Source organism: Streptomyces sp. MS19 (assembly GCF_047200595.1).
Taxonomy (GTDB): Bacteria; Actinomycetota; Actinomycetes; order Streptomycetales; family Streptomycetaceae; genus Streptomyces.
In genome coordinates this window covers 1-55589 of record NZ_JBJZOH010000025.1, presented here as the reverse complement: position 1 = coordinate 55589, position 55589 = coordinate 1, and the positions used below count along the sequence as shown (strand labels likewise).

General features: G+C 73.4%; 53 protein-coding genes and 1 riboswitch. Of the genes, 23 read left to right on the top strand and 30 right to left on the bottom strand.

Annotated elements, in window-relative coordinates; translation table 11 throughout:
• Positions 1 to 62: 62 nt before the first annotated feature.
• The 6 genes from ACL02R_RS21575 to ACL02R_RS21550 form a co-directional block, all read right to left on the bottom strand.
• On the bottom strand, positions 63 to 1442 hold the full coding sequence (locus ACL02R_RS21575; RefSeq protein WP_412798605.1) for an aKG-HExxH-type peptide beta-hydroxylase: 1380 nt from the start codon (positions 1440 to 1442) through the stop codon (positions 63 to 65).
• A complete protein-coding gene (locus tag ACL02R_RS21570) occupies positions 1439 to 2647 on the bottom strand; it encodes an FxsB family cyclophane-forming radical SAM/SPASM peptide maturase (protein ID WP_412798604.1) in 1209 nt (402 codons plus the stop codon). The genes ACL02R_RS21575 and ACL02R_RS21570 overlap by 4 nt, the downstream gene beginning before the upstream one ends.
• Before the next feature lie 195 nt (positions 2648 to 2842).
• Positions 2843 to 3064, bottom strand: coding sequence for an FxSxx-COOH cyclophane-containing RiPP peptide (fxsA, locus tag ACL02R_RS21565; RefSeq protein WP_412798603.1), 222 nt, complete (start codon positions 3062 to 3064; stop codon positions 2843 to 2845).
• A 164-nt stretch (positions 3065 to 3228) separates the two neighbouring features.
• Positions 3229 to 6642, bottom strand: coding sequence for an SAV_2336 N-terminal domain-related protein (locus ACL02R_RS21560; protein ID WP_412798602.1), 3414 nt, complete (start codon positions 6640 to 6642; stop codon positions 3229 to 3231).
• A gap of 6 nt (positions 6643 to 6648) precedes the next feature.
• Complete coding sequence (locus tag ACL02R_RS21555; RefSeq protein WP_362961889.1) at positions 6649 to 7650, bottom strand: AAA family ATPase; 1002 nt, start codon at positions 7648 to 7650, stop codon at positions 6649 to 6651.
• Positions 7651 to 7981: 331 nt separating this feature from the next.
• Positions 7982 to 10237, bottom strand: coding sequence for a trypsin-like peptidase domain-containing protein (locus tag ACL02R_RS21550; RefSeq protein ID WP_412798601.1), 2256 nt, complete (start codon positions 10235 to 10237; stop codon positions 7982 to 7984).
• A gap of 299 nt (positions 10238 to 10536) precedes the next feature.
• On the opposite strand from ACL02R_RS21550, the gene ACL02R_RS21545 reads away from it, so the two are divergent.
• The 4 genes from ACL02R_RS21545 (at position 10537) to ACL02R_RS21530 (ending at position 13694) form a co-directional block, all read left to right on the top strand.
• Entirely contained in the window at positions 10537 to 10710 is a 174-nt protein-coding gene (locus ACL02R_RS21545; protein WP_362961647.1) for a DUF6104 family protein, read from the top strand.
• 215 nt (positions 10711 to 10925) lie between these two features.
• Positions 10926 to 11783: a DUF4097 family beta strand repeat-containing protein gene (locus ACL02R_RS21540; RefSeq protein ID WP_412798600.1), complete on the top strand. Its 858-nt coding sequence runs from the start codon at positions 10926 to 10928 to the stop codon at positions 11781 to 11783.
• A 1-nt stretch (position 11784) separates the two neighbouring features.
• Complete coding sequence (locus tag ACL02R_RS21535) at positions 11785 to 12705, top strand: PadR family transcriptional regulator (RefSeq protein ID WP_412798599.1); 921 nt, start codon at positions 11785 to 11787, stop codon at positions 12703 to 12705.
• Between the two features lie 113 nt (positions 12706 to 12818).
• The gene (locus tag ACL02R_RS21530; protein ID WP_412798598.1) at positions 12819 to 13694 is read left to right on the top strand and encodes an alpha/beta fold hydrolase; all 876 of its coding nucleotides are present in this window, start codon (positions 12819 to 12821) and stop codon (positions 13692 to 13694) included.
• A gap of 226 nt (positions 13695 to 13920) precedes the next feature.
• Here the strand turns inward: ACL02R_RS21530 and ACL02R_RS21525 are convergent, their stop codons facing one another.
• Positions 13921 to 14883, bottom strand: coding sequence for a zinc-binding dehydrogenase (locus ACL02R_RS21525; protein WP_412798597.1), 963 nt, complete (start codon positions 14881 to 14883; stop codon positions 13921 to 13923).
• Between the two features lie 160 nt (positions 14884 to 15043).
• On the opposite strand from ACL02R_RS21525, the gene ACL02R_RS21520 reads away from it, so the two are divergent.
• Complete coding sequence (locus ACL02R_RS21520) at positions 15044 to 15568, top strand: GNAT family N-acetyltransferase (RefSeq protein WP_412798596.1); 525 nt, start codon at positions 15044 to 15046, stop codon at positions 15566 to 15568.
• 21 nt (positions 15569 to 15589) lie between these two features.
• Here ACL02R_RS21520 and ACL02R_RS21515 read toward each other — a convergent pair whose 3' ends face one another.
• From ACL02R_RS21515 to ACL02R_RS21505, 3 genes are read right to left on the bottom strand one after another with little or no spacing between them, the layout of a single operon-like run.
• Positions 15590 to 16342 (bottom strand): amino acid ABC transporter ATP-binding protein, encoded by a 753-nt coding sequence (locus ACL02R_RS21515; protein WP_362961891.1) that lies wholly within the window; start codon positions 16340 to 16342, stop codon positions 15590 to 15592.
• A gap of 29 nt (positions 16343 to 16371) precedes the next feature.
• Complete coding sequence (locus ACL02R_RS21510) at positions 16372 to 17319, bottom strand: amino acid ABC transporter permease (protein WP_412798595.1); 948 nt, start codon at positions 17317 to 17319, stop codon at positions 16372 to 16374.
• Positions 17320 to 17332: 13 nt separating this feature from the next.
• Entirely contained in the window at positions 17333 to 18289 is a 957-nt protein-coding gene (locus tag ACL02R_RS21505) for an ABC transporter substrate-binding protein (protein ID WP_412798594.1), read from the bottom strand.
• 477 nt (positions 18290 to 18766) lie between these two features.
• On the opposite strand from ACL02R_RS21505, the gene ACL02R_RS21500 reads away from it, so the two are divergent.
• On the top strand, positions 18767 to 19990 hold the full coding sequence (locus tag ACL02R_RS21500; protein WP_412798593.1) for an NAD(P)-dependent malic enzyme: 1224 nt from the start codon (positions 18767 to 18769) through the stop codon (positions 19988 to 19990).
• A 55-nt stretch (positions 19991 to 20045) separates the two neighbouring features.
• On the opposite strand, the gene ACL02R_RS21495 is transcribed toward ACL02R_RS21500, so the two are convergent.
• On the bottom strand, positions 20046 to 20819 hold the full coding sequence (locus tag ACL02R_RS21495; protein WP_412798592.1) for a class I SAM-dependent methyltransferase: 774 nt from the start codon (positions 20817 to 20819) through the stop codon (positions 20046 to 20048).
• A 78-nt stretch (positions 20820 to 20897) separates the two neighbouring features.
• On the opposite strand from ACL02R_RS21495, the gene ACL02R_RS21490 reads away from it, so the two are divergent.
• A complete protein-coding gene (locus ACL02R_RS21490) occupies positions 20898 to 21518 on the top strand; it encodes a CGNR zinc finger domain-containing protein (protein ID WP_412798591.1) in 621 nt (206 codons plus the stop codon).
• On the opposite strand, the gene sodX is transcribed toward ACL02R_RS21490, so the two are convergent.
• Positions 21431 to 21814, bottom strand: a complete 384-nt coding sequence (gene sodX / locus ACL02R_RS21485; RefSeq protein WP_362961669.1) for a nickel-type superoxide dismutase maturation protease — start codon at positions 21812 to 21814, stop codon at positions 21431 to 21433. The two genes, ACL02R_RS21490 and sodX, sit on opposite strands and share 88 nt — an antisense overlap.
• A gap of 178 nt (positions 21815 to 21992) precedes the next feature.
• Between sodX and sodN the strand changes: the two genes are divergently transcribed.
• The 3 genes from sodN to ACL02R_RS21470 all read left to right on the top strand — a co-directional run bounded on the left by sodN (position 21993) and on the right by ACL02R_RS21470 (position 24248).
• Positions 21993 to 22388, top strand: coding sequence for a superoxide dismutase, Ni (gene sodN / locus ACL02R_RS21480; RefSeq protein ID WP_412798590.1), 396 nt, complete (start codon positions 21993 to 21995; stop codon positions 22386 to 22388).
• Between the two features lie 168 nt (positions 22389 to 22556).
• Positions 22557 to 23309 (top strand): hypothetical protein, encoded by a 753-nt coding sequence (locus ACL02R_RS21475; RefSeq protein ID WP_412798589.1) that lies wholly within the window; start codon positions 22557 to 22559, stop codon positions 23307 to 23309.
• A 102-nt stretch (positions 23310 to 23411) separates the two neighbouring features.
• The gene (locus ACL02R_RS21470) at positions 23412 to 24248 is read left to right on the top strand and encodes an SAM-dependent methyltransferase (RefSeq protein WP_412798627.1); all 837 of its coding nucleotides are present in this window, start codon (positions 23412 to 23414) and stop codon (positions 24246 to 24248) included.
• Positions 24249 to 24258: 10 nt separating this feature from the next.
• Here ACL02R_RS21470 and ACL02R_RS21465 read toward each other — a convergent pair whose 3' ends face one another.
• Entirely contained in the window at positions 24259 to 24678 is a 420-nt protein-coding gene (locus tag ACL02R_RS21465) for a four-helix bundle copper-binding protein (RefSeq protein ID WP_412798588.1), read from the bottom strand.
• Between the two features lie 134 nt (positions 24679 to 24812).
• On the opposite strand from ACL02R_RS21465, the gene ACL02R_RS21460 reads away from it, so the two are divergent.
• From ACL02R_RS21460 to ACL02R_RS21450, 3 genes are all read left to right on the top strand, one after another.
• Entirely contained in the window at positions 24813 to 25301 is a 489-nt protein-coding gene (locus ACL02R_RS21460; protein ID WP_412798587.1) for an NUDIX domain-containing protein, read from the top strand.
• Between the two features lie 272 nt (positions 25302 to 25573).
• Positions 25574 to 25987, top strand: coding sequence for an anti-sigma regulatory factor (locus ACL02R_RS21455; protein ID WP_362961677.1), 414 nt, complete (start codon positions 25574 to 25576; stop codon positions 25985 to 25987).
• A gap of 38 nt (positions 25988 to 26025) precedes the next feature.
• Entirely contained in the window at positions 26026 to 26946 is a 921-nt protein-coding gene (locus tag ACL02R_RS21450; RefSeq protein WP_412798586.1) for an RNA polymerase sigma factor SigF, read from the top strand.
• 24 nt (positions 26947 to 26970) lie between these two features.
• Here ACL02R_RS21450 and ACL02R_RS21445 read toward each other — a convergent pair whose 3' ends face one another.
• The gene (locus tag ACL02R_RS21445; RefSeq protein ID WP_412798585.1) at positions 26971 to 27402 is read right to left on the bottom strand and encodes a hypothetical protein; all 432 of its coding nucleotides are present in this window, start codon (positions 27400 to 27402) and stop codon (positions 26971 to 26973) included.
• A 62-nt stretch (positions 27403 to 27464) separates the two neighbouring features.
• Between ACL02R_RS21445 and ACL02R_RS21440 the strand changes: the two genes are divergently transcribed.
• Positions 27465 to 28433, top strand: a complete 969-nt coding sequence (locus tag ACL02R_RS21440; RefSeq protein ID WP_412798584.1) for a diacylglycerol/lipid kinase family protein — start codon at positions 27465 to 27467, stop codon at positions 28431 to 28433.
• Positions 28434 to 28728: 295 nt separating this feature from the next.
• On the top strand, positions 28729 to 28986 hold the full coding sequence (locus ACL02R_RS21435) for a WhiB family transcriptional regulator (RefSeq protein ID WP_062206726.1): 258 nt from the start codon (positions 28729 to 28731) through the stop codon (positions 28984 to 28986).
• Between the two features lie 213 nt (positions 28987 to 29199).
• On the opposite strand, the gene ACL02R_RS21430 is transcribed toward ACL02R_RS21435, so the two are convergent.
• Together ACL02R_RS21430 and ACL02R_RS21425 are read right to left on the bottom strand one after the other, a co-directional pair.
• A complete protein-coding gene (locus ACL02R_RS21430) occupies positions 29200 to 30684 on the bottom strand; it encodes a sensor histidine kinase (protein ID WP_412798626.1) in 1485 nt (494 codons plus the stop codon).
• A gap of 413 nt (positions 30685 to 31097) precedes the next feature.
• On the bottom strand, positions 31098 to 31700 hold the full coding sequence (locus ACL02R_RS21425; protein ID WP_412798583.1) for a TetR/AcrR family transcriptional regulator: 603 nt from the start codon (positions 31698 to 31700) through the stop codon (positions 31098 to 31100).
• 85 nt (positions 31701 to 31785) lie between these two features.
• Between ACL02R_RS21425 and ACL02R_RS21420 the strand changes: the two genes are divergently transcribed.
• Positions 31786 to 32544 (top strand): SDR family oxidoreductase, encoded by a 759-nt coding sequence (locus ACL02R_RS21420; protein ID WP_412798582.1) that lies wholly within the window; start codon positions 31786 to 31788, stop codon positions 32542 to 32544.
• A gap of 32 nt (positions 32545 to 32576) precedes the next feature.
• On the opposite strand, the gene ACL02R_RS21415 is transcribed toward ACL02R_RS21420, so the two are convergent.
• From ACL02R_RS21415 to ACL02R_RS21395, 5 genes are all read right to left on the bottom strand, one after another.
• The gene (locus tag ACL02R_RS21415; protein ID WP_412798581.1) at positions 32577 to 33641 is read right to left on the bottom strand and encodes an SIS domain-containing protein; all 1065 of its coding nucleotides are present in this window, start codon (positions 33639 to 33641) and stop codon (positions 32577 to 32579) included.
• Positions 33638 to 35206: a glycoside hydrolase family 3 protein gene (locus ACL02R_RS21410; protein WP_412798580.1), complete on the bottom strand. Its 1569-nt coding sequence runs from the start codon at positions 35204 to 35206 to the stop codon at positions 33638 to 33640. The genes ACL02R_RS21415 and ACL02R_RS21410 overlap by 4 nt, the downstream gene beginning before the upstream one ends.
• A gap of 9 nt (positions 35207 to 35215) precedes the next feature.
• Positions 35216 to 36034: a carbohydrate ABC transporter permease gene (locus tag ACL02R_RS21405; RefSeq protein WP_412798579.1), complete on the bottom strand. Its 819-nt coding sequence runs from the start codon at positions 36032 to 36034 to the stop codon at positions 35216 to 35218.
• Positions 36031 to 37017 carry a carbohydrate ABC transporter permease gene (locus tag ACL02R_RS21400; RefSeq protein ID WP_412798578.1) on the bottom strand — a complete coding sequence of 329 codons (987 nt, stop codon included), beginning with the start codon at positions 37015 to 37017 and terminating at the stop codon, positions 36031 to 36033. Before ACL02R_RS21400 ends, ACL02R_RS21405 begins: the two co-directional genes overlap by 4 nt.
• A gap of 72 nt (positions 37018 to 37089) precedes the next feature.
• The gene (locus ACL02R_RS21395; protein ID WP_412798577.1) at positions 37090 to 38358 is read right to left on the bottom strand and encodes an extracellular solute-binding protein; all 1269 of its coding nucleotides are present in this window, start codon (positions 38356 to 38358) and stop codon (positions 37090 to 37092) included.
• 237 nt (positions 38359 to 38595) lie between these two features.
• On the opposite strand from ACL02R_RS21395, the gene ACL02R_RS21390 reads away from it, so the two are divergent.
• The 7 genes from ACL02R_RS21390 to ACL02R_RS21360 all read left to right on the top strand — a co-directional run bounded on the left by ACL02R_RS21390 (position 38596) and on the right by ACL02R_RS21360 (position 47879).
• Positions 38596 to 39408 carry a GntR family transcriptional regulator gene (locus tag ACL02R_RS21390; RefSeq protein ID WP_412798576.1) on the top strand — a complete coding sequence of 271 codons (813 nt, stop codon included), beginning with the start codon at positions 38596 to 38598 and terminating at the stop codon, positions 39406 to 39408.
• Between the two features lie 192 nt (positions 39409 to 39600).
• Positions 39601 to 41727, top strand: coding sequence for a carbon starvation CstA family protein (locus tag ACL02R_RS21385; RefSeq protein WP_412798625.1), 2127 nt, complete (start codon positions 39601 to 39603; stop codon positions 41725 to 41727).
• Positions 41724 to 41930: a CstA-like transporter-associated (seleno)protein gene (locus ACL02R_RS21380; protein ID WP_412798575.1), complete on the top strand. Its 207-nt coding sequence runs from the start codon at positions 41724 to 41726 to the stop codon at positions 41928 to 41930. The genes ACL02R_RS21385 and ACL02R_RS21380 overlap by 4 nt, the downstream gene beginning before the upstream one ends.
• A gap of 199 nt (positions 41931 to 42129) precedes the next feature.
• A complete protein-coding gene (locus ACL02R_RS21375; RefSeq protein ID WP_412798574.1) occupies positions 42130 to 43569 on the top strand; it encodes a DUF2079 domain-containing protein in 1440 nt (479 codons plus the stop codon).
• A 67-nt stretch (positions 43570 to 43636) separates the two neighbouring features.
• Positions 43637 to 44179 (top strand): GNAT family N-acetyltransferase, encoded by a 543-nt coding sequence (locus ACL02R_RS21370; RefSeq protein ID WP_412798573.1) that lies wholly within the window; start codon positions 43637 to 43639, stop codon positions 44177 to 44179.
• Between the two features lie 25 nt (positions 44180 to 44204).
• Positions 44205 to 44336, top strand: a riboswitch (cobalamin riboswitch).
• 136 nt (positions 44337 to 44472) lie between these two features.
• The gene (locus ACL02R_RS21365) at positions 44473 to 46839 is read left to right on the top strand and encodes a ribonucleoside-diphosphate reductase subunit alpha (protein WP_412798572.1); all 2367 of its coding nucleotides are present in this window, start codon (positions 44473 to 44475) and stop codon (positions 46837 to 46839) included.
• A complete protein-coding gene (locus ACL02R_RS21360) occupies positions 46821 to 47879 on the top strand; it encodes a ribonucleotide-diphosphate reductase subunit beta (protein WP_412798624.1) in 1059 nt (352 codons plus the stop codon). Before ACL02R_RS21365 ends, ACL02R_RS21360 begins: the two co-directional genes overlap by 19 nt.
• Positions 47880 to 47972: 93 nt before the next feature.
• Here the strand turns inward: ACL02R_RS21360 and ACL02R_RS21355 are convergent, their stop codons facing one another.
• The 9 genes from ACL02R_RS21355 to ACL02R_RS21315 all read right to left on the bottom strand — a co-directional run bounded on the left by ACL02R_RS21355 (position 47973) and on the right by ACL02R_RS21315 (position 55452).
• Positions 47973 to 48134 (bottom strand): hypothetical protein, encoded by a 162-nt coding sequence (locus ACL02R_RS21355; protein WP_412798571.1) that lies wholly within the window; start codon positions 48132 to 48134, stop codon positions 47973 to 47975.
• Between the two features lie 166 nt (positions 48135 to 48300).
• Positions 48301 to 49794 (bottom strand): DHA2 family efflux MFS transporter permease subunit, encoded by a 1494-nt coding sequence (locus ACL02R_RS21350; RefSeq protein ID WP_412798570.1) that lies wholly within the window; start codon positions 49792 to 49794, stop codon positions 48301 to 48303.
• Positions 49791 to 50375 (bottom strand): NADPH-dependent FMN reductase, encoded by a 585-nt coding sequence (locus tag ACL02R_RS21345; RefSeq protein WP_412798569.1) that lies wholly within the window; start codon positions 50373 to 50375, stop codon positions 49791 to 49793. The genes ACL02R_RS21350 and ACL02R_RS21345 overlap by 4 nt, the downstream gene beginning before the upstream one ends.
• A 114-nt stretch (positions 50376 to 50489) precedes the next feature.
• Positions 50490 to 51224 (bottom strand): D-Ala-D-Ala carboxypeptidase family metallohydrolase, encoded by a 735-nt coding sequence (locus tag ACL02R_RS21340; RefSeq protein WP_412798568.1) that lies wholly within the window; start codon positions 51222 to 51224, stop codon positions 50490 to 50492.
• A 158-nt stretch (positions 51225 to 51382) separates the two neighbouring features.
• Entirely contained in the window at positions 51383 to 52012 is a 630-nt protein-coding gene (gene def / locus ACL02R_RS21335) for a peptide deformylase (RefSeq protein ID WP_412798623.1), read from the bottom strand.
• Between the two features lie 137 nt (positions 52013 to 52149).
• Positions 52150 to 53145 carry a tetratricopeptide repeat protein gene (locus tag ACL02R_RS21330; RefSeq protein WP_412798567.1) on the bottom strand — a complete coding sequence of 332 codons (996 nt, stop codon included), beginning with the start codon at positions 53143 to 53145 and terminating at the stop codon, positions 52150 to 52152.
• Between the two features lie 271 nt (positions 53146 to 53416).
• Complete coding sequence (gene rsrA, locus ACL02R_RS21325) at positions 53417 to 53719, bottom strand: mycothiol system anti-sigma-R factor (protein WP_412798566.1); 303 nt, start codon at positions 53717 to 53719, stop codon at positions 53417 to 53419.
• Positions 53716 to 54366, bottom strand: coding sequence for a sigma-70 family RNA polymerase sigma factor (locus ACL02R_RS21320; RefSeq protein ID WP_362961905.1), 651 nt, complete (start codon positions 54364 to 54366; stop codon positions 53716 to 53718). The genes rsrA and ACL02R_RS21320 overlap by 4 nt, the downstream gene beginning before the upstream one ends.
• A 270-nt stretch (positions 54367 to 54636) precedes the next feature.
• Positions 54637 to 55452, bottom strand: coding sequence for an SOS response-associated peptidase (locus ACL02R_RS21315; RefSeq protein WP_412798565.1), 816 nt, complete (start codon positions 55450 to 55452; stop codon positions 54637 to 54639).
• Positions 55453 to 55589: the final 137 nt, after the last annotated feature.

The window sequence follows — 55589 nt, the reverse complement described above, 5'->3', positions numbered from 1 at the left end:
GCCGCGCCGGTTGTGCGACGGGCCGTCAGGTCCCTTTCACTGGAACATACACCTCGGGTACGTCAGGTAACCGTTCGTCGGGGATGCTGCCTGAGCCAGAGGGTGCGGGCCGTCTCGACGTACGCCGTGGCGCGGATGCGGTGGCCGTGCGGGGGCGCGGGATCGCGCAGCTCCTCGTGCCGTGCGGCGATGGCGTCGACGAAGACGCGGCCCGCGTCGGTGAGGCGGCGGCTGCCGCGCAGGACGGGCAGGACGGCGTCCACCTGCGCGTGGCAGCGGGCGTGCGCCGCCCAGGCGTGGTCGCGCGCCGCCGGGTCGTCCAGGGCCAGGGCGAGGCGCTGCCAGAAGCCTGCGAGCGCGAGGTGGGCGTAGACGCCGTGGAGGAAGCCGTTGAACGGGCGGGGGTCGGGGCGCCAGGGGGCCCAGTAGTCGGGGGCGTCGCCGGCCGTGTGCAGGCGTACGAGGTCGGTGAGCGCGCAGAGTTTGGCGTGCTGGAGTTCGTGGGCGAGGCCCGCCGCGAGGTCGGCGGCGGTCGGGGGCGTGCTGGCGAGGACGGCGCCGAACGCGCTGGGGCTGGTGCCGCTGGAGTGGGACGAGCCGACGTTGACGCCGACGCCGGTGGGCGGTCCCGACAGCGGGACGATGCAGTCGAGGAGGGCCAGTTCGGCGGCTCGGGCGTCGCCACCGTGGCCGAGGAGGGGCAGCGCGTCGTGCCACAGGGCGGCCCAGTGGGCGCGTTCGGCGGGGGCGAGCGGTCCGCTGCGGTTGGCGAGGCGGCCGGGGTCGAGGTCGTCCAGGAGGACGGGGCGGGGGCCGCCGTGCAGGGTGTGCGGGACGAGCCAGCGGGGGTCGTCGGAGTACCAGGCGCCGGTGGGGTCGCGGATGATTTCGGCGGTGGGTCCGCCGGGTGCGTGCAGCAGGAGGTGGCCCGTTCCCGCGGTGAGGGTGACGGCTGTGCCGTCGGGGGCGGGGCAGCGCAGGGCGCCGAGGGTGGGGAGGGTGACGCGGCCGTCGTGGACGGTGAGGCCGGTGGTGAACGAGAGGTCCGCGTGGGCGGCGGCGGACGCGGCCAGCGAGCCGAGGTGGGCGATGTCGCGCGCGGCGCTCTCGCCGTCGCCCGGGGCGGTGGCGGCGCCTGGCTGGAGCCATTTGACGCAGCGTTCGGCCCAGGGGCCGGTGAGGGAGTAGAAGAGGACGCGGCGGGCGGCGTCGGGGGCGGCGCGTTCGGCGTTCTCCAGGAGGTCCGCGTGGTGACGGGCAAGGGCGGCGGCGGGGCCCGGGGTGGCGTCGGCGGTGTCAATGGCGTCGAGCAGGACGCGCAGCAGGAGCAGGCGGCGCGTGTGCTGTCCGGCGGTGAGGAGGGCGAGTGTGGAGTCGCTGCCTTCCGTGGCGCCGAGAGCGGCGATGTCGTGGTCGGTCAGGGTGGTCGGTGGGGTCTTCATGCGGCGGCCCGGTGGAGTTGGGTGGCGATGTGGCCGATGACGCGCTGGAGATCGGCGCAGTAGACGGACGGGTTGCGGAACGCGTCCGGGGTGCGGTCGGGCGCGTCCTGGCCGTCCGCCGCACGGTAGCGGTGCGCGTAGTGCCCACCGCCGCAGACGTCGAGCAGGGGGCAGCGCAGGCAGGCGTCGGCGAGTGCGGCGAGGCCCGCCTGCCGGGTGGCGACGCCGGGGTGGGCGAGTGCGGCGTCGAACGGGGAGCCGAAGATGTCGAGCCCGGTGGCGGCGGCGCCCTCGTAGGCGCTCTTGAGGGAGTCCACCTGCTCGATGCCGCCGTCCGTCTCGACCACGACGGCGGTGAACGGCTGGAGTCCCATGCTCTCGGTGGCGGCGGGCAGGCCGAGCAGGAGGGCGATGCACTCCTCGAAGAAGCGGACGCGGGTGCGGCGGCGGTCGGCGTTCCACCACAGGTCGAACACGGTGCACAGCCAGTCGCCGTAGGGCGTGGGCGAGGCGGCGGGCGCGGGCAGTCCCGGCGGCGGGTGGGTCCAGTTGCCGTGCGGCAGGAGGAAGTCCACGGCGGGCGGGTCCAGGCCGAGGAGGGAGCGGTAGACCTCGGCGGGGTCCGACGCCGGGTCCACGACGCACAGCGCCCCGGCGTACGAGGCGCGGTGGCGGTCCTGGGCGAGGAGGCGCGCGGCCCGTTCGATGCCGGACCAGGCGGGGCGCCCCGCGTGGTCGACGCGCTGGGCGTTGTGGGCGGCGAGGCCGCCGTCGAGGCTGAGGCCGACGCTGATGCCGTGGCGGGTGAGGGCGGTCAGCTTCTCCTCGGTGAGCAGCACGCCGTTCGTCTGCACGGTGGCGAGGACCGTGCACCCGGCGGGGACGCGGTCGCGGACGTCGCGGACGAAGGCGCCCAGAATGTCGGGGTGGGTGAGCAGGGGCTCCCCGCCGTGCAGCACCACGGACAGCGCGGGCAGCCCGTGGGCGGCGGCGTGCTCGGCTATCCGCTCGGCGGTGCGGGCGAGGGTGGCGGGGCGCGCGGTGACGGGCTGGCGCCGCCAGCCGCTGTCGGCGGCGAAGTACATGTAGCAGTAGCGGCACGCGAGGTTGCAGCGGCTGTTGACCTTCACGATGAACTGCTGGAACGGCACCGCCCCCGGCGGGCGGCCGGGCGCGTGCCGGGTCGCCTCGGCCCTTCCGCGCACGCTCTGCTGATCCCCCTGTCCCTGGACCCGCGCGTCCCGCGCGCGGTGCGTTCCGTCGGAGAGTTGTCCGATGCGGACCTCGTGTAAACGGCGGTGGTCAACTCCTGTCCGTATGGCGCACGCAATGGTCCGGAAACGTTCGGGTGATGGCGGGTGCCGGTGCGGAGGAGGCGCCCGGGGCGGATGGGCCGCCGCTCAGGCGTTCAGCATCGACTGGTTGAACGAACTGAACTGGTTGAACCCCCACAGCCCCTCTCGCTCCCTGAGCACCCGCTCCCGCAGGTCGTGCAGCACCTCGCTCAGCACGGGATGGTCCAGCCTGCGCAGCTCGGTCAGGCTCAGCGCGAGCAGGTCCGGCAGCGGCTCGCCGTCACCGGCGGCGGTCCCGTTCACCGTGTCCTGGGGGCGGGTCGTCATGGTGTCCTCCTGGGCTGTGACGCAGCGGAGAATGCCCGCGCCGCGCACGGGGGAAACCACGGGCGGGCGCGCCGGCCGGAGCACGGCGGGCACGCGGTGGCGCCACGACGGCGCGCCCGCGTACGCGGAGGGGCGCCAGGGCCCGTTTTTCCGAGAGGGTCGCCCTAGCGGCCGCTCCGCAGCGCGGCGAGCCGCGCCCTGGTCGTCTCCCCCTCCGCCGCCCCGTCCGGCAGCCTGCGCCACTGGATGAGGGCCTCGCCGTACGCGTCGGCGGCGGCCAGCGGGCGGCGCGCCGTCTCCGACACGATGCCCCGCTGGTGCAGCGCCAGCGCGGCGAGCCGCACGGCCTCGCGCGCGGCGCCCTCGGGGGGCGTGCCCGCGGCGGGTCCACCCGAGGGCTCGCCGCTGTCGGCCAGCGACTCGGACGCCGCCCTGCGGTACGCGTCCGCCGCGTGGTCGAGCCGCTCGGGCCTGCGCGTGTGCCGGTAGGCGCGCCGGTGCGTCTCGCCCAGCTCGAACCAGGCGCGGGCCCGGTCGTGCGCCGTCCGCGCGTGCTGCACGGCGCGGCTGAACAGGTGCTCCGCCTCGCGCAGGTCCACCAGGTCCTCGGTCGCGCGGTACCGCACCATCAGGGCGCGGCCCAGCGTCAGCAGCCGGTGCGACAGCCGCGGGTGGCTGCCGGGCGTCTCCATGCGGCAGTCGCGCAGCACGCGGACGGCGCGGGAGATGAACCGGTCGCCGTCCGGCAGATCCGCCCGCCGCAGCAGGGCGTCGCCCCACTCCTCGATGAGGTCGCTGTAGTCGGCGCGGTCGCGCGAGACGGCGCGGCTCGCCTCGGCGAACCGGTCGGCCGCGGTCTCCAGGTCGCGCGGCGGGCCGCCGTCCTCGAAGCGGCGCACGGCCAGCCGCGCGGCGCGGATCAGGCACGCCGCGCCGAGCGCCGGGTCGTCGCTGAGGCGCTGCGCCTGGGCGATCGGGTCGGCGGCGTCCGGCCAGTCCCCCGCGGTGAGCAGCAGCGCGTCGACGAGGTCGAGCAGGGCGGCGACCCGCTCGCCCGCCGGGGCGTGCTCCGCCTCCAGCGCCCATGTGCCGCGCCGCAGCGACTCGGCCGCCTGCGCCGCGTACACCTGCGACCGCTCGGTGGCGCGTGCCGCCCCGGCCAGGCGCAGCAGGGCGCGGCCGTGGGCCAGCGGCAGGCCGCTCGGCAGCCGCTCGCCGCGCGGCCAGGCGTCGGCGACGGCCTCGACCGTGCCGACGCTCTCCTGGAGCAGCGCGGTGTCGCCGCCGAGCCGCCACTGCTCCTCCAGCACCTGGACCCGCTCCAGGGTGACGGCGAGCGCCGCGTCCCGTTCGAGCCCGGGGGTGGCGCAGACGGCGGCGAACTCGCGGTCGGCGCGCTGCCACAGTTCCAGCGCGGTCGCCGTGTCGCCCGCGGCGCGCCGCTCCCCCGCCGTGGCGTGCAGCACGCGGGCGAGGGCCGTACGGGCGCGGACCGAGCCGGGGAACGCGGCGGCGGTCGCGGCGGCGGTCCTGGCCTCGGCGAGCAGCTCGCCGTCGCGCTGCACGCGCCACAGGCGCAGGAGCTGCTCGGCCAGTTCGCTCCACAGCTGGGGGTCGGCGCCCGCGCCGGCCGCGCGCTGGGCCTCGGTGGCCTGGCGCAGGACGCGTACGGCGTCGAGCTGGTGCTGGACCTTGCCGTCGGCCGTGAACCGGTCGGCGAGGGCGCGTGCCGCACGCACGGCGGCCAGCGGCGGCGGGCCCGGGGTGCCGGGCGCGGGCGCGCGCAGCGGCGGCTCGGGCAGGAAGCGGCGCAGGACACGGGCGGCCACCTCGGCGAACGGCTGGGCCAGCTGGTGGTCGGTCGTCGCGCCGGACAGCCGCCGCGCCGGGGGCGTGGGCAGGCCGGTGACGACGCGGTCGCCGCCGCTGAGCTGCGCCAGTGCGAGGGCGGGGAAGTTGGGGCCCGTCCTGCCGAGGCGCTGCTCGACCCACGCGGAGGAGTGTTTGAGGACCAGGAGCGCCTCGTCGTGGCCGAGGTCGGCGAGCAGTTCGTCGTGCACACCGTCGGCGAACGCGTACCACCGGCCGTCGCCGCTGCCGGGGCGGCGGCGCACCAGGCCGCCGAGCAGGACCTCGGACAGCTCGGCGGGGCCCGAGTCGGGCAGCATGGTGCGCTGCACGAGCTGCATCACGGGCAGGAACAGCGGCGCGGCGGCCAGGTATACGGCGAGCTGCCACGCGCCGGGGGACGCCGACGCGCGGAAGCGGGCGACCATGGCGGCGGCGGTACGCGGCAGCCCGGTGGCGCGGCGGGCGGGAGCGGGCGGCTGGTCGGCGCGCACCCAGCCCACGGCGGCGCGGGTCGAGCCCGCGTTCGGGCCGGAGAGCAGCCCGGCCCACGCACCGAGCGCGGCCGGGGCGGGCGGGAGCACCGGGATGGGGACGGCGCCGGGCGGCACGTACAGGGGATAGCCGGTGTCGTCGGCCGTGAAGCGGACGCGTGCGGCGGACGTCTGGCCCTCCTCGCGCTGGAGCAGCCCCGCGGAGGCGGGCAGGCGTGTACGGGCCCACATGCGCTGTGGGAGGGGCTGGACGGCGGCGACGGGCGCGTGGCGGGCGAGACCGTGCAGCAGGCGGTGCGCGGCGCCGCTGCGCCACAGCGGCCCCGTGCAGTCGCTCACGACAACGGTGAGCCGCCGCCCGGTCGGGTCCTGGAGCTGGCGGGCCGGGCGGAGGACGGCGTCGGCCGGGTCGAAGCGGCGGCTTATGGCGGGCGCGCCGTCGGGCGACTGGTGCAGGTAGTGCACCTGGATGTCGCGGAACGCGCCGAGGCGGCTGAACACCTCGGCCAGCTCGCCGAGCATGTTCTGCCAGATCCGCATGGCGGGTGCCGCGTCCATGAGCAGTTGCAGCTCGGTGTGGCCCCTGGTCTCCTCGCGGAAGGCGGGGATCAGGAGTCCTCCGGCGCGGGCGGTGCGTTCCACGGTCTTTCGTTCGTCCAGGTCGGGGGCGGCGGAGCGGCGTGGCGGGCGGCCGGGGGGCCGGTAGCGCTGGAGGGGGCGCAGGGCGCGTTCGAGGCCCAGGGGTGTGGGCAGGGTGCGGGCGGCGGGGATGCCGAGGGGGACGCCGCGGGCGGGGGGCGCGACGCTCTCGTGCATCTCGGCGCCGGAGGGTGCGGCGTACAGGGAGAAGGACTGGTCGTCCGACGCAGCCGTGTCCTGGGGTTCCCGGGTGTTGCGCGCGTGCTGGGCGTCCTGGGTGTGGTGCGTGCCGCGCTGGAGGGGGCGGTGCCCGTTCGCGGAGGGGCGGGGTCCTGGCAGCGTGGGCGGGTTGTCCTGCGCTGTGCCCGGCTGGTCCGCGGGGCCGGTGGGCCCGGGGTCCTGTCCGTCCGCGGCGGGGGCGCTGGGTTCCCAGTACTGGGCGAGCCAGAGCGCGTCGGCCACCTCGACCCAGTCCGGGTCGAGGCGGGCGTCGCGCAGCACACCGATGAGGGCGGCGAAGGGCGCGCCGCCCCCCGTCCCCGGCCCCGGCGGGTCCGGGGAGCCGGGGGTTCCTGTCACGTCCGGTGCGTCCGACATGGCGGCCTACCTCGGCCGGTCCAGGCGCTGGATGAGCATGTCCGCGAGGCGGTCACGCGTGGGGAGTTCGGCGTGGTGGGTGAGGTATATGGCGTTGAGGAGCTGGTCCGTGGCGAGCTGCTCCGTACGCGAGCGCTCCAGGAAACGGGTGATCAGGTCCTCGCCCACCCGCGCCAGTTCGTCACCCAGGTGGGCGCGGACGACAGTGGCCAGCCGTTCGTGGTCGGGCCGGGAGATCTCCAGGTGGATGCAGCGGCGCAGCAGCGGGGCCGGGAAGTCGCGCTCGCCGTTGCTCGTCAGCACGACGAAGGGGAACGCGTGGCAGCGGATGCGTCCGTCCCGCACGGTGACCTTCGCCCCGTCGTCCGTCAGCACCTCCACCTCGGGCTCGCGCTCGGCGATGCGCTCCAGTTCCGGGATGCCGAACTCGCCCTCCTCCAGGACGTTCAGCAGGTCGTTGGGCAGGTCGATGTCGCTCTTGTCCAGCTCGTCGATCAGCAGGACGCGCGGCTTGGCGGTGGGCAGCAGCGCGGTGCCGAGCGGGCCGAGCCGCACGTAGCTGCCGATCCCGCCCGGCACGACGGGCTGCGGCGCCCCCGCGGCCCGGCTCCCGGCGGCGATCTGGGTGTCCTGGAGGCGGGCGAGCGCGTCGTACCGGTAGAGGCCGTCGTCCAGGGTGGTCCGGCTGACGACCGGCCAGTGCAGCACCCGGCCGAGGCCCAGCTCGTACGCGACGGCGTGGGCGAGCGTGCTCTTGCCCGTCCCCGGGCTGCCGGTGACCAGCAGGGGGCGGCGCAGGTAGAGCGCCGCGTTGATGATCTCCAGCTCCTCCGCACTGGGGCGGTGCATCTCGGCCAGGTGGCGGTACGCGCCGAGGCGGCGGGTGGAGGCGCTGTCCGTGCCCGGCCCGGGTGCGACGAGCGGGCGGCCGTCGAAGTCGCGCCACGGCGGCGGCTTGGGCAGCGAGCGGATGCCGTCGTGCGGTTCGCCCGCGCCCCGGTAGATCAGCCACTCCCGGCCTGCCGGGAGACCGGTGCCGCCCGCCGGGCCTGGGTCGCGGTCCGGGTCAGAAACTGCCACAGCGTGCTCCTCGTCGTCGTTGCCTCGTCGCAGCGCCCGGCCTAGGGCGCGTCTTCCGGGTCTTGTCGGGTCAGGCCGCGTTGTCGGATGCGGTGCCTCGCAAGGCGGAGCATCGCAGCTCGTACTCGGTCGTACTCGCGCGATGCGACAACGCAGCGAGGTTCCCCCAGGCCCAAGGGGGCCTGGGGGTGCCCCCATGCCGGCAGCGCGGCCCCGGGAAGATCCGGAAGACGCGCCCTAGCGCCGGGCCGGGCCGTGGTCATGGCGTCTCCAGGGGGTCGCCCGCCCCGGGGAGGGGCTGGTCGGGGTCCGCGTAGAGCAGGGCGAGGCCGCGCGACCAGTCGGTGTCCGGCGCGTCCGCCGCGGAGGCGGCGCGTAGGGTCCGCAGCGCGCCGGGCAGGGCCGCCGCGTGCCCGGCGCCGGAGACCGTGCGGACCACGCCGCCGTGGAATCCGGCGCAGTCCTCGTCCCGCTCGGGGATGTCGCGGCGCCACAGAATGACGTTGTACCCGCCGGCCATCACTCGATGCAGGGCACCCGGCTCGCCGCCGGTCACGGGCGTGCGGCACAGGACGGGCAGCGTGCCGACGTCGAGCCCCGACAGCCCGGCGGGGGTGCTCAGCGGGCGCGGCCGGCCGTCGGCGCAGTCCAGGATGTCCGCGTCCAGCGGCCCGGCGTGCAGCCTGTCCCAGCGGAAGCGGCGCAGTTCGGCGGACTCGTCGGAGTCCTCGGCCTCCGGCACCAGGTCGGTGCTGCGGACGACGACCGGGCGCTGCTCGCCCAGCGTGGGCCCGCCGGGGACCAGCCGCCAGCCGTCCACGGGGAAGCCGAGCAGGGAGTAGGGCAGCGCGGCCTGGAGCCGCACGGGGCGGTCCGGCTCGTCGCCCCTGCGGAACGCCTCGGTGAGCGCGGCGCGCAGCCGTTCCGACGGCTCGCCGGGCCCGGCGGCGCCGCACTCCTCGTCCACGGGGATCAGCTCGCCGTTGGTCCGCGCGGCGCAGACGCGCCAGTCGTAGCTGCCGAACTCCCAGGGGTTGGGCGTGATCTCCAGCAGCACGTACGCGGCGGACACCACCGAGCGCTGACGGGGAGGGGTGGGAACGGCGGCGGCATCGGCCGTGAGGAGGGGATCGCGGCCGGGGAGGAACGTGCCGGGGACCCGGTCGGCCAAGGCGTCGGGCACGGGGTCGGGCACCGTGTCGGACAGCACGCCTGACACAGCGTCGCCTGACACGAAGTTGTGGTTGCCGTGGACGATGTAGTGCGGTGTGCGGGGCGTGGGCAGGACGCCGGGCTCGCCGCGTGCCGCGCGGGCGCGCAGTCGCGCGGCCTGCTCCGAACGCAGGGTGGCGCGGAACCAGCGGGACAGCTCGGGTGAGCCGGACGCCGTGGCGTGGGCCCAGTCGGCGAGGGCGTCCTCTGCACCGGGGACGGCCGGGTACGGGCGGTCGGCGGTCGCGGCGTGGACCGCGTAGCGCAGGACGGCCTGGAGCTCGTTCAGCCCCTGGCCCGGGTCGTAGAGCATCCCGAGGCCGTCGCGCCAGCCCCTGGGGGCGGGGAGCGGCTTCTTGTACCGCCGGTCGTGCGGCATGTCGTGTGCCTCGGGGTGCAGCATGGCGGTGACGATCCGGTCGAGGGCCGCCGTGGACACCGGGGGCGGGAGTTCGGCGAGCAGCCCGAGCAGTTCGGCGCGGCTGCCGGGGCTCAGGGCGCGCTCCCCCGTGGCGGGGAGGCGGCTCTGCGCGTCGGTCCACGTGAAGCCGGGGGCGCCCGCGTCGCGGTGCCGTCCGGCGTGGTGGCGGTCGTGGGCGTGGAGGACGCGCTGGTAGAGGTCGTCGCGCTCGGCGGTCACCGGCCCGTCCGGCAGCGGCACACCGCGCAGGCGGATGACGGACGTGGCGAGGCCGCCGTCCCGGCGCGGGCGGCGCGCCTTGAGCACGCCGATGACCTCGCCCCGTTCGAGGTCCACGACCGGGCCGCCGGACAGGCCGTGGTGGAACTCGTCCTCGGCGCCCAGCTTCATCAGGCCGCCGCCGCCCATCTCGCCGCGGATCGTGCAGCGCCCGCTGACCGGTTCGACGCGGCCGGTGGCCGTGGCGTCGGCGCAGCCGAAGAACGCGACCTCCTTGCTGGTGAAGACGCGGGCGGTCCGCTCGGTGAGCCAGACGCACTCGTGCTCGACCGGGTCGAGCAGGCGGACGAGGGCCAGGTCCGGCGCGTCCCAGGAGCCGTCGGGCCCCGGGCCGTGGGGCTGGGCCCACTCGACCCGGCCGCGCACCGGCTCCTCCAGGTCGCCGAACGTCAGGCCCACCTCGCGTACTCCTCCCTCGGCACCGCCCTCGTAGAGGGCCACGTGGGCGCAGGTGAGCACCCAGCCCGGGGCGATGAAGAAGCCACTGCCCCACGGGAGCCCCTCCCGCGTGCCTGCGGCATACCCGCCGGGAATGGCCTGGATGCGTACGGTGGCGGCCTCGGCGAGCGGCGCCAGGTACTCGAAGGGGTCCGTCGTCGTCACGCGCGCGCCCCCTGTGCTGTCGTGTGTCCGATCCGCGCGCCGTGCCCCGCCGCCGCGTGACGGGCGCGGGCGGGGCGAGGGCGCTGATGGGCCGTCATACGAGTGTGCCAGGACCGCGGCCGTGCCGGGGACGGAATGCGCGTGCCGGGTGCCGCGGCCCGTCCGCGCCCGGTGGCTCCGGCACCCATCCGCTCCCCCTCGCCGCCGCTCGTCCGCCTGGTTGTCCGCCGCTACCGTCAGTTGCCTATCCTGGCCCTTTCCTCCCTGCCCTGTCCCGAATCCTGACCGGAGAGAATCCCGTGTACTTCACCGATCGCGGCATCGAAGAACTCGCCCAGCGGCGGGGTGAGGAGGAGGTCAGCCTCGGCTGGCTCGCGGACCAGCTGCGCGTCTTCGTGGACCTCCACCCCGACTTCGAGGTCCCCGTCGAACGGCTGGCGACCTGGCTGGCGCGGCTCGACGACGAGGACTGACGGCGGGGACTGACGGCGGGACTGACAGCCGGGACCTGGAAGACGCCGGGGGCAGGTCCGCCGGTTCCCGGGTCGCGAGGGGCGGGCGCCCGCTCGCGACACCCCTTGCGCGTTCACGATATATCGTGTCTCATGGGAGACGCGATATAGCCGTGCCGTGCCGTGCCGCCCGGTCGGCCCACCACGCCGCCGGCGGAGAGATAGGGGAAAGACCCATGGCGACGAAGTCCACCTGGTCCGTCGGCGAGGCACGCACGCTCGCGTTCGACGACGAGCCCGTCGAGCAGCTGTACGTCGGCGTCGTCGGCGGAACGGTGAACGTGGTGGGGACCGCCGAGCGCACGGCGCGCCTGGAGGTCTCCGAGGTGCAGGGCCCGCCCCTGACCGTGCGGCGCGAGGGGGGCCGCCTGACCGTCTCGTACGACGACCTGACGTGGAAGGGCTTCCTCGGGCAGCGTTCGCGCGGCATGCGCCGCTCCGCCGTCGTCTCCGTCTCGGTCCCGGCCGGCTGCCGGGTGAGCGTGGGCGTCGTGGACGCGGGCGCGGTGGTGGGCGGCGTCGCGGGGGCCACGGAGATCCGCGCCGTCACCGGCAACGCGACCCTGGTCGGCCCCACAGGACCCGTGCAGGCGCAGACCGTCTCGGGCGACCTGGACGTCCAGGGGCCGACCGGCGGCCTGCGGTTCACCACGGCGGCGGGCGACCTGACCGTCCTGGACGGCGGCGGCGCCGTGGTCGCCGAGTCGGTCAGCGGCGGCATGGTGATCGACATGGCGCCGTCGGCGGTCTCGGCGGACATCCGGCTGAAGTCCGTCTCCGGCGAGCTGGCCCTGCGGCTGCCGGACGGTTTCCACGCCCGCGTGGCGGCGGAGTCGGTGGTGGGCGCCGTGTCGTCCGCGTTCGCCGGCCTGTCGGTCAGCGGCTGGGGTCCGCGCCGCAGTCTGTCCGGCACGCTCGGCTCCGGCGGGAGCGGCGTGCGCTGCTCCACCGTGTCAGGCCCCATCACCCTGCTGCGCAGGCCGCCGGCCGCCCCCGAGACGGCCGGTGCCGCCTCCTTCTCGAAGGACAACTGACATGCCCCCAGTCTTCGGCCACGGCCGTCTGCGCCTGTACCTGCTCAAGCTGCTCGCCGAGGCCCCGCGCCACGGCTACGAGGTGATCCGCCTGCTGGAGGAGCGCTTCCAGGGGCTCTACGCGCCCTCGGCCGGCACCGTCTACCCGCGGCTGGCCAAGCTGGAGGCGGAGGGCCTGGTCCGGCACACCGAGGAGGGCGGCCGGAAGGTGTACACGCTCACCGACGAGGGCCGCCGCGAACTGGGCGACCGCGACGCGGAGCTGACGCAGCTGGAGCGGGAGATCCACGACTCGCTCGCCGCGCTCGCCGCCGACATCAGGGAGGACGTCAGCGGTTCCGTCCGCGACCTGCGCGAGGAGGTCAGGCAGGCGGCGGCCGCCGCACGCGGCGGAGCGGCCGGGTGGTCCGGCGGTCCGGGGCCGTCGCCGCGCGGGCGGGGCGGCGAACGCGGGCGCGGGGACCGGGACGCCGGGCGCAAGGGTCCTGGCGGCGGTCCCGGATGGCAGCCGGACGAGGCCACCGCGCGGCGGTTCGAGGAGGCCGCCCGCAGGGTGCACGAACGGGTGCGGTCGCACGCAGACTCGGGCGACTGGCAGGGCGCCCTGCGGGAAGGCCTCGGCGGACTGGGCGGCATCGGCCAGGAGATCGGCGGCTGGAGCCGGTGGGTCGGCGGCCCCGAGGCGCCCTGGGCGGCGGGCTGGGGCGCCCACGGGCCCGGCGGGGACGAGGAGGAGCGGGAGGAGGAGCCCGTGGACGACCCGGCGCGCGAGCTGGAGCGCCTCCTCGACCGCTTCCGCGACGAGGTGCGGGACGCCGCCAGGGACCACGGGGTCGACCAGGAGCAGCTCCGCGCCGCCCGCCGCCACATCTCCACGGCGGCCGCGCACCTCGTGGCGCTGCTGGCGACGCCGGAGGACTGAGGGCCGCCGCCCCCGCCGGGGCGCCCGGAAAATCTCTTCCGGGCGGCCGATGAGTTCCGGCGGGGCGGGCGGTCTGATCCTGTGAACGGCATACCGAGCACAGGAGAAGAGCCATGGCCCACGCCACGTCCCACACCCTGCACACGAACGGCGCGACCATCCACTACGACGTGCGTCCCGCCACCGCCGGGGACGGCGGGCACCCGCCCCTCTTCCTGTTCGGCTCGCCGATGGACGCGTCCGCGTTCGCCACCCTCGCGTCGTACTTCACGGACCGCACGGTCGTCACCTACGACCCGCGCGGCACCGGCCGCAGCACCCGCACCGACGGGGCCGCCGAGACCACGCCCGAGGAGCACGCCGACGACCTGCGGCAGGTCGTCGAGGCGCTGGGCGCCGACGCGGTGGACCTCTTCGCCAGCAGCGGCGGCGCCGTCAACGCGCTGGCTCTCGTCGCCGCCGCCCCCGGCCCGATACGCGTGCTGGTCGCGCACGAGCCGGCGACGGCCGCCGTGCTCCCCGACCACGAGGCGGCGCTCGCCGCCTGCGCCGGCGTCCACGCCACGTACCTGCGCGCGGGGATGGGCCCGGCCATGGCGAAGTTCATCGCCCTGACCACCCACAAGGGGCCGTTCACCGCCGGCTGGGCCGAAGGACCGGCCCCGGACCCGGCCGCGTTCGGCCTGCCCACCGAGGACGACGGCACGCGCGACGACCCGCTGCTCGGCCAGAACATGCGCGGCTGCACCGGCTACCGGCCCGACTTCGCCGCGCTCGCCGCGGCGGGCACCCGCGTCGTGATCGGGGCCGGCGAGGAGTCGGAGGGCGAGATGTGCGCCCGCGCCGCGGCGGCGGTGGCGGAGCGGCTGGGCACCGAGCCGGTCGTCTTCCCGAGCCATCACGCCGGCTTCCTCGGCGGCGAGTACGGCCAGCACGGCGAGCCGGAGGGCTTCGCGCGGACACTGCGCGAGGTGCTGGACGGCTCCTGATCCGGAACGGCGCGGCGCGTGACGGTCCCCGGACCGCCACGCGCCGCACGGGAAGTGCGGGTGACGCCATCGCGGGTAAGCGAGGCTGAACAGCCGGAGTGGCCTGGCAGATCGTGCGGGACGACGTATGTACCAGCTCGCGGCGGTGAGTACGGACAACTGGCCGGTGACGATCGCCATCCTCCGGGAGCGCGGGAGGTAGCGGAGCGCCACCGCGCCCCACCGCTCAGGGCGTCAGGACCAGCTTGCCGAAGACGTCGCCCCGTTCCAGCCGGGCGAACGCCTCGCGCGCCCGGTCCAGCGGCAGCGTCGCGTCGATCGGCGGCCTGACCCCCGTGGTGGCGAGGAAGCCGAGCAGCGACGCCAGTTCGTCGCGGCTGCCCATCGTCGCCCCGACGACCTTCAGTTCGAGGTAGAAGATCCGGGTCAGCTCCGCCGACGCGGGCGCGTCACCCGACGTGGCGCCGCACAGCACCAGGGTGCCGCCCGGCCGCAGCGAGGCGACCGAGTGCGACCAGGTCGCCGCCCCGACCGACTCCAGCACCGCGTCCACCCGGTACGGCAGCCGCTCCCCCGCCGCGTACGCCTCCTCCGCGCCGAGGGCGAGCGCCCGTTCGCGCTTGGCGGCGTCCCGGCCGGTGACGACCATCCGCAGCCCGGCGGCGGTCCCCAGCAGGACGGCCGCCGTCGCGACCCCGCCGCCCGCGCCCTGGACCAGCACCCGGTCCCCGGGCCGCACCCCGGCGTCCCGGAACAGCATGCGGTACGCGGTCAGCCAGGCCGTCGGCAGGCAGGCGGCCTCCTCGAACGACAGCTCCGGCGGCTTGGGGACCACGTTCCACGCCGGGACCGCGACCCGTTCGGCCAGCGTGCCCTGGTACTTCTCGCTGAGCAGCGACCGCCGCTCGCGCGGCCCGACGCCATGGCCGTTCGCGCCGACGACGGCGTGGACGACGACCTCGTCGCCGTCCGCGTCCACGCCCGCCGCGTCGCAGCCGAGGATCATCGGCAGCGCCCCGGCGCCGAGTCCGACGCCGCGCAGCGACCACAGGTCGTGGTGGTTGAGGGACGCGGCCCTGACATCGACCACGGTCCAGTGCGGCGGCGCCGCCGGCTCGGGGCGCTCGCCCAGTTCGAGTCCGTCCAGCGGCTGATCCTTGTCGAGACGTGCGGCGTAGGCTGCGAACATGTCCTCACGTTAGTGCCTCGCCGGGCGAGGCGGGCCCGTCGGGCACCGCCCAGCCGCCAGGCTGGGGGAGTGTCGCGACGGGGCAGACCTTGCCTGCCGGGGGCGGCGGCGTTCCCCGTCCGGCGCTGACGCGGGACCATGGTTTCCGGGGGTGTATGTCATGAGCACGATGTTCCGGCGGCGGCTGACGCGCTGGCAGGCCGAGACCGAACGCGCGTCGCTCGCCGAGGTGTACGCGGCGGCGCATCCGGGCGGGCCCGACGCGGCGGACCGCGAGGCGTTCCTGCGGCGGCTCGTCGACCACGACCTGCGCCAACCGGAGTTCGACATGGTGCTGGCGGGCGATCCGCGCCCGGCCGGCTGCGTCTGGGGCTTCCGCGTGGACGAGGACGCCGCGTGGTGGTCGGCGTTCGCCGAACCGCCCGTCGCGCCCGAGGTGTTCGTGGTCGCCGGGCTGCTGGTCGCGCCGCGCAGCAGGCGGCAGGGCGTCGCCACAGGCCTGCTGCGGCAGCTGCTGTCCCGCGCCCGCGCGCCCCTCGCGCTCGCGCCGGTCGCGGCGGACGACGGGCTGGCGCAGGCGTCGTACGGCGCCTGGGGCTGGACGCGGGGCGGCCCCCTGACCCCCGTGGACGGCGGCGCCCCGCTCACCACCTGGACGCTCGCCGACCCGGCGCGCGCGGTCTGACGCGCGCCCGCCGGGGCGGCGTCACAGCACGGCGGACAGGAACGCGCGCGTCCGCTCGTGGCGCGGCGCGGCCAGCACCTCGCGGGGCGGCCCCGACTCGACCACGACGCCGTCGTCCATGAACACCAGCGAGTCCCCGACCTCGCGCGCGAACCCCATCTCGTGGGTGACGACCAGCATCGTCATGCCGTCCTCGGCGAGGCCGCGCATGACGTCGAGCACCTCGCCCACGAGTTCGGGGTCGAGCGCGGACGTCGGCTCGTCGAAGAGCATCAGCTTGGGCTCCATCGCCAGCGCGCGGGCGATCGCCACCCGCTGCTGCTGCCCGCCGGACAGCTGCGCCGGGTAGGCCCCCATGCGGTCGGCGAGCCCGACGCGCTCCAGCAGCCGCGCCGCGCGCTCCCTGGCCTCCGCCCGGCGCACGCCCTTGACCTGGACCGGCGCCTCCATCACGTTCTCGGCGGCCGTCATGTGCGGGAAGAGGTTGAAGCGCTGGAAGACCATGCCGATGTCGCGCCGCTGGGCGGCGACCTCGCGCTCGCGCATCTCGTACAGCCGGTCGCCGCGCTGCCGGTAGCCGACGAGCGCGCCGTCCACGGACAGGCGGCCCGCGGTGATCTTCTCCAGGTGGTTGACGCAGCGCAGGAACGTGGACTTGCCCGACCCCGAGGGGCCGACGACGCAGCACACCTCGCCCGCCCGCACCTCCAGGTCGATGCCGCGCAGCACCTCGACGGGCCCGAACGACTTGTGGACGCGCTCGGCCCTCACCATCGGCGGCCGTGCGGCGCCGGGCGGCGCGCTCATGTCGTCTCCTTCCGGACCGCGCTCCTGGTGCGGAACGTGCCGAGGTTCGTCCTGACGCGCTGCCACGGCGTGGGCGGCAGCGCCCGCTGGGAGCCACGCGCGTAGTGCCGCTCCAGGTAGTACTGCCCGATGGAGAAGACGGTGGTCAGGAAGAGGTACCAGACCGTCACGACCAGCAGCATTTCCATGACGGCGAGGTTGCGGGAGCTGATCGTGTCACCCGCGCGGAACAGTTCCTGGTACTGGATGCCGGAGACGAGCGACGAGGTCTTCAGCATGTTGATGAACTCGTTGCCCGTCGGCGGGATGATGACGCGCATCGCCTGCGGCAGCACGATGCGGCGCATCGTCCGCGCGCGGCTCATGCCGAGCGCGTGCGACGCCTCCGTCTGCCCGTGGTCCACGGACAGCACGCCCGCCCGCGCGATCTCCGCCATGTACGCCGCCTCGTTGAGCCCGAGCCCGAGGAGCGCGGCGAGGAACGGGGTCATGACGTCGTTCATCTCGTCGCGGTAGAAGCCGAGATCGAGGATCGGGAAGACGAGCGCCAGGTTGTACCAGAGGAACAGCTGCACCAGCACCGGCGTGCCGCGGAAGAACCAGATGTAGCCCCAGGCCACGCCGGACAGCACCTGGTTGTCGGACAGACGCATCACCGCCAGCAGGACGCCGAGGACCACGCCGAGCGCCATCGAGGCGACGGTGATCCACAGCGTGCGCAGCGCGCCCTCGACGACCGTGCCGTCCGTGAGGTACTCCCCCACCACGTCCCACTGGATGCTCTCCGCACCGGCGAACGCCCAGACGATCAGCCCGAGCACCACCAGCGCCACGACCGCGCCCGCCACGCGCCCCCAGTGGCGCACCGGCACGGCCAGGATCGCCTCGGGGGGCACGCGCTCCGCCGGGCCGCCCGCCTCGCCCGTCCCGTGTGTCTCGCTCACGCCGGGCCGCCGCTCAGGAGCCGGCGTTGACGGTCGCCTCGGTGATCGCGCCGGTCTCGGCGCCCCACTCGGCGAGCACCCCGGCGTACGTCCCGTCGTCGATGATCCGCTGCATCGCGGCCTGGAGCGCGTCGCGCAGCTCCGGGTTGTCCTTGGGGACGGCGATGCCGTACGGCGCGGCGTCCATCTGCTCGCCGACGACCTCGAACAGCTCGCCGCCGCCCGCCTCGCGCTCGTTGTACAGCGCGACGGGGAAGTCGGTGATCACGGCGTCCGCCCGGCCGGTCTGGAGCGCGGTGATGGAGTCGGAGTCCACGTCGTTGACGATCGGCTCGATCGGCTCGTCGCAGGCGGCCTGCTGCTCCTCGACGATGGCCTCGTTCGCCGTGCCCTGCTGGGCGGCGACGGCCAGGCCGCACAGGTCCTCGACGCCGCCGATGCCCTCGGGGTTGCCCGCGGGGACGAGGATCGAGGAGCCGGCCTGGAAGTAGTTGACGAAGTCGGCGCCGCCTTCGGCGTCCTCGCTGACGCCCTGCTGGCGCTCCGCCGTGTCGGTCATCGCCGACATGATGACGTCGTACCGGCCGCTGTTCATGCCCAGGACGAGACCGTCGAACGTGCCGTTGGTGAACACGAACTCGACGCCGAGCACCTCGCCGAGCGCGGCGGCGATCGCCGGGTCGATGCCGGTGACCTCGTCGTTCTCGTCGTAGTACTCGATCGGCGCGTACGCGATGTCCGAGCCGACCTCGATCCGGCCGCTCTCCCTGATGTCGGCGGGCAGCAGGGCCGACAGGTCGTCGGCGGGCGCGTCGCCCGACGGCTCCTCCGTGGCGCCCTCGGAGGCGTCACCGCCGGACGCGTCGTCGGTCTGGTCGCCGCAGGCGGTGAGCAGCAGCACGGCGGCCGCGGCGAGCGAACCGGCCGCGGCCAGGCGGCGGTTGCCTCGTGCGGTGGTACGGGGGGTCATGGCGTCGTCCTCCAGGGGTCACGGAGCGTCCGAGGCAGCCGGGCACGCGTCATCGGGTGTCACGACGGGGTGCGGGGATACGCAATGGCGAGCATCCTGCCATCAGCGCCCCGGACTTCGGCAGGCCCGGACATCAAGATCGGATAACGGACACCTGGCGCGCGCCCGTTCACCCGCGCCCCGCGCACACCAGGGCGCACGCCCCCCTCTTCAGCCGAACGGCAGCCGCTCTTCAGCCGTGGCGGGCACGCTGGGGCGCGTCCCCGCCCCCGTGCGCGGTGTCCGGTCCTCGACCGCGCTCGTGCGCGGACCGTCCGATCAGGTAGAACGAACGGTTACGCCCCTCACCCGGGGACCCGGGCGCCCTGTGCGACGCGTCCGGCGTCCGCTCGCCATCCGAGCGGACGTGGTGCCCGCCCGCTTCCCGACCGGGAAGCGCCCACCCTCAGTCAGTCACGTCATAAGGGGTCATCCACAGTGGCATCGGAGATCATCAGCCCTCGCGCCGAGCAGCCGGACACCGGACGGCCACACACCGGGGGGCCCGACGCGGCCCCCGATCCGGCGTTCGAACTGCACCGGGGCGGCAAGATGGCCGTCCGCGCGACCGTCCCGGTGCGGGACGCGGCCGATCTGTCCCTCGCCTACACGCCCGGTGTCGCCCGCGTCTGCGCCGCCATCGCCGAACAGCCCGAGCTGGTCCATGAGTACACCTGGAAGTCGCGGACCGTCGCGGTCGTCACGGACGGCAGCGCCGTCCTCGGCCTCGGCGACATCGGGCCCGAGGCGTCGCTGCCCGTGATGGAGGGCAAGGCGATCCTCTTCAAGCAGTTCGGCGACGTGGACGCCGTCCCGATCGCGCTGGACTGCCGCGACCCGGACGAGATCGTCGCGACCGTCGCCCGGCTCGCCCCGTCGTTCGGCGGCATCAACCTGGAGGACATCGCGGCGCCCCGCTGCTTCGAGATCGAGCGGCGGCTCCAGGACCTCCTGGACATCCCGGTGTTCCACGACGACCAGCACGGCACCGCCGTCGTCACGCTGGCCGCGCTGCGCAACGCCGCCCGCCTCACCGGCCGTGCCCTCCCCGGGCTGCGGGTCGTCATCTCGGGGGCGGGGGCCGCCGGGGTCGCCATCGCCCGCATCCTGCTGGGCGCGGGTGTGACCGATGTCGTCGTCTGCGACCGGCGCGGCATCGTGTCGGCGGACCGCGCCGACCTGACGGACGTCAAGCGCGACCTCGCGGCGCTCACCAACCCGGCCGGGCGCACCGGCTCGCTGGCGGACGCGCTGGCCGGGGCGGACGTGTTCGTCGGCGTCAGCGGCGGGACGGTGCCGGAGGCGGCGGTGGCGACGATGGCGCCGGGCGCGTTCGTCTTCGCCATGGCCAACCCGGACCCGGAGATCCACCCGGAGGTCGCGGCGCGGTACGCGGCGGTCGTCGCCACCGGGCGCAGCGACTTCCCGAACCAGATCAACAACGTCCTGGCGTTCCCCGGCATCTTCGCGGGCGCGCTGCGCGTGCGGGCGACGCGGATCACCGAGGGCATGAAGCTCGCCGCGGCCGAGGCGCTGGCGGCGGTCATCGCCGACGAGCTGTCACCCGAACAGGTGATTCCGTCGCCGTTCGACCCGCGGGTCGCCCCCGCGGTGGCCGACGCGGTGGCGAAGGCGGCGATCTCGGAGGGCGTCACGCGCTGACGCGCCGTACGTGCGCGGTCCCGCACGCCGCGGCGTGCGGGACCGTGCACACGGCTCAGCGCAGGGCGAGGACCAGCGCGTCGGTGAGCGACGCCCAGGCGGTGCGCGCCTCGGCGAAGCCCGACTCGCGCAGGACACGCGCGTGCCAGTCGGGCGCGTGGTAGTGGTCCTCGCCGTCGTGCCCGTCGGCGGGGTCGCCGAGGAGGGCGAAACGTTCACGCGCGGCGTCCGCCAGTTCCGGCGCGGCGGCGACCTCCCGCCACCAGCCGGCCCAGTCGAGCACGCCCTCGGCCTTCTCGCGCTCCTGCCGGGCCTTCTCGAACGCCTCGTGCGCCGCGTTGATCCGGGGCGTGGAGGGGTCGGGCATGTGGTCGGCGTTCAGGAAGACGCCGCCGGGCCGCAGGACGCCGGCGAGCTGCCCGTACAGCGTCCGCAGCGGCTCCTCGGGGAGCCAGTGCAGGGCGGTGGCCGTGACGACGGCGTCGTAGGACGCGTACGGCAGCGCCGCCGGCCAGTCGGCGCCGGTCAGGTCCGCCTGGACGAAGGTGACCCGCTCGTCCCCCTCGAACGTGCCGCGCGCGATGGTCAGCAGCGCCGGGTCGAGATCGACGCCCGTGCCGGCGGCGCCGGGGAAGCGTTCCAGGAGCCGCCGCGTGATGCTGCCCGTGCCGCACGCCAGGTCGAGGACGCGCGGGCGGTCCCCCGCGTGCGCCGCCACGGAGTCGAGCATCACGCGGAACCGCTCCTCGCGGTCCGGGAGGTACCACTCCTGCTGCCGGTCCCAGCTCTCCTGCCAGCCCTGCCAGTCCATGCCCGTCTCCCACGCCATGACAAGTAACAACCCACACCGGGCTGCACCCCTTACAAGTACAGTGTGGACCCTAAGGCGCTTCCGTAAGGAACACAAGTGGAACTCACCTATTACGCCGACTACGCCGTGCGGCTCGTGAACACCGAGGAACCCCTGCGCGGGACCGACACGTTGACCTCGGTCGACGCCGTGCGCGCGCTCTTCGGCGCGGCCCAGCACGCCGCCCGCCGCGCCGGGGAGGCCGACGTGACGCGCCTGCGCGGCGTGCGCAACCGCCTGCGCGCCGTCTTCACGGCGGCGTCGGACGGGGACGAGGTGACGGCCGTGGACCTGCTCAACGCCCTGCTGCTCGAATACCCGGCCAGCCCGCAGATCTCGGGACACGACTACCTCGACGACGCGGGCCGCCCCCGCTGGCACATGCACCTCGCCGAGCACCCGTCGAGCGCCACGGCGGGCTACGCGGCGATCGCCTGCATGGGCCTGGCCTTCCAGCTCACCGAGATGGGCGCGGACCGTCTCGGCATCTGCGAGGCGGACAGCTGCCGCAACGCGTACATCGACACGTCCACGAACCGTTCCCGCCGCTACTGCTCCGACCGCTGCACGACCCGGGCCAACGTCGCCGCCTACCGCGCCCGCAAACGCCGCGAGCGCGCCGTCAGCGGGACGACCGCGGAGGGGAGCCAGGCCAGCACGGACAGCGGCGACCGCTGATGCCGCAGCGGCAGCCGCAGCCGCAGCACCGCCCGCGCGACGACGAGCCCGTCCGGGACGACGCCGAACTCGCGGCTGTCGTTCGTCACCTCGGAGTTGTCCCCCACGACCCACCAGCCGCCGTCGCGCCGCTCCGCCGCGCGCTTCACGATCAGCAGGTCGTGCTGGAACGGGTGGCGCACGACCACCACGTGCCCGGGGCGGACGCGCGCGCCGTACCCGAGCAGCAGCCGGTCGCCCGGCCGCAGCGTCGGCAGCATCGACGGGTTGTACACGTCCGCGAGCCCCAGCCTCATCGCGCTCCTTCCCTCGCCCGGCCGCCCGCAGGCCCTTCCGCACGCTCGGCCGGTGGTCCGACGGGCGCCCGGACTTTCGTCCTACGCCCCGCCGCATGGATCGGGTCGGCCAGGAAAACCGGCCCTGCACGGAGTAGTGTCACCCGGGAGAAGACGATCACGAGGAAGGACGGCTCACATGCTTTCCCGCCTGTTCGCCCCCACGGTGAAGGTCAGCGCCCACTGCGACCTCCCGTGCGGCGTCTACGACCCCGCGCAGGCCCGCATCGAGGCGGAGTCCGTCAAGGCCATCCAGGAGAAGTACCAGGCCAACGACGACCCGCACTACCGCACCCGTGCGACGGTCATCAAGGAGGAGCGGGCCGAGCTGGCCAAGCACCACGTGTCGGTGCTCTGGAGTGACTACTTCAAGCCCCCGCACTTCGAGAAGTACCCGGAGCTGCACCAGCTGGTCAACGAGACCCTGAAGGCGCTGAGCGCCGCCAAGGGCTCCACCGACCCGGCCACCGGCCAGAAGGCCCTCGACTACATCGCCCAGATCGACAAGATCTTCTGGGAGACCAAGAAGGCCTGAGCCGGGACACACCCCCGGCCCGTACGCCCCGGCCCGCACGACACCCAGGGTGAAGTGGTGCGGAAAGGTGTGATTGTCTCGAATTCGCCGCGTCACCCGCCGTCCGCGCGGGGAGCATGCTGCCGCCACACACAACCGCCGGTACGGCGCCACGGAGGGGGCAGACACATGGCCGGGCGAGGCAGCCGGGGTGAGGAGGACGCGCTGCGGCAGCGCGTCGGGCAGATGGAGGCCCAGCTCGCCGAGGTCCGCGAGGAGATGCGCGGCATCAGGGCCGAGGTCGTGGGCCTGCTCGCCGAGAAGCTCGCCCAGCTGCACCAGGACAACGAGACGCTGCGGTACGAGCTGGGCTCCCGCGTGAACGGCGCGCGCACCGCGCTCGACGCGCAGCTGCCCGAGCTGCGCGCCCTGCTGAGCGCCGAACGCACCGCCGCGGAACGCGCGCTGAGGGAGATCCTCGACATGCGGCGGGCGGAGGCCGAGGCCAGGCTCGCCGAGCGCGAGGCGCGGGACGCCCGCGCGGCGCGCCCGCCGGCGGCGGCGGAGGAGTGCCACGACCTGTTCGCGCGCGCCGCGGGGGTCGCGCGCGCCGGGGTGGTCTGCCACCGCGACACCTGGTCGTTCGTCGTCGAACACGCGGCGCGCGCGGAGCACTTCAGGCTCCCCGCGGAGGTGGTGGAGCGCGAGGACGGGACGGTGGAGGCGCAGCTGTCGGGCCGCACGCTGATCGCCGTCATCGACGCGCTGTGGCACGTGCAGCACGACCCGGGCGCCTCGGCCGCCACGTACGCCCTGGCCGGGGAGATCCGCTCGCGCATCGACGACGCGCTGTCCGGCGGGCAGGAGACGGCGCGCGTGGTGATCGACGGCCGCGCGCACCGGTCCGACACCGCGCATCCCCAACTCCCGGAAATCCCTTGATCATTCGTTACGATGATCCCCACGCCGCGGGCTCATCGCCGCGGGGCGACGGGCTTGCGGAAAGGTGGGTGGGCAGTCATGGCAGCAGGGTCCTCCGAGTGGATGTCCCGACAGCCGTCGGAGCAGCCGAAGCAGATCGACCTGCGGACCGACGTGCCGCACTCGGCGCGGGTGTACGACTACCTGCTCGGCGGGAAGACGAACTACGACCCCGACCGCGCCGCCGGGGACGCGTCCGTCGCGGCGTGGCCCAGCCTGCCGGTCTCCATGCGGCAGACACGTTTCTTCATGCACCGCGTCGTCCGGCGCCTCGTCACCGAGCACGGCGTACGGCAGTTCCTCGACATCGGCACGGGCATCCCCACCCGGCCGAACCTCCACGAGGTCGCCCAGGAACTCGCCCCCGACGCCCGCGTCGTCTACGCCGACAACGACCCGATCGTCCTCACCCACGCCCGCGCCCTGATGCGCAGCACCCCCGAGGGCCGCACCGCCTACCTCGACGCCGACCTGCGCGATCTCGACTCCCTCCTCGGCGCGCAGGCCCTCCAGGAGGTGCTCGACCTCAAGCAGCCGGTGGCGCTCTCGCTCATCGCGATCGTCCACTTCGTGCTCGACGAGGACGACCCCCAGGGCCTCGTGCGCCGCATCATGGACGAGCTGGCGCCCGGCAGCTTCCTGGCCCTGACGGTCTTCACCGGCGACACGGACCCGGAGGCCGTCGCGGGCGTGGGCCGCGAGTACAACGCGCGGGGCATCCCGCTCCAGATCAGGGACCGCGCCGAGACGGAGCGCTTCTTCGACGGCCTCGACCTGCTCGACCCGGGCGTCACCCTTGTCCACCACTGGCACCCCGACCCGGCGAACGACCCCGACGAGGGCCGCATCACCGACCGGAACATCGCGATGTACGGGGGCGTCGCCGTCAAGCGCGGCTGAAGCCCGCCCGTCACAGCCCGGCGGCCAGCAGGTCGCTGCACGCCCGCTCACAGGCCCGGCACGCCTCCGCGCACAGCCGGCAGTGCTCGTGCGCGGCGGCGTGCCGCTCGCACTCCGCCGCGCAGGCGGCGCAGGCGAGCGCGCACGCCTCCACCTGCGCGCGCGTCAGGTCGGCGCCGTCCGGGGTGTGGCGGGACACGAGCCGCGCGGTGACGTCGCAGACGTCGGCGCAGTCGAGGTCGAGCCGGATGCACGCCGCGAGCCGTTCGACCTCGCCCTCGGCCAGGCAGGCGTCGGCGCACGCCGTGCAGGCGCGTGCGCAGCGGTCGCACTCCTCGACGCAGCGGGCGATCAGGTCCTCGTCCAGCGCGCCCTTCCCGCCCGGGTGGGCGCGCAGCATGTCCTTCAGCGTGTCGTCGACCGTGGTCATGCCGAACCACCTCCGGCACCCTGGGTAGCCCGCGTCGCGGGGGACGAAACCAGGCGCCACGCCCTGTCGCGCCCCCTCACACCGGGTCGCCGCCCCCCGCCGCTCCCCCCACCGGCGGTGGCTACCCTGGCCGCGTGACCGAACCGAACGCGCCCGCCCTGCCGCCCGCCACCGCCTCCATGACCCTGCTGGCCGCCGCGGTCGTCGTGCTCGACCGCGCGGACGACCGCGTGCTGCTCCTCCAGCGCGGCCCGCGGGCGAAGTTCGGGCGCGGGCTGTGGGACCTGCCCGTCGGCAAGTGCGACCCGGGCGAGCCGGTCACGGCCGCGGCCGCGCGCGAACTCGGGGAGGAGACCGGTCTGGTGGTCGATCCGGCCGATCTCGCGCTGCGCCACGTCGTGCACGGCGCGAAGGGCGCGGAGGCACCCGCCGGTTTCCTCACCGTCATCTTCACCGCGGAACGCTGGACCGGCACGGCGTACAACGCGGAACCGGACAAGCACGCCGAGGTGCGCTGGTTCCCGGTCTCCCAACTCCCCGCCGGACTGGTCTTCTCGACGGACCAGGTGATCGAGCGCTGCCTGCGCGGCGCTCCCGGCCTCACCCTCCACGGCTGGGACTGAACCGTTGCCCGGGGCGCAGTACGATTTATCGATCATGGCGTTCCGCGCGTACAACGCCACGAGCGATGCGAGGAATTGACGTCACCCCCATGGCCACACTACGCACCGAATGCATTACGATGAGTAATACCGCCAAGGTGGTCAGGACGATCAATCACAACTCGGGCCAGGCGACAGCATGCTGTGGATCGCGGTAGCGTCGCAGGGCGCGTCGGCGCATCCCGGCGATGCACGTGCGCGCTCAATCTGTGTGAGTCTCTGTGGAGGTGAGGGTGTCCCCAATCCCAGGTGAGCCCGGATCGCAGGACTTCGTCGAAGTCCGGCTGCCGGCGGAGGGTGCCTATCTGTCGGTGCTGCGGACGGCCACGGCCGGTCTCGCGGCCCGGCTCGACTTCACCCTGGACGAGATCGAGGACCTGCGCATCGCGGTCGACGAGGCGTGCGCGATCCTCCTCCAGCAGGCGAAGCCGGGGAGTGTCCTCGACTGCGTGTTCACGCTGGTGGACGACGCGCTGCGGGTCACGGTCTCGGCCCCCACCACGGAGGGGCACGCCCCCGAACGGGACACGTTCGCCTGGACCGTCCTGACCGCGCTGGCGGGTGAGGTCGAATCGACCGTCGCGGAGGACCGCACGGTCAGCATCAGCCTGCACAAGAAGCGCGGCGCCGCCCCCGGAGCGCCGTGACCGGCGCGCAGGGGCCGCCACGGGACGAGGGGGCCGAGGTGAACGAGCTGAACGAGCTGGACGGGGTCGAGCAGGCGGCGCGTACCATTCCGGGCCAGCCGGAGCCCGCCCAGACCGGGCACTCCGTACGGCCGGGACCTGACGACGAGTCCCAGGCCGCCGGGCATCCGGTGGAATCCGTACCACGCCGGGCCGCGCCCGACCCGCACGACCGCGGCGCCGCGCGCGAACTGTTCGTCGAGCTGCGCGGGCTGCCCGAGGGGTCGCCGGAGCGCGCCGAACTGCGCAACACCCTGGTGCGCATGCACCTGCCGCTGGTCGAGCACCTGGCACGCCGCTTCCGCAACCGCGGCGAGCCGCTCGACGACCTGACCCAGGTCGCCACGATCGGCCTGATCAAGTCGGTGGACCGCTTCGACCCCGAGCGTGGCGTGGAGTTCTCCACCTACGCCACGCCGACCGTGGTCGGCGAGATCAAGCGGCACTTCCGCGACAAGGGCTGGGCGGTACGGGTGCCGCGCCGCCTCCAGGAGCTGCGGCTCTCGCTCAGCACGGCGACGGCGGAGCTGTCCCAGCAGCACGGCAGGGCCCCGACGGTCCACGAGCTGGCGCAGCGCCTCAACATCTCGGAGGAGGACGTCCTCGAAGGGCTGGAGTCGGCGAACGCGTACAGCACGCTGTCCCTCGACGTCCCCGACACCGACGACGAGTCCCCCGCCGTGGCGGACACCCTGGGCGCGGAGGACGACGCGCTCGAAGGCGTCGAGTACCGCGAGTCCCTCAAGCCGCTGCTGGAGGAACTGCCGCCGCGCGAGAAGAAGATCCTGCTGCTGCGCTTCTTCGGGAACATGACGCAGTCGCAGATCGCGCAGGAGGTCGGCATCTCCCAGATGCACGTCTCCCGCCTGCTGGCGCGGACGCTGGCGCAGCTGCGCGACAAGCTGCTGGTCGAGGAGTGACGGGCGCCGGGGCACGCCCCGGTGTCACGCCTCGCGCGGGCCGATGCCGAGCGCCTCGGTGGCCGTCGGGTTGATCAGGCAGGCCAGCACGGCGAGCGCCGAGACGGCGAGCGCGACCGCCGCGACCGGCCACAGTCCGCCGCTGCCGAGCAGCGTCCAGGCCACCGGCAGGCCGAGCAGCTGGACGATCACCGCCGGTCCGCGGCTCCAGCGCCGCAGCCGCCACAGCCCGTGCCCGGCGGCGAGGGGCAGCACGCCGAGGGCGAGCGCCGTCACGGCACCGGCGAGCGCCTGACGCCGGTCGTCCGGGTCGCCGGTCACGGTGAGGACCAGCATCACGCCCCCGAGGACGGCGATCACGGCGCCCTGGACGCCGCACAGCACGGCCGCGGCGCCCACCCGGCGGGGACGGTCGGTGGCGGCGGGACCCTGCCCGCCTGCGGTCTTCTCGCTCACCCCGCCAGGGTATAGCGGACCGTCGGCACGGCCGCCGGGCCCGCCTGGGTACGCTGCATCCCATGCGCGCACTTCTCGTGGTCAACCCTGTCGCCACCACCACCAGTGCGCGGATGCGTGACGTGCTGACGCACGCGCTGGCGAGCGAGGTCAAGCTGGACGTCGCGCTGACGGCCTTCCGGGGCCACGCCCGTGACCTGGCCCGACGCGCGGCGGAGCAGGGCGCGGCGGACGTCGTGATCGCCCTCGGCGGCGACGGCACCGTCAACGAGGTCGTCAACGGACTGCTGCACCACGGCCCCGATACGGGGGAACTTCCCCGCCTCGCCGTCGTCCCCGGCGGCTCGACCAACGTGTTCGCCCGCGCCCTCGGGCTGCCCAACGACGCGGTGGAGGCGACGGGGGCGCTGCTCGACGCGCTGCACGCGGGCAGCGAGCGGTCCGTGGGCCTCGGCCTCGCCTCGGGGACGCCCGGCACGCCGGACGAGGGTGTGCCCCGGCGGTGGTTCACGTTCTGCGCGGGGCTCGGCTTCGACGCCGGGGTGATCGGGCGGGTGGAGTCGCAGCGGGAGCGGGGGAAGCGTTCGACGCACGCGCTGTACGTCCGGCAGGTGATGCGGCACTTCCTCGGCGACCCGACGCGCAGGCGCGGTGTGATCTCACTGCTGCGGGCCGGCCATGATCCGGTGGAAGGTCTCGCACTTTCCATCGTCTGCAACACATCACCGTGGACGTACCTGGGTAACCGTGCCATTCATGCCACGCCCGCCGCCTCCTTCGACACCGGGCTCGACCTGCTGGGTCTGACCCGGCTCTCGTCGTCCGCGGTGTCGCGGTACGCCACCCAGCTGCTGCTCTCCTCGCCCGAGCGGGGCCCGCACGGGAGACATGTCGTCTCCCTGCACGACGAGACGGACTTCACCTTGCAATCCCAGGTGCCGCTGCCGTTTCAGCTTGATGGTGACCACCTGGGACTGCGAACCAGTGTCTCGTTCACAGGCGTACGCCATGCACTGCGTGTGATTGTGTGAGCGGAAGGGCGGAAACTCCTTCTACTCGAACGTTTAGCGCAGACTCCACCCGAGGGAAGTAGGGCTGTGAGGTAGGCGACACCAAGGATTCAAAAAAAACTTTCCGGAAGGGGTTGTATCCGCCGCCGAGGTTTGCGAACCTCTTCATGGCGATCGGGACGGCCGGGACATCGGCCCCCTTGAGAGCCCGAATCCCTCCCCAGACTGAGCTGTGGCTCTTTATTTGTCCAGGGATTCGTGAAAGCGTTCACATTCACAAGCAATGTAACTGCAACGTGCAGGAGATGGAGCAGACATGGACTGGCGTCACAGCGCCGTTTGCCGCGAGGAAGACCCCGAGCTGTTCTTCCCCATCGGCAACACCGGTCCCGCGCTGCTGCAAATCGAGGAAGCCAAGGCCGTCTGCCGCCGCTGCCCCGTCATGGAGCAGTGCTTGCAGTGGGCCCTTGAGTCCGGCCAGGACTCCGGTGTCTGGGGCGGAATGAGCGAGGACGAGCGCCGTGCGATGAAGCGTCGCGCCGCTCGCAACCGGGCGCGCAAGGCCACCGCCTGAGCGGGCGGCCCACGCCCGGCGGACCGCCCGGTTCGTCACTGCTGCCCCGAGCCGCAGCACGCGCAGCACCACGACAGGTGCCGACCGCGCAACAGCGTTCGAGCCCCGTCCCGCGACGATCGACCGTCGCGAGGCGGGGCTCTGTGCTGTCCGGGCTGTGCTGTCCAGGCCGTGCTGTCCGGGCCGTGCTGTGGCTGTGCCGGCCGTGCGGCGTCACCGCTTCCGCTCGTCCAGCGGCAGGTCGAGCACGACCCGCGTGCCGCCCCCGGGGACCGGGACCATGTCGAACCGGCCGCCCAACTCGCCCTCCACCAGCGTCCGTACGATCTGGAGGCCGAGGTTGCCGTCGCTGTGCGGGTCGAAGCCGGGCGGCAGTCCCCTGCCGTCGTCCTGGACGGTGACGAGCAGCCGGCCCGCGTCACGCCGCGCCGCGCTCCGGGTGGCGCCCACCTCGATCGCGCCCCGCTCCCCCGGCCCGAAGCCATGCTCCAGCGCGTTCTGCAACACCTCGGTGAGCGCCATGGACAGCGGGGTGGCGGTCTCCGCGTCGAGGATGCCGAAGCGGCCGGTGCGGCGGCCCGACACCCGTCCGTCCGGGGAGAGTTCGGCGACCATCGCGATGACGCGGTCCGCGATCTCGTCGAACTCCACGCGCTCGTCCAGGTTCTGGGACAGCGTCTCGTGCACGATGGCGATGGAGCCGACGCGGCGCACCGCCTCCTCCAGCGCCGCGCGGGCGCTGTCGTCCCCGGTGGCGCCGATCCGGCGGGCCTGGAGGCGCAGCAGCGCGGCGACGGTCTGGAGGTTGTTCTTCACGCGGTGGTGGATCTCGCGGATCGTCGCGTCCTTGGTCATCAGCTCGCGCTCGCGGCGGCGCAGTTCGGTGACGTCCCGCAGGAGTATGAGGGAGCCGATCCGCTCGCCCTTGGGCTTGAGCGGGATGGCGCGCAGCTGGACGACGCACTCGTCGCCCTCGATCTCCGCCTCGCGCGGCGCCCAGCCGCTGGCCAGTTTGACCAGGGACTCGTCCACGGGGCCGCGGGTGGGGGCGAGTTCGGCGGTGGTGGGGCCGAGCGGCAGGCCGACGAGGTCGGCGGCCAGGCCGAGCCGGTGATAGGCGGACAGGGCGTTCGGGCTGGCGTACTGGACGACGCCGTCCGCGTCGAGGCGGATGAAGCCGTCGCCGACGCGGGGCGCCCGGTCCATGCCCACCTGCTGGCCGGGGAACGGGAAGGTGCCGCCCGCGATCATCTGCGCCAGGTCGGAGGCGCTCTGGAGGTAGGTCAGCTCCAGGCGGCTCGGGGTGCGGACGGTGAGGAGGTTGGTGTTGCGCGCGATGACGCCCAGGACGCGGCCCTCGCGGCGGACCGGGATCGACTCGACGCGGACCGGCACCTCCTCGCGCCACTCGGGGTCGCCCTCGCGGACGATGCGGCCCTCGTCGTGGGCCACGTCGAGGAGCGGGCGGCGGCCGCGCGGGACGAGGTGGCCGACCATGTCGTCCTGGTAGGAGGTGGGCCCGGTGTTGGGCCGCATCTGGGCGACGGAGACGTAGCGGGTGCCGTCGCGGGTGGGCAGCCAGAGGACCAGGTCCGCGAAGGACAGGTCGGAGAGGAGCTGCCACTCGGACACCAGCAGGTGGAGCCAGTCGAGGTCGGCTTCCCCGAGGTCGGTGTGCTGGCGGACGAGGTCGTTCATGGAGGGCACACCGGCGAGCTTACCGGGGGCGCGCGAAGGGGCACCCGGACGGCGGGCGCGGCTGCCCGCGCGCCCTTTCCCGCTCCGGTGCGCCATCGGCGCGTTCCCCGGTGCCGCTCGCGGCCGGGCGGTGCGCGAGCAGGCCGTGTCCGGTCAAGACGTGACAGCGGGCCGGGGGCGGGGCGAGGAAGTGTCTTCAGAGCATGGACACGGAGCGCGGAACCGGGACAGAATAAGGAAACGACCGCACGTCTTCTGCTCTCCCCGCACAGGAGGGCAGAGCGAGGCCCCGGCGCTATCTGCCCTGACGGCGTCCTGGGCCCGTAATCGCTCCGGGCTGCGGTGCCGAGAGGGCTGAGGGTCCCTCCACGGCGCCGCGGCCCGCGGGTGTTCCCGGGGCCGTTCCCCGGCCGTCAGGCGGCGGGCCAGGCGCTCAGCGCGATCTCCGCCACCACTTCCAGCTCCGAACGCGTCGCGCCGTCGCGCGCCTGCTGGCTCATGCCCTGGAGGACGGTGCCGACGAAGCGCGCGAGGGCGGCGGGGTCGGTGCCCTCGCGCAGCAGCCCGGCGGTCAGGTCCTCCCTGATCCGGGACTCGATGATCCGCAGGTTGCGGTTCCGCATGTCGCGCAGGCCCGAGGCGACGTCCTCGCCCGAGTCCTGGTAGTTCACGGCGGCCGAGATGACCATGCAGCCGTGCGGGCAGTCCGGCGCGGTGAAGACCTCAGCCGCCTCCCGCAGCATGCGGCTGACGGCGGCCGTGCCCGTCGGCTCCTCCGCGAGAGCGCGCCCCATGTAGCTGCCCTGGTGCCGGCCGTAGAACTCCACGGCCTCCTCGAACAGCGTCTTCTTGTCCCCGAACGCTGCGTAGAGGCTGGGCGCGCCGATCCCCATGGCGCGCGTCAGGTCGGCGACGGACGTCGTCTCGTAGCCGTGCTCCCAGAAGACCGTCACCGCCTGCCCGAGGGCCGTCTCACGGTCGAAGGACCGGGGTCGTCCGCGCTGTCTCGTCGCCATGGACCGATTCTATAGCGCTCGTTAGAGAACTGCTGCTAGGGTTCTTTCTGTAGCGACCGCTAGAGAAAGACGAGGGGGCGGCGGCATGAACGCGCTCGCAGGCAGGACGGCCCTGGTCACCGGGGGAAGCAGGGGCATCGGACGGGCGATCGCGCAGCGTCTTGGGCGCGACGGCGCCCGGGTGGCGGTGCACTACGCGAGGGACGACGCGGCGGCCCGGGAGACGGTCGCGTCGATCGAGGCGGCGGGCGGCAGCGCGTTCCCGCTGCGGGCCCCGCTCGGGGTGCCCGGCGACGTGGAGGCCCTGTGGAAGGCATTCGACGCGGAGACGGACGGCGTGGACGTGATCGTGAACAACGCCGGGATCAACGGCGGGCGGAACGGCGTCGCCGGGACGGCCGCCGAGGACTTCGACCGCGTGTTCGCGGTGAACGTGCGGGCGCCCTTCTTCCTCGTCCAGCAGGGCCTGCGGCGACTGCGGGCCGGCGGACGGATCATCAACGTCTCGACGGGCCTGACGAGCCGGCCCGGGATGATGCCCGACATCGCGGCCTACACGATGACCAAGGGAGCGATGGACAGCTTCACGGTCGCGCTGGCCAAGGAGCTGGGACCGCGCGGCATCACGGTCAACGCGGTGGCGCCCGGCGTCATCGACACCGACATCAACGCGGACTGGCTGCGGGGGGACGAGGAGGCGCGGCAGGGGACGGCCGCGATGTCGCCGTTCGGGCGGATAGGGCAGCCGGAGGATGTCGCGGACGTCGCCGCGTTCCTCGCCTCGGACAGCAGCCGCTGGGTGACCGGGCAGTGGATCGACGCGACCGGCGGCGCCCTGCTCTGAGGACGCCGCCGGGGCCTGCGAGGAAGGAGCGGTCAGCGGGTCTCGGTGACCTTGGCCAGTGCCCGGGGGGCGTCGGGGTCCTGGCCGCGGGCCAGGGTGACCTCGTGGGCGAGCAGTTGGAGGGGAATGATCTCCAGGATCGGCTGGAGCTCCTCCGGGACACCGGCGGTCGGCAGGGCGAAGCCGGCCGAGGCCGCGTCCACCTGGGCCTTCGGGCCGATGACCACCAGGTCCGCGCCCCGGTCCCGCAGGCGGTCGAGGACCGGCTGGAGCGCCTCTCCCCCACGCCCGTCGGTCACGATCGCGATGACCGGCGAGACGTTGTCCACCATCGCCAGCGGGCCGTGCAGCAGGTCGGCCCCCGAGTAGGAGAGGGCGGGGATGTAGCTGGTCTCCATCAGCTTCAGCGCCGCCTCCTTCGCCGTCGGATAGCCGTAGCCGCGGGAGGTGAGGACCATGCGTTCGGCGAAGCGGTAGCGTCCGGCGAGCTGCCTGACCTCCGGTGCCCGGCCGATGATCTCCTCGGCGAGCGCGGGGAGGTCGCGGGCCGCCGCCGCGCCGTCGCCGCCGCGCAGCCCCTCGACGAAGAGGTAGAGGGCCAGCAGTTCGGCGGTGTACGTCTTGGTGGCGGGCAGGGCGCGCTCAGGACCGGCCAGCACGTCGATGTGGTACTCGGCGGCCTCCGCCAGCGGGGACGCCGCGTTGTTGGTGACCGCGAGCGTGATCGCCCCGGCCTCCCGCGCCGCCAGCGTGGAGGCCACCAGGTCGGGCGACCCGCCCGACTGGCTGACGGTGACGACCAGGCAGCCGGCCAGGTCGGGCTTCGCGCCGTAGGCCGTCGTCGTGGACATCGAGGTGAGACCGCAGGGCTTGCCCAGCAGGATCTCCAGGAGGTACTTGGCGTAGAGCGCCGCGTTGTCGGAGGTCCCGCGTGCCGTGAGCAGCACGAAGCGCGGCTCGCGGGCCGCGATGCGGGCCGCCGTCTCCCGGATGGGGCCCGCGCCCTCGGTGAGGAGGCGGCGCAGGACGGCGGGCTGTTCGGCGATCTCGGCCGCCATGATCCGGCCGGGGCCGGGCTGGGAGTTGTGCTCGCTCATCGGGCGGCGACCTCCGGGGCGCCGGTGATGATCTCGGCCGCCGCCCGGCCGCAGACGCGTGAGGCTCCGTGGGTGGCGATGTGGACGGCGCCCACCGGGGCGGCGTGCGGGACGCCCATCTCGACGACGAAGGCACCGGGCCTGGCGGTGACCAGCGCGCCGAGCGCGGCGGTCATCCACGGGTGGCGGTGCACGTCGCGGACGACGATCACCAGCGGCCGGTCCCCCGCCGCCGCCAGCACGGCGGCGGTCAGGCCGTCCGTGCCCAGGCGCTCGGCGTCGGCCGCGGTGTGGCCGACGGCGGCCGTCTCCGGCAGGAAGCGGCCCAGTTCGGCGGCGACGCCCCAGGGCGTCTGGTCGCCGGCCGCCATGTTCGCCCCCGCGCTGAACGAGACGACGTACGGGGCGCGGGTCAGCGGCTCGACGGTGCGCGCGCCGCCGGCCAGGGTGACGCGGGCGGCGCGGCGGGCGGCGACGAGGCCGATGCCGTCGGGCGTGGTGTCCGCGGCGGCGCCGGCCAGGACACGCCCGCGCTCGGTGGCCGTCCAGCGGGCGAGGGCGCGTACCCGTTCCGCCGCGTCGTGCAGCCGCTCCTCGGGCAGCTCGCCCGAGCGGACGGCCGACACCAGCGCGTCGCGCAGGCGCAGGACCTCCGCCTCGTCCGACGGGGTGCCGCCGATGCACAGCGCGTCGGCCCCGGCGGCGACGGCGAGGACGCAGCCACGGTCGAGGCCGTACGCGTCGGCGACGGCCTTCATCTCGATCGCGTCGGAGATGATCAGTCCGTCGTAGCCGAGGCCGCCCTCGCTCTCCGGCGCGCGCAGCAGGCCCGTCAGCACGGCGCTGCTGAGGGTGCCGGGGCGCTCGGTGTCGAGGGCGGGCAGCAGGATGTGCGCGCTCATGACGCTGCGCGCGCCCGCCGCTATGGCCGCCTTGAAGGGGACCAGCTCCCGCGCGTGCAGGGTCTCCAGGTCGATGTCGATGCGGGGCAGCGCGTGGTGGGAGTCCACATTGGTGTTGCCGTGCCCCGGGAAGTGCTTCACGCAGGCGGCGACGGCCGCGCTCTGGAGCCCCTCGACGTACGCGACGGTGTGGCGGGCGACGAGCTGCGGGTCGTCGCCGAAGGAGCGGACGCCGACGACCGGGTTGTCCGGGTCGGAGTTGATGTCCGCGCACGGCGCCCAGTTGAGGGTGACGCCGCACTCGGCCAGCCGGCGGCCCAGCTCGGCGGCGACCCGGCGCGTCAGGTCGGTGTCGTCGGCGCTGCCGAGGGCGTGGTTGCCGGGGAACGACGAGCCGCCGTGCACCTCAAGGCGGGTGACGTCGCCGCCCTCCTCGTCCACGGCCACGATGACGTCGGGTCTGGCGGAACGCAGCTGGGCGGTGAGACCGGCCAACTGCTCGGCCGAGACGACGTTGCGGCCGAAGAGGCCGACGCCCGTCATGCCGTTGTCCAGCTGGCGCAGCAGCCAGTCGGGGGCGGTCGTGGTGCCGGTGAACGTCGGCTGGAGCACGGCCAGCGCGTCACGGGTGAGGGTGTCGGATGCGGGGACCACGGTCGTCATGGCGGGGTGCTATCCCTTCACGGCACCGGCGGCCAGACCGCCGGTGACCCGTCGCTGGAAGAGGAGGAAGACGACGAGCACGGGCACGGTGAACATGGAGGCCGCCGCCATGGTGGCGCCCCAGTCGTTGCCGAATGCCGTCTGGAAGCTGTTGAGCCACCGGGGCAGGGTCTCCGTGCCCGGGGTCTTGTTGAGCACGGACACCATGGCGTACTCGTTCCACGCCAGGATGAAGCCGAACAGTGAGGTGGCCATCAGGCCGGGCGCCAGGAGCGGGAAGATGATCCGGTAGAACGCCTGGGTGCGGCTACAGCCGTCGATCAGGGCCGACTCCTCCAGCTCCTTCGGAACGGCGGCGATGAAGCCGCGCAGCGTCCAGATGGTGAAGGGCAGCGCCATGACGAAGTAGACGAGCAGCAGGGTGCCGACGCTGTTGAGCATCGAGAGGTCGCGCGCGTTCAGGTACACGATGATGACCAGGACCTCCCAGGGCGCCAGCTGGGCGGCCATCACGGTGAGGACCATGGCCCGCTTGCCGCGGAAGCGCATCCGCGCGATGGCGTAGGAGGCGAGCAGCGCGACCACGAGGGCGAGGACGACGGCGCCGACGGTGGCGACGAGGCTGTTGCGGACGTACGACCAGAACAGGGGCGCGTCCTGGGCCGTCGTGTAGTGCTCGAAGGTCGGGGTGAAGAAGAAGACGGGGTCCTCCGTGAGGACCTGGGAGTTCCTCTTGAAGGAGGAGGAGAACATCCAGTACACGGGGAAGAGGAAGACCGCCGACAGGACGACGGCCGCCGCGTTGAGGGAGAGCCTGCGCACGTTCACGCGTCCTGCTCCTTCTCCTGTTTGAGGATGAGGCGGAAGTAGAAGGACATGGCGACCAGCAGTATCAGGATGGTGAGCACGGAGATGGCCGCGCCGGTGCCGTACTGGTTCTGGCCCATGCCCTCGACGTAGGCCATGACCGGGAGTGTCTCGGACGCGCGGTCGGGTCCGCCTCCGTTGAGCGCGTAGACCTGGGGGAAGGCCTTGAAGACCCAGATGATCTCCAGGAAGGTGGTGATGAGGAAGAACGGCCGCATGATCGGGGCGATGATCGACCAGAAGATGCGCCAGCTGCCGGCGCCGTCCATGCGCGCCGCCTCCAGGACCTCGCCGCTGACGGTGGTGAGACCCGCGTAGAGGTTGAGTGCGACGAAGGGGACGGAGGCCCAGACGATGAGGAGGGTGGCGATCGTCAGCGTCGAGGTACCGGATTCGAACCAGTTGTGTCTCTCGTAGCCGGAGAAGCCGAGCGTGCGCATCACCCAGTTGGCGAAGCCGAACTGGGTGTCGAACAGCCAGCGGAACACGGTGGTGGCCGCGATCACCGGCATGGCCCACGCGACGACCAGGCTGACCGCCAGGAGCAGCCGCATCCCCTGGCCGAGCTGGCGCAGCAGCAGGCCGACGAGCGTGCCGATCAGCATGATCAGGACGACGTTGACGGCGGTGAAGACGAACGTGCGGGCGACGGAGTCCCAGAAGCGGTCCATCTCCAGGACGCGCCGGAAGTTGTCGAGGCCGGTGTACTCGGTCGTCCGGCTGATGAGCTGGCGGCGGCCGAACTCCTGGAAGCTGATCAGGACGTTGCGGACCAGGGAGTAGCCGAGGACCGCCGCGAGGGCCGCCAGCGCGGGCGCGACCAGCAGGTACGGGACCCAGCCGCCCGGCAGCACCGGGCGCCTGCGGCGCTTCGGCAGGCCGGTCGTGGTCTTCCCCACCGGCGGTACGGGGGGTGGTGCTGCCTTCTCGATGTCTACGGTCATGCGTGCCTTCCCTCGCACGGCGAAGGGGGTGCCGCCCGGCCGGACGGCGGACGGCACCCCGGTGACGCGGCGTTACTCGCGGTTGATCCGGTCGGTGATCTCCGAGTCGGCCTCTTCGGCGGCGGACTGGTAGTCCTCACCGTTGAGAGCCTTCGTCATCAATTCCTTGATCGGATTGGGCTCGGTCTCGACGTTGGCCCATCCGGTGGTCAGCGGCGGGAGGAAGCCGGAATCGACCGGCTGGACCATCGCCTCGGCGAAGCTGTCCGCCTCGGGGCTGGCCGTGACGTCGGAGCGGTTCGGGACGACACCGCCGTTGTTGGCGTCGACGTACTTCTGCTGCCACTCCTGCGAGGTGGCCATCCGCAGGAACTCCGTGGCCAGCTCCTTGTCACCGGCGCGCTCGGAGATCGCCAGGTTGGAGCCGCCGAGGAAGACGTGGCCCAGCTCGTCGGCGGTCTTGCCGGGGATCGGGAAGTAGCCGAAGTCGGCCTCGCCGCCGGCCTCCTCGATGGCGGCGGTGGCACCCGCCGCCTCCCAGCCGAGACCGATCCAGGAGGCGACCTCCTGGTTCGGGACGACCTCGGTGGACTGCTGCGGCTCCGCCTCGTCGACGTCGGTCGGCGCGGAGGAGAACGCCTGGAGCCGGCCGTAGAAGTCCATGGCGGCCTCGCCCTCGGGCGTCGCCAGGCCGCCGGCCCAGCTGTCGCCGTCCTCGACCGCGAAGCTGCCGCCCTCGTCGGCGAGGAAGCCGCCGAGCACGTAGTACGACTGGCCGGGCAGGTAGATGGGCTCGGCCTCGGTGTTCTCGTCGATGGCCTCAAGCGCGGTGATCCACTCGTCGCGCGTCGTCGGGACCTCGGCGCCCGCCTCTTCCCAGATGCTGCGGTCGTAGACGACGACGCGGTTGGCGCCGTACCACGGCACCGCGTACAGCGTGTCGTCCACCTGGGCCGAGTCGAGCATGGACTCGGTCCACGGCTCGTCCGCGAAGTCGCTCAGGTCCGCGAGGCCGCCGGTGTTCGCGTAGCCGACGGTCTGGGTGTTGCCGATCTCCAGGACATCGACGGTGCCGTCCTCGGAGAGGGCCGTGGTGACCCGCTCCTGGATGCTGTCCCACTGCTGGATCTCGACGTTGACGGTCACATCGTGCTCAGCCTCGAACGCCGTTTTCAGCTCCTGCACCCAGGGGTCGGGGGCCGAACCGTCCATCAGCCAGACGGTGATGGAGTCGGCGCCGCCCTCGCTGCCGCCGCCCCCACCGCTGCCGTCGTCCCCGCAGGCGGCCAGGGCCGCCGTCATGGCTGCCACACCGACCGCAGCGACCAGCTTGTGCTTCACGTCACGCTCCCTTCGTTCCGTATCAATGGTGTAGACAAGAGGTGTAGACCAGTTGCCCGGGAGCTTGGACTAGACCAAGACGGGGTGTCAAGAGACCACGAGCGGCGTGCGCCGTCCGTTACCGGACCGACATCCGCCCGGGAACAACGGGGCGCTTGGGCCCGTGCCACGATGTGAGCTTCGAAGTCACGGAGGAAACCGGTGACGGCAGAACGGAACAGCTCGGGAAGGCGTGCGATGACCAGGGACGGGAGTCCGGTGACCGGCGCGGGCACCGGTCCCGAGGGAGCGGACCGGACACGCACCGCGCGCGTCCCGAAGTACTACCGGCTCAAGCGCCACCTCCTCCAGATGACGGAGACCCTGCCGCCCGGCACACCGGTGCCGCCCGAGCGTTCGCTGGCCACCGAGTTCGACACCTCGCGCACGACCGTCCGCCAGGCCCTCCAGGAACTGGTGGTCGAAGGCCGGCTCGAACGCATCCAGGGTAAGGGCACCTTCGTCGCCAAGCCCAAGGTTTCGCAGGCTCTTCAGCTGACTTCCTACACGGAGGACATGCGGGCCCAGGGCCTCGAACCGACCTCGCAGCTGCTGGAGATCGGCTACATCACCGCCGACGAGCGCCTCAGCGGCCTCCTCGACCTCTCGGAGGGCGGCCGGGTGCTGCGCATCGAGCGGCTCCGGCTGGCCAGCGGCGAGCCGATGGCGATCGAGACGACGCACCTGTCGCAGGAGCGTTTCCCCCTGCTGCGCCGCAGCCTGGTGCGGTACGCGTCGCTGTACACGGCGCTGGCCGAGGTGTACGACGTGCACCTCGCCCGCGCCGAGGAGACCATCGAGACGTCTCTGGCCAACCCGCGCGAGGCCGGGCTGCTCGGCACGGACGTGGGGCTGCCGATGCTGATGCTCTCGCGGCACTCGCGCGACACGCGGGGCGAGCCCGTCGAATGGGTGCGTTCGGTGTACCGGGGTGACCGGTACAAGTTCGTCGCGAACCTCGAACGGCCGCACGAACCGCGTGGTCCCCAGGAGCCGCACGAGCCCCGCTGAGCGATTTCCGGACCGCTCTCCGCCGTGGGCACCATGGTCATCCGCCGCCGACTGCCCTAGATTCCCGGGCGTCAGTCAAGGAAGACGGCGGGAGAGTGCATCGTGCGGACAACACCATTACAACCACGGCCCCGGGTGGGGTCCATCGCCATCTGGACCGCCGTCGCCGCGGTGGGCGCGCTCGGCTGGTCGATGCTGGCACTCGCGCGCGGCGAGGAGGTCTCCGCCGCCTGGATGGTGGCGGCGGCGCTCGGGACGTACGCGATCGGGTACCGGTTCTACTCCAGGTTCATCGCGCACCGCGTCCTGCGGGTGGACAGGACGCGGGCCACCCCGGCGGAACGGATGGCGGACGGCCTCGACTACCACGCCACCGACCGCCGGGTCCTGCTCGGCCACCACTTCGCGGGCATCTCGGGCGCGGGACCGCTGGTCGGGCCGGTGCTGGCGGCCCAGATGGGCTATCTGCCCGGGACGATCTGGATCATCGTCGGCGTCATCTTCGCGGGCGCCGTGCAGGACATGGTGGTGCTGTTCTTCTCGACCCGGCGGGACGGCAAGAGCCTGGGGCAGATCGCGCGCGAGGAGATCGGGCTCGTCGGCGGGATCGCGGCGGTCATCGCCATCTTTAGCATCATGATCATCATACTGGCGGTGCTCGCGCTCATCGTCGTGAACGCGCTCGCCGAATCGCCCTGGGGCACGTTCTCCGTCGGCCTGACGATCCCGATCGCCCTGTTCATGGGCGTCTACCTGCGCTACCTGCGGCCGGGACGCATCGCCGAGGTGACGGTCATCGGCGTCGCGCTGCTCCTGCTGGCCATCGTCTCCGGCCGCTGGATCGCCAACTCCGGGCTCGCCGACACGTTCACCCTCTCCCCCGGCGCGCTCGTCGGCTGGCTGGTGATCTACGGCTTCGCGGCGTCCGTCGCGCCCGTGTGGCTGCTGCTGGTCCCGCGCGACTACCTGTCGACGTTCATGAAGGTCGGCACGATCGGGCTGCTCGCGCTCGCGATCGTCATCACGCTGCCGACGCTCCAGATGGACGCCGTGACCGACTTCGCGTCCAACGGGGACGGGCCGGTGTTCGCCGGGTCGCTGTTCCCGTTCGTCTTCATCACCATCGCGTGCGGCGCCCTCTCGGGCTTCCACTCGCTGATCTCGTCGGGCACCACGCCGAAGATGATCCAGAAGGAGACGCAGGTCAGGACGATCGGCTACGGCGCCATGCTGATGGAGTCGTCCGTCGCCGTCATGGCGATCACCGCCGCCTGCGTCCTCGACCCGGGCACGTACTTCGCGATGAACGCGCCACCCGCCGTCATCGGCGACACCCTCCAGGCGGCCTCCGACACCATCAGCTCGTGGGGCTTCTCGCTGACACCCGAACAGCTCGCCTCCGCCGCCGAGTCGGTGGAGGAGGAGTCGCTGCTGTCACGCACCGGCGGGGCGCCGACGCTGGCGCTGGGCCTGTCGGCCATCCTGGCGGACTTCCTCGGCGGCGACGCGATGAGCTCGTTCTGGTATCACTTCGCGATCATGTTCGAGGCCCTGTTCATCCTGACGGCCATAGACGCGGGCACGCGCGTGGGGCGGTTCATCCTCCAGGACGCCCTCGCGAGCGTCCACCCGCGCCTCGGCCGCTTCCGGTCGACGAACTGGATGCCGGGCGTCTGGATCTCCAGCGCCGTGGTCACCGCGCTGTGGGGCTACCTGCTGTGGGTCGGCGTGCACGACCCGCTCGGCGGCATCAACACGCTCTATCCCGTCTTCGGCATCTCCAACCAGCTGCTCGGCGCGGTCGCCCTGGCCGTCTGCACCGTCCTGCTGGTGAAGTCCGGGCGCCTGAAGTACGTGTGGGTGACGCTGCTGCCGCTCACCTGGGTGTCCGTCGTGACGCTCACCGCGAGCTGGCAGAAGGTCTTCTCCGGCGACCCGGCGGTCGGCTTCCTCGCCCGCCGCGACCTGTACCAGGACGGCATCGACGCCGGGGAGCTGCTGACCGGCGCGCGGGACATGGACGACATGCGGACCATCGTCAGCACCGCCACGCTGGACGCCTTCCTGTCCGCCGTGCTGGCGCTGCTGGTGATCGTCGTCTTCGCCGACGCGCTGCGGGTGTGCGTGAAGGCGATCAGGCGGCCGGGCTCGGTGGCGCTCGCCGAGGCGCCGTACGCCGAGTCCCGCATCGTCGCGCCCGCCGGGCTGATCGCCACGCGCGAGGAGCGCGCGGAGCTGGCCGCCGCGGGCCTCGGCCCCGGGGGCGGCATCCCCCGGCAGGCGGACGGCGAGCGGGCCGGGGCGGAGGTGCGGGAGTGACGCGGGCGGCGCGCAGGGCGCTGGCGTGGCTGCGCTGGTACGTCACCGAGTTCACCGGCGAGAACGCGTACGACCGGCACGTGGCGCTGCTGCGGGCCGCCGACCCGGACGCCGAGGTGCCGAGCCGCCGGGCGTTCGAGCGGCGGCGCGTGGCCGGGCGCTACGGCGACCCGCGTGACGGCGGCTACCACGGCTGCTGCTGAGCCGGGCGCGCCGGACGCGGGCGCGTGAGGGGCCGTCACACCGCGTGGTGTGACGGCCCTCACTCGTCTTCCGGGCCCTCCTGGTGACCGGCCGCCCGCCGCCCGGCGTATGAAAGGGGGAAGCAGCCGGACGGGCGCGGGCGCGCGGGACGGAAGGGGAAGAGGTGGCGGTGCGGGGCACTCCGGGGGGTGGGCGGACATGACGACGCTCACCGCCGCGGGCGAGCGTGACGCCGACGCGGGCCCGATAGCCGGGCGGCGCGTCCCCTTCCGGCCGGGGCCGCGCGCCGATCCGTACCTGCTGGCCGCCGTGTTCCTGGTGCTGTACACGGCGGTGTCGGTGACGCGGCACCTGCGCTGGGAGAACCGTTCCTGGGACCTCGGGATATTCGAGCAGGCGGTCCGCTCGTACGCCGGGCTGCGGCTGCCCGTCTCGGACCTCAAGGGGCCGGACTTCGCGCTGCTGGGCGACCACTTCAGCCCGGTGACGGCGCTGATCGCCCCGTTCTACCGGCTGTTCCCGACGCCGGTGACGCTGCTGGTGGCGCAGGCGGCGCTGTTCGCGCTGGCGGTGGTGCCGGTGACGCGGGTGGCCGCGTACCTGCTGGGGCGGGCGACGGGGGTGGCGGTCGGCGCGGCGTACGGGCTGTCGTGGGGCGTGCAGCGGGCCGTGGACTTCGACTTCCACGAGATCGCGTTCGCCGTGCCGCTGATCGCGTTCTCGCTGGAGGCGCTGCTGCGGGGGCGGTACCGGGCGGCGCTGTGGTGGGCGCTGCCGCTGCTCGCCGTGAAGGAGGACCTGGGGCTCACCGCGGCCGCGATCGCCGCCGTGGTGGCGCTGCGGGCGCGCGGCGGGCCCGAACCGCGCGTGGTGCGGCGGGCGGTGGTCTTCGCGGTGTGCGCGGCGCTGGCGTGCCTGCTGACGATCGCCGTGCTGATACCGGCGTTCAACTCCGGCGGTGACTACGACTACTGGTCGAAGGTCGGGGACGGCGGCGGGCCGGTGCAGACGGCGTTCACGGACGTCGACCAGAAGCTGCGCACGCTGCTGTGGGTGCTGGTGCCCACGACGGGGCTGCTCGCGCTGCGCTCCCCGCTGCTGCTCGTCCTGCTGCCCACGCTGGGCTGGCGCTTCGTCTCGGACGACCCGCACTACTGGGGCACCGACTGGCACTACAGCGCGGTGCTGATGCCGGTGGTGGCGCTCGCGCTCGTGGACGCGGTGGCGCGTACGCGGGCGGGCGAACGGCGGCCGTGGCTGCGGGCGTACGCGGAACGGCTGCCGATGGGCGTGCTGGCCGCCGCGCTGGCGCTCAGCACGGCCCTGCCCGTCGCCGGACTCACCCACACCGCGACCTACCGGCCGGGCCATCTGGCCGAGGCCGGGGAACGGGTGCTGTCGGTGATCCCGGACGGCGCGGAGGTGGCGGCCAACGTGCGGCCGACAGCGCATCTGACGGCGCGCTGCCGCGTCTTCTGGATCGGGAACACGGACGGGCCCGCGCCCGAGTACATCGCCTACTGGGACCCGGCGCAGACGGCCGAGGAACTGACGCTCTACGCGCACCGGATGAACCCCGACGGGGTGTACGAGGTGGTCGCGCAGGAGGCGGGGTACTGGGTGCTGCGGCTGCGCTGAGCTGAGCACGCCCGGGAGGGTGGGGCGGCCGTGGCCGGTTGTCAGACCCCTCGGTCACACTGTGTTCATGGACATCGTGATCAGGGAAGCGCGGAACGACGAGCTGGACGCCGCGGGGGAACTCACGGCGCGGGTGTACCTGGAGGGCGGACTGCTGCTCCAGGGCGCGGACGACCCGTACTTCGCGGAGCTTCGGGACGCGGTGCGGCGGGCGGCGCACGCGGACGTGCTGGTGGCCGTGGAGTCGGCCGGGGACGGGGGCGCGGGGCGGATCGCCGGGAGCGTCACGTTCGTCGGCAGGGGCGGCGAGTTCGCCGATCTGGCGGGCCCAGGCGAGGCCGAGTTCCGCATGCTGGCGGTGGACCCGCGGGCGCGGGGGCGCGGCGTGGGCGAGGCGCTCGTCCGGGAGTGCCTGCGCCGGGCGGGGGAGGTCGGCGCGCGGCGTGTCGTGCTGTCGAGTCAGTCGCAGATGCACACTGCACACCGGCTGTACAGGCGGCTCGGCTTCGACAGGGCGCCGGATCTCGACTGGGAACCGGTGCCCGGTGTGCGGCTTCACGCGTTCGCACACGAGCTGCCCGACCTCTCGCGTGACGACCACAACATATAGGGGACTCCGTCGCACGCGACACAAGATGTATGCTCATCTCGCTGTCGCCGCAGGGGAATCCGGTGGGAATCCGGAGCTGTCCCGCAACGGTGTGTGATGCGCCGCGCCTCGCCGCGCGTCACGAGTCCGAGCACCTGCCGGCAGTTCCACGAACACGTCCGGGCCTCGTGGGTTGGGCCGGCGGACGCGTGCGGCATGTGTTTGCCCCACTACACGCATGCCCGCAGGCGACCGGTGGTCCCGCCCGCGAACGCCCCTCAGATCCGCTGCGATTCGAGGGAGATCACGTCACAGTGACCACTGCACCCGTCGCCCCCGCGGAGCCGGCCTCAGACGCGCTGACGCGCGTCCTGGGCGAGCTGGCCGCCGACCTTCCCGCGACCGACCCCGCCCGGGTCGCCGCCGCCGTCCGCAGGGGCAGGCACCCCGGCGCGGGACCCGAGGAACTGCGCGCGCTCGCCATCGACGCCGCGGCCGCGCTGATCGCCGAGGAACCCGCGTACTCGAAACTCGCGGCCCGGCTGCTGACCCTGGCGGTCCGCGACGAGGCGGCGGGGCAGGGCGCCGTCTCCTTCTCCGCGTCGATCACGGTCGGTCACCGCGAGGGTCTGATCTCGGACCGCACCGCCTCCTTCGTCGCGCGCCACGCGGCGGAGCTCGACGCGCTCGTGGACCGGGCGGTCGCCGACGGCGCCGACGACCGTTTCGAGTACTTCGGGCTGCGGACCGTGGAGTCGCGGTACGTCCTGCGCCATCCCCTCACCCGGCGCGTCATCGAGACCGCGCAGCACTTCCTGCTGCGCGTCGCCTGCGGCCTGGCCGAGGACGAGTCGCCGCGCGCGCTGGCCGAGGTCGCCGAGCTGTACCGGCTGACCAGCTCGCTGGCGTACCTGCCCTCGTCGCCCACGCTGTTCAACTCCGGGACCAGCCACCCGCAGATGTCGTCCTGCTACCTGCTGGACTCGCCGCTGGACGAGCTGGACTCCATCTACGACCGCTACCACCAGATCGCCCGTCTCTCCAAGCACGCCGGGGGCATCGGCCTGCCGTACTCGCGGGTGCGCGCCCGCGGTTCGCTGATCCGGGGGACCAACGGCAAGTCGAACGGGATCGTGCCGTTCCTGCGCACGCTGGACGCGTCCGTCGCGGCGGTCAACCAGGGCGGGCGGCGCAAGGGCGCGGCCTGCGTCTACCTGGAGACATGGCACGCGGACATCGAGGAGTTCCTCGAACTGCGGGACAACACGGGCGAGGAGGCCCGCCGCACCCACAACCTGAACCTCGCCCACTGGATCCCGGACGAGTTCATGCGCCGCGTGGAGGCGGACGGCGACTGGTCGCTGTTCTCCCCCGCCGACGTGCCGCACCTCGTGGACCTGTGGGGCGGCGACTTCGACGCCGCCTACCGGCGCGCCGAGGCGGAGGGGCTCGCCCTGCGGACCGTCCCCGCCCGCCAGCTGTACTCCCGCATGATGCGGACCCTCGCGCAGACCGGCAACGGCTGGATGACCTTCAAGGACGCCGCCAACCGCACGGCCAACCAGACCGCGCGCCCCGGCGCCGTCGTCCACTCCTCGAACCTCTGCACCGAGATCCTGGAGGTCACCGACGACGGCGAGACCGCCGTGTGCAACCTCGGCTCGGTCAACCTCGCCGCCCACCTCGGCGCCGACGGACGTGTGGACTGGGAGCGTCTTGACGCGACGGTGCGCACCGCCGTCACGTTCCTCGACCGCGTCGTGGACCTGAACTTCTACCCGACCGGCCAGGCCGCCACCTCCAACTCCCGCTGGCGCCCGGTGGCCCTCGGCGTGATGGGCCTCCAGGACGTCTTCTTCCGGCTCGGCCTGCCCTTCGACTCCCCCGCCGCGCGCGAGCTGTCCACCCGGATCAGCGAGCGGATCATGCTGGCCGCCTACGAGACGTCCGCCGCCCTCGCCGAGCGGCACGGGCCGCACCGCGGCTGGGCCGACACCCGCACCGCCGACGGCGTCCTCCACCCGGACCACTACGCCGACGCCGCGCCCGCCTGGCCCGAGCGCTGGGAGGCGCTGCGCGCCCGCATCGCCCGCACCGGGATGCGCAACTCGCTGCTCCTCGCCATCGCGCCGACCGCGACGATCGCCTCGATCGCGGGCGTGTACGAGTGCATCGAGCCGCAGGTGTCCAACCTGTTCAAGCGCGAGACGCTGAGCGGCGAGTTCCTCCAGGTGAACTCGTACCTGGTCGCCGAGCTGAAACGGCTCGGGCTGTGGGACGAGACCACGCGCGCCGCCCTGCGCGAGGCGAACGGCTCGGTCGCCGACCTGCCGGGCCTGCCCGCCGAGCTGCGCGAGCTGTACCGCACCGCCTGGGAGCTGCCGCAGCGCGCGCTGATCGACATGGCCGCCGCGCGGACCCCCTACCTCGACCAGAGCCAGTCGCTCAACCTCTTCATGGCCGCGCCGACCATCGGGAAGCTCAGCTCGATGTACGCGTACGCCTGGAAGCGCGGCCTGAAGACCACCTACTACCTGCGCTCGCGCCCCGCGACGCGGATCGCCAGGTCCGCGCGCGCCGCCACCGTCGCCACCGTCCCCACACCCGCCGCGGTCCCCCCGGACGAGCAGGCCGTCGCCTGCTCCCTGGAGAACCCCGAGTCCTGCGAGGCCTGCCAGTGACCACCGTCCCCGACCCCCGCGCCGCGTCCGACGCGGCGGTCAAGAACCTGCTCGATCCCGGCTTCGAGCTGACGCTGCGCCCGATGCGCTACCCGGCGTTCTACGAGCGCTACCGGGACGCCATCAAGAACACCTGGACGGTCGAGGAGGTCGATCTCCACTCGGACGTGGCCGACCTGGCGAAGCTCTCGCCCGGCGAGCAGCACCTGATCGGGCGGCTGGTGGCGTTCTTCGCGACCGGCGACTCGATCGTGGCGAACAACCTGGTGCTGACGCTGTACAAGCACATCAACTCGCCGGAGGCGCGGCTGTACCTGTCGCGGCAGCTGTTCGAGGAGGCCGTGCACGTCCAGTTCTACCTGACGCTGCTGGACACCTACCTGCCCGACCCGGACGACCGCGCCGAGGCGTTCGCGGCGGTGGAGAACATCCCGTCCATCCGCGAGAAGGCGCAGTTCTGCTTCAAGTGGATGGACTCCGTCGAGGACATCAGGCAGCTGGAGTCGAAGGCCGACCGGCGCCGGTTCCTGCTGAACCTGATCTGCTTCGCCGCGTGCATCGAGGGGCTGTTCTTCTACGGCGCCTTCGCGTACGTCTACTGGTTCAGGTCGCGCGGGCTGCTGCACGGCCTGGCGACCGGCACCAACTGGGTGTTCCGGGACGAGAGCTGCCACATGGACTTCGCGTTCGCCGTGGTGGACACCGTCCGCCAGGAGGAGCCCGACCTCTTCGACGAGGAGATGGAGCGCGAGGTCACCGAGATGCTGCGCGAGGCGGTGGCGGCCGAGTTGCAGTTCGCCCGCGACCTGTGCGGCGACGGCCTGGCCGGGATGAACACCGAGTCGATGCGCGAGTACCTGGAGTGCGTCGCCGACCAGCGGCTCGTGCGGCTCGGGCTGAAGCCGCTGTACGGGTCGGAGAACCCGTTCGCCTTCATGGAGTTGCAGGACGTCCAGGAGCTGACCAACTTCTTCGAGCGGCGTCCGTCCGCCTACCAGGTGGCCGTCGAGGGGAACGTCGCGTTCGACGACGAGTTCTGACGGCGGTCCACGCCCGCCGTCCCCGCCCGCTCCCGGCACCGCGCCGGGGGCGGGCGGCGCCGTTCCGTACGCCCGTCAGCCGGTCATGCGCCGTCAGCCGGTCATGAGGCGCAGACCGCCCGCGGCGATCCCGCACAGGCCGACCGCCGCGCGTAACAGCCGCCTGCGGCCCGTCTCCCGGCCGCGGCCGAACAGGCTTGCCAGCAGCAGCATCGTGCCGCCGATCAGGAATGCCCACGCGCCGGCGTCGTGCATCGTTCCTCCTCGTGGAAGTGCGGGCACAAGTCCCGTTCCGCCCGGCCGGGTTGGCCGGACGGTCACCGAGGTTAACCAGCCGTGGACGCACGGTGGAACGCGTGGCGCGGTCCGGGGACGCGCACGGCATCGCCACGCGCTCCTGCGGACCGCGCCACGGCCGGGCTCAACGGGCCGCCTCCACCGGTTCCCGCCGCTCGGTGGCCGGGGGCGTACCCGGCCGCGGCCGGGTGCGGGGCAGCAGCAGCGCGGGCAGCACGGCCAGCGCCATCAGCGCGATCGGCCAGACATAGGTGTGCTGGAACGCGTCGGCCAGCGCCGGACCGATGGCCTCCCGCACGTCCTGGCCCGCCCCCTGGACGGCGCCCAGGGTGTCGGTGCCGTCCGGCAGGGAGTCCGCCATGTTCTGGGCCAGGACGACGGAGACCAGCGCGGCGCCGATCGAACTGCCGATCTGAGGGACGATGCCGAGGAGGGTGCTGACGACCGGGACCTCACCGGGCGGCACCCCGCGGTTGACCGCCGTCATGATCGGCATCATGGTCGAGCCGACCCCCACGCCCATCACCACCATCGGCAGGATCAGCCGCCAGTACGGGGTGTCCGCGCCGACCTGCGTGGCGAAACCGGTGAAGCCGAGCAGTGCCGTCGCCATGCCGGAGAGCACGATGCGCCCCGGGGCGACCCGGTCGAGCAGACGGCCGCTGACCTGCATCGTCAGTCCGGTGGCCAGCGCCTGCGGGATGCCCAGGAGGCCCGCGGAGGTGGCGGACTCCCCGCGCGCCACCTGGTAGTACAGCGGCGGCAGCAGCATCGACCCGAAGTAGGCCGCCGTGTAGAAGCCGAGGGCGGCCACCCCGGAACCGGCGGTGCGGCGCCGCAGGATGCGCAGGTCGAGCAGCGGGTGGCGTGCCGTCAGCGCCCTGCCGGCGAAGGCGGCCACCAGCAGGACGCCCGCCGCCGAGGGCAGCAGGGCGCCCGGCTCGGTGAAGTCGCCGCGTTCGCCGCCGGTGGCCAGGCCGTAGATCAGCAGCGCGAGGCCGGGCGAGAGCGCCAGCAGTCCCGGGACGTCCAGGCGCGCGCCGCCCCGCGGGTCCTCGCGGGGGAAGAGGCGTCCGGCGAAGAGCAGGGCCAGGGCGCCGATGGGCACGTTGAGGAAGAAGATCCACCGCCAGGACACGTCGTCCACCAGCCAGCCGCCCAGCGGCGGCCCGGCGAGCGGCCCGATGAGGACCGGCAGGCCCATGAGGGTCATCATGCGGCCGAGCCGGTCGGGACTCGCGGCGCGGACCATGATCGTCATGCCCACGGGCATCACCATGCCGCCGCCCAGGCCCTGGAGGACGCGGAACGCGATCAGCGACTCGGTGCTCCACGCGAGCCCGGCCAGCGCCGAGCCGAGGGTGAACAGGCCGATGGACAGCATGTAGAGCCGCTTCGTGCCGATCCGGCCGATGGCCCACGCGGTGAGGGGGATGACCGTCGCGAGGGCCAGCGTGTAGCCGGTGGCGACCCACTGGAGGGTGGTGAGGGAGGCGTCGAACTCGTGGGCGAGCCGGGTCAGCGCGACATTGACCACCGTCGTGTCGAGCACCGTCATCATCGAGCCGAGGACGACGACGGTGGCCGTCGCCCCGGGCGATATGGACGGGCGGCTCATGACACGTACGGGCTGGCCACCCTGGCCTCGCGCAGCGCGTGGGCCCACCACGCGAGCTGGTCCAGCAGGGCGGTCGCCGCCTCGGTGGCGGCCTTGGGCTCGGTGAGGGCGCCCGCGTCGTCGAAGTGACCCCAGACGCCGTGGAAGCTGACCGTCGCGCGGATCGTGACGGCGTGCAGCTCGGCGAAGACGACGCGGAGCTGCTCGACGGCGCGCAGGCCGCCCGCGAGGCCGCCGTACGACACGAAGCCGACCGGCTTGGCGTGCCACTCGTGGTTGAACCAGTCGATCATGTTCTTCAGCCCGGCCGGGAAGCTGTGGTTGTACTCGGGCGTGACGACGACGAACGCGTCGGCGGCGGCGAGCCGTTCGCCCAGCTCCTCGTGGCCCGTGCCGTCCATGGTCAGGGCCAGGGGCGTGTCGGCGAGGTCGACGACGTCCACCTCGATCCCGCCGTGTCCGGCCGCGAGGTCACCGAACCAGCGGGCGACGGTGGTGCCGAAGCGGCCCTCCCGCACGCTCCCGACGATGACGGCGACGCGCAGGCGGCGCGTTCCGGATGACTGCGTTCCGGATGACATGGGCGATCCCCTCTGCTGGGCACCGCGCCCGGCGTGCTCCGCCGGGCGCGGTGTCGGAAGCTGACACGAGGATCGTCGGACTTCAAGTGGACTTGATGTCAAACGGGGACGCGCTCAGATGCCGCAGCTGGGCGCCGACCAGAAGCGGCTGGAGCGGTTCGCGAGGTGCGCGTGGTCGTTGTGGTCCGGGTAGCCGGGGCCCAGGATCTCGTTGAACCCGTGGTAGCGCGCCCGCTGGACGATCTGGCAGAACGTCGGCGAGCCGGTGAGGTCGATGGCGTCGCCGTAGAGGTGGCGGCTCGACGCGGAGCCGCCCGCCGCGTTGTTGCAGGCGGTGGAGCGGAAGCCGCTGCTGGTGTTGATCGGCCGGTCGCCGAGGGCGTGGCGCAGGGCCTCCAGCTTCCACATGTTCACCAGCGCGTTGGCGCGGGCGGTGGCCGCGCTGACGGCGCCGCCGGACCAGGTGGTGTTGCAGCGGTTCAGCTCGCCGTAGGTGAAGTGGACCGGGGTGCAGTCGTTGTCCTGGAGCTGGTAGATCTTGGTGAAGGTCTGCGGGCCGGCCACGCCGTCGGCGGAGAGGCCGTACGCCCGCTGGAAGCGGGTCACGGCCGCGGCGGTGGCCGGGCCGTAGGAGCCGTCGAGCGCGAGGACCGCGCCGTACGCCGGGTAGCCGGAGACGCGGATCTGGAGCTGGCGGACGTCCGCGCCGGTCGCGCCCTGCTTGAGGGTGCGGCCCCAGGTGTAGCAGCCGTCGGCCTGCGCGGTGCCGGCCATGACGACGTTACCCACCACTGCGAGTGATGCGAGCATGACAAAGCTGAGGAGACAGCGGACCACTCGTCTGAACATTTCGCCTCCTGGACGGGAGCGTGCCGTGGGGAAGAAGGGTGGAACCGTGCTCCCCCGAGCGTGACCCATCGGGTCAACGCGCGTCAACCACACAGGAGTTCGACGGCTGACGCGGGCGGGCGCGCGGGGTGCGCGCGCCCGCGCCGGCCGTCGGCCCGTCAGTCGTTGGGCACCGTCTCGTACTTCGGCGTCCCCTCGTCCATCATCTTGAGCGCGCGCTTGCGGTCCCGCTTGGACAGGCGGTCGATGTAGAGCCGCCCGTGCAGGTGATCCGTCTCGTGCTGGAGGCAGCGGGCGAAGTAGCCCGTACCGCGCACGGCGATCGGCTTGCCCGACGCGTCCTGGCCGCGCACCACCGCGTAGTCGGGCCGGGGCAGTTCGGCGTAGGCGGTCGGCACCGACAGGCAGCCCTCGTCGCTGTCGTCGAGGACGCGCCGGTCGGCGGGCAGCTCGTCGAGGACCGGGTTGCAGACGACGCCGACGTGCCGGACACCCTTGTCGTCGGCGCAGTCGTACACGAACACCTTCAGATCGACGCCGATCTGGTTGGCCGCGAGCCCCACGCCCTCGGCCGCGCGCTGGCTGGCGAACATGTCGTCCACCAGGGCCGCGAGGTCGTCGCCGAAGTCGGTGACCGCCCGGCACTCCCGGTGCAGCATCGGATGCCCGACGACCGTGATGGGCCGCGCGGTGCCGCGCTCGCGGTGGGCCCGTTCCCGCTCCTCGCAGTCCTGGGTGTCGTCGGCGAACTCGTCGCCGGCCGGCTCATCGGTGTCGTGCTGCGCCATCGTCTCCGCCGTCTGTTCTTCCGTGTCCTGGGTCGGCCGCGCCCGGCCGTTCATCCGTACAGCTTACGGCGCGCCCGGGGCCCGGGTGACGGGTCCGGCGGACGGGCGCGGGACGCGCGACGGGAGCGGCGGCGGGGTCAGCACACCTCTTCGAGGTCGCGCCATTCGCGGCTGTCCGGGCTGTCCGCGACCCAGCCGTCGAGCAGGCCGCGCACCAGCGCGCCCGGCGCCGCGATGCCGCACTCGCGCTCGGGCGACCACAGGGCACCCGCGCCCGTGTGCCCCAGCGGTCCCGGACGGCCCGGGAGGCTGTGGTCGTGCGGGTCGTGCTGCGCCATGCCGTCGCCCTGCTCGCTGGGCATCCGGCTCTCCGAACACGCCCGGCACAGCAGGCGGACGGACGACGACCAGTCCTCCGCCGCGTAGCCCGCGTCGGCGGCGAGGCGCTCCAGCGCGTCGCGGTCGGACTCGGCGGCGGCCTCGATGAGCACCACCCAGGTCGGCACGGCCGAGGGCGCCCACAGCTCGATCTCGTCGAAGACCGGGTAGACGGACCTGCCGCCGGTGACGCCGGTCATGGTCCGCTCGCCGCGCGGGACGCCGTCGTGCAGCACCACCTCGCCCCAGCGGCGGCCGGACGAGGGCAGCGGGATGTTCAGCAGTTCGATGCGGGCCGGGTCGAGGCGGCGGCCCCAGACGACCTCGGCCTCGCCCTCGGGCGACAGCCGCACGGCCGCGCCGCCCAGGTCCATGCCCAGCGGCTCACCGGTCGCCGACGCCTCGCCGGGGACGGCCAGGCCGTACGCCTGCCAGGCGCGGCGGGCCAGCGGCCAGTCCTGGAGCGCGGTCGCGGCGATGCCGACGTTCCACCAGTCGGGGGCGCCGCTGTCCTTCTCCAGCAGCGCCACGGCGCGCAGCCCCGCGGACCTGGCCTGCTCCCAGTCGTGGCGGAACTTGTGCAGCAGCGCGAGGTTGAACCAGGACTCGGACAGCCAGGGCTCCAGGTCGGCGGCGCGCGTCAGCAGCGCGTCCGCGTCCTCGTAGCGGCCGTCGTCGATGAGGGTGAAAGCCCGGTCGGTGGCGAGCCGCCAGTCACTGGACGGCCGCTGCCTGACCCTGCCGAAGATCCTCACGTGCCCCTGCCTGATTCCCGCCTCGATGCGTGCACTTCACCGTTCTCCTGTCCTGACCCGATGGCATCCAACCATGGGCGAACCGGCTCCTGCTCACAGCATGGGTCAGCCGGAGGGCGCGCGCGAGACGGCGGGGGCGCGGGGGTGGGGCACACGGACGCCCGGCGTGCGACGGTGGCGCGCCGGGCGTACGGAGGACGGTGCGGGGCCGTTCGGGTGACCGGGCGGTGGTCCCGGGCGTGTCGGCGGCGCGGGGACAGGAGGCGCGGGCTCAGGACGGCGCGCGGTGCCCGGCGGGACCGGGGACCGGGGCGTCGCCGCCGCGGATGAGGTCGATGCGGTCGAGCACCTTGGCGCGCAGGTCGGCGGGCACCTCGTCCTGCCCGCAGCAGCGCTTGACGAGCTTCTTCACCGACTGCTCAAGGCCGTACTTCTCCAGGCACGGGGAACATTCGTCGATGTGCTCGCGGAACTTGGCGCAGTCCCCGTCCGGCATCTCGTCGTCCAGGTACTCGTAGAGACGGCCGAGGACCTCGGAGCAGTCCGTGGGGTGGGACGACGGTTCACCGGTCATGACCCTGCGCCTTTCTCCGCCCCGGCGGGGACCAGCCCGCGCTCGCGCGCGTAGTCCGCCAGCATGTCGCGCAGCTGGCGGCGGCCGCGGTGCAGCCGGGACATCACCGTGCCGATGGGAGTACCCATGATGTCGGCGATCTCCTTGTACGCAAAGCCCTCGACGTCCGCGAGGTACACCGCGATGCGGAACTCCTCCGGGATCGCCTGCAACGCCTGCTTCACGTCCGAGTCCGGCAGGTGGTCGAGCGCCTGGGACTCGGCGGAGCGCAGGCCCGTGGACATGTGCGACTCCGCGCGGGCCAGCTGCCAGTCCTCGATCTCCTCCGCCGCGCTGCGCTGCGGCTCGCGCTGCTTCTTGCGGTAGGAGTTGATGAACGTGTTGGTGAGGATGCGGTACATCCACGCCTTGAGGTTGGTGCCCTGGCGGAACTGGTGGAACGAGCCGTACGCCTTGGCGTAGGTCTCCTGCACGAGGTCCTCGGCGTCCGCGGGGTTGCGCGTCATGCGCAGCGCGGCGGAGTACATCTGGTCGAGATAGCCGAGCGCGTCGCGTTCGAACCGTGCGTTGCGCTCCGCCTCGGTCTCCTGTGCCGTGCCGTTCGCGTCGTCACGCGTGCCGTCGTCCGTGCCGGTGACGTGACCCACCTCCTCCGGGAACGTCGTGAGCCCCGTGGCGGGCCCGCCCGCTTCGGAGGATAGACGACGACGGGGCAGGTCCGCCGGTCGGGAGGTGCGCCCGGCGGCCAGCCGCAGCGTCGCCCAGTCCACCTCGGCGGCGCGCGTCTGCGGTGCGGACGCGATGCGCTCGGGCCTGGGCGGGCAGGCGGTCGATCCTGCGGAATGCATGGTGGGGACTCCCTCTGTCGGCTGTCACCGGCGACAACGCGGGAGGGGGCCGTGGCATTCCCGCGCCGCTCAGAACAGGGTCCCGGCCTCCGGGGCGGGGAGGCGGCGGAGGAGGTCAGGGCCGTTGTTCCGGACGTTGCTGACGTCCGTCGGCACCGGGAAGGCCGTGAACCTGCCGGTGGGCAGCCCGGCCAGCAGGGGGCGTACGGCCTCCGGGTCGGTGCGGACCGGGTCCAGCCAGGCGTCCCAGCGGTCCGGGGGCAGCGCGACGGGCATCCGGGGATGGATGTCCGCCAGCGCGGCGGGGCCGTCCTCGCCCGCGGGCTCGGGGAGCGGCTCGGTCTCCGCCTCCGTGGTCACCACGGTGCAGGTGGCCCACCAGGCGGACGGGTGGTCGTCCGGCAGCGTCCGGTCACGCCAGAACTCGTACAGGCCCGCGAAGGCCATGACCGATCCGTCCACCGGGGTGACGAAGTACGGCTGCTTGCGGGGGCGCTTGCGCTTCCCCTTCTCCTCCTCGGCGCGCTCGGCGCCGCCGGTGACCCACTCGTAGTAGCCGTCCGCGGGTATGAGGCAGCGGCGGGCGGCGAACGGGCGGCGGTAGGACGTCTTCTCGTGGACGGTCTCCGCACGCGCGTTGATCATGCGGGCCGCGCCCTCGGGGGACTTCGCCCAGGACGGCACCAGGCCCCAGCGCAGGGCGCGCAGCTGCCGCACCGGCTCCGGGGCCCCGCCGCGCACAGGGCGCTCCAGCACGGCGTACACCTCCTTGGTGGGCGCCACGTTCCAGTCCGCCGCGAGGGACTGCTCCGGGTCCCAGAGCGAGACGTCGAAAAGCCCCACGAGGTCCTCGGGCCTTCTGCTCGCCGCATACCGTCCACACATACGACCCAGGGTAGTGGCGGGCACCGACAGTCCCGCCCGTCACTCCTCGGTGACGGACGGCGACGCATGGTCATGGCGAGGGGGGGGGGGGGGGGGGGGGGGGGGGGGGGGGGGGGGGGGGGGGGGGGGGGGGGGGG

What these genes read in the sequence shown, in the direction of transcription:
- ACL02R_RS21390 (WP_412798576.1), top strand. Translation starts at nt 38,596, where the DNA reads ATGACCAGGGACGGGAGTCCGGTGACCGGCGCGGGCACCGGTCCCGAG.
- ACL02R_RS21575 (WP_412798605.1), bottom strand. Translation starts at nt 1,442, where the DNA reads ATGAAGACCCCACCGACCACCCTGACCGACCACGACATCGCCGCTCTC.
- ACL02R_RS21315 (WP_412798565.1), bottom strand. Translation starts at nt 55,452, where the DNA reads ATGTGTGGACGGTATGCGGCGAGCAGAAGGCCCGAGGACCTCGTGGGG.
- ACL02R_RS21350 (WP_412798570.1), bottom strand. Translation starts at nt 49,794, where the DNA reads ATGAGCCGCCCGTCCATATCGCCCGGGGCGACGGCCACCGTCGTCGTC.
- sodN (WP_412798590.1), top strand. Translation starts at nt 21,993, where the DNA reads ATGCTTTCCCGCCTGTTCGCCCCCACGGTGAAGGTCAGCGCCCACTGC.
- ACL02R_RS21370 (WP_412798573.1), top strand. Translation starts at nt 43,637, where the DNA reads ATGGACATCGTGATCAGGGAAGCGCGGAACGACGAGCTGGACGCCGCG.
- ACL02R_RS21420 (WP_412798582.1), top strand. Translation starts at nt 31,786, where the DNA reads ATGAACGCGCTCGCAGGCAGGACGGCCCTGGTCACCGGGGGAAGCAGG.
- ACL02R_RS21505 (WP_412798594.1), bottom strand. Translation starts at nt 18,289, where the DNA reads ATGACCCCCCGTACCACCGCACGAGGCAACCGCCGCCTGGCCGCGGCC.
- ACL02R_RS21525 (WP_412798597.1), bottom strand. Translation starts at nt 14,883, where the DNA reads ATGTTCGCAGCCTACGCCGCACGTCTCGACAAGGATCAGCCGCTGGAC.
- ACL02R_RS21515 (WP_362961891.1), bottom strand. Translation starts at nt 16,342, where the DNA reads ATGGTGAGGGCCGAGCGCGTCCACAAGTCGTTCGGGCCCGTCGAGGTG.
- ACL02R_RS21475 (WP_412798589.1), top strand. Translation starts at nt 22,557, where the DNA reads ATGGCCGGGCGAGGCAGCCGGGGTGAGGAGGACGCGCTGCGGCAGCGC.
- ACL02R_RS21520 (WP_412798596.1), top strand. Translation starts at nt 15,044, where the DNA reads ATGAGCACGATGTTCCGGCGGCGGCTGACGCGCTGGCAGGCCGAGACC.
- def (WP_412798623.1), bottom strand. Translation starts at nt 52,012, where the DNA reads ATGGCGCAGCACGACACCGATGAGCCGGCCGGCGACGAGTTCGCCGAC.
- ACL02R_RS21430 (WP_412798626.1), bottom strand. Translation starts at nt 30,684, where the DNA reads ATGAACGACCTCGTCCGCCAGCACACCGACCTCGGGGAAGCCGACCTC.
- ACL02R_RS21465 (WP_412798588.1), bottom strand. Translation starts at nt 24,678, where the DNA reads ATGACCACGGTCGACGACACGCTGAAGGACATGCTGCGCGCCCACCCG.
- ACL02R_RS21355 (WP_412798571.1), bottom strand. Translation starts at nt 48,134, where the DNA reads ATGCACGACGCCGGCGCGTGGGCATTCCTGATCGGCGGCACGATGCTG.
- rsrA (WP_412798566.1), bottom strand. Translation starts at nt 53,719, where the DNA reads ATGACCGGTGAACCGTCGTCCCACCCCACGGACTGCTCCGAGGTCCTC.
- ACL02R_RS21345 (WP_412798569.1), bottom strand. Translation starts at nt 50,375, where the DNA reads ATGTCATCCGGAACGCAGTCATCCGGAACGCGCCGCCTGCGCGTCGCC.
- ACL02R_RS21535 (WP_412798599.1), top strand. Translation starts at nt 11,785, where the DNA reads ATGCCCCCAGTCTTCGGCCACGGCCGTCTGCGCCTGTACCTGCTCAAG.
- ACL02R_RS21385 (WP_412798625.1), top strand. Translation starts at nt 39,601, where the DNA reads ATGCTGGCACTCGCGCGCGGCGAGGAGGTCTCCGCCGCCTGGATGGTG.
- ACL02R_RS21470 (WP_412798627.1), top strand. Translation starts at nt 23,412, where the DNA reads ATGTCCCGACAGCCGTCGGAGCAGCCGAAGCAGATCGACCTGCGGACC.
- ACL02R_RS21495 (WP_412798592.1), bottom strand. Translation starts at nt 20,819, where the DNA reads ATGGCGTGGGAGACGGGCATGGACTGGCAGGGCTGGCAGGAGAGCTGG.
- ACL02R_RS21410 (WP_412798580.1), bottom strand. Translation starts at nt 35,206, where the DNA reads ATGACGACCGTGGTCCCCGCATCCGACACCCTCACCCGTGACGCGCTG.
- ACL02R_RS21425 (WP_412798583.1), bottom strand. Translation starts at nt 31,700, where the DNA reads ATGGCGACGAGACAGCGCGGACGACCCCGGTCCTTCGACCGTGAGACG.
- fxsA (WP_412798603.1), bottom strand. Translation starts at nt 3,064, where the DNA reads ATGACGACCCGCCCCCAGGACACGGTGAACGGGACCGCCGCCGGTGAC.
- ACL02R_RS21440 (WP_412798584.1), top strand. Translation starts at nt 27,465, where the DNA reads ATGCGCGCACTTCTCGTGGTCAACCCTGTCGCCACCACCACCAGTGCG.
- ACL02R_RS21400 (WP_412798578.1), bottom strand. Translation starts at nt 37,017, where the DNA reads ATGACCGTAGACATCGAGAAGGCAGCACCACCCCCCGTACCGCCGGTG.
- ACL02R_RS21435 (WP_062206726.1), top strand. Translation starts at nt 28,729, where the DNA reads ATGGACTGGCGTCACAGCGCCGTTTGCCGCGAGGAAGACCCCGAGCTG.
- ACL02R_RS21560 (WP_412798602.1), bottom strand. Translation starts at nt 6,642, where the DNA reads ATGTCGGACGCACCGGACGTGACAGGAACCCCCGGCTCCCCGGACCCG.
- ACL02R_RS21530 (WP_412798598.1), top strand. Translation starts at nt 12,819, where the DNA reads ATGGCCCACGCCACGTCCCACACCCTGCACACGAACGGCGCGACCATC.
- ACL02R_RS21340 (WP_412798568.1), bottom strand. Translation starts at nt 51,224, where the DNA reads ATGTTCAGACGAGTGGTCCGCTGTCTCCTCAGCTTTGTCATGCTCGCA.
- ACL02R_RS21415 (WP_412798581.1), bottom strand. Translation starts at nt 33,641, where the DNA reads ATGAGCGAGCACAACTCCCAGCCCGGCCCCGGCCGGATCATGGCGGCC.
- ACL02R_RS21540 (WP_412798600.1), top strand. Translation starts at nt 10,926, where the DNA reads ATGGCGACGAAGTCCACCTGGTCCGTCGGCGAGGCACGCACGCTCGCG.
- ACL02R_RS21375 (WP_412798574.1), top strand. Translation starts at nt 42,130, where the DNA reads ATGACGACGCTCACCGCCGCGGGCGAGCGTGACGCCGACGCGGGCCCG.
- sodX (WP_362961669.1), bottom strand. Translation starts at nt 21,814, where the DNA reads ATGAGGCTGGGGCTCGCGGACGTGTACAACCCGTCGATGCTGCCGACG.